This is a genomic window from Paragemmobacter amnigenus (assembly GCF_009908265.2).
Classification (GTDB): domain Bacteria; phylum Pseudomonadota; class Alphaproteobacteria; order Rhodobacterales; family Rhodobacteraceae; genus Paragemmobacter; species Paragemmobacter amnigenus.
Map to the genome: position 1 here is coordinate 278,795 of NZ_JAAATX020000001.1, position 56,894 is coordinate 335,688.

At 67.2% G+C, this 56,894-nt stretch carries 54 protein-coding genes (2 of these 54 running past the window's edge); 25 read left to right on the plus strand and 29 right to left on the minus strand.

Annotation, left to right across the window (positions count from 1 at the left end; translation table 11 throughout):
* The 7 genes from pufQ to GU927_RS01460 form a co-directional block, all read right to left on the minus strand.
* Positions 1-98, minus strand: the 5' portion of a protein-coding gene (gene pufQ, locus GU927_RS01430; protein ID WP_161760463.1) for a cytochrome PufQ. Its footprint begins 124 nt before the window's first position; the window shows 98 of its 222 coding nt (coding positions 1-98); the start codon lies at positions 96-98; the stop codon falls past the left edge of the window.
* Positions 95-1,573 carry a chlorophyllide a reductase subunit Z gene (bchZ, locus tag GU927_RS01435; protein WP_161760465.1) on the minus strand — a complete coding sequence of 493 codons (1,479 nt, stop codon included), beginning with the start codon at positions 1,571-1,573 and terminating at the stop codon, positions 95-97. The genes pufQ and bchZ overlap by 4 nt, the downstream gene beginning before the upstream one ends.
* Positions 1,574-1,715: 142 nt before the next feature.
* Positions 1,716-3,281, minus strand: coding sequence for a chlorophyllide a reductase subunit Y (gene bchY / locus GU927_RS01440; protein ID WP_161760467.1), 1,566 nt, complete (start codon positions 3,279-3,281; stop codon positions 1,716-1,718).
* A gap of 63 nt (positions 3,282-3,344) precedes the next feature.
* Complete coding sequence (locus GU927_RS01445) at positions 3,345-4,346, minus strand: chlorophyllide a reductase iron protein subunit X (RefSeq protein ID WP_161760469.1); 1,002 nt, start codon at positions 4,344-4,346, stop codon at positions 3,345-3,347.
* Positions 4,343-5,287: a chlorophyll synthesis pathway protein BchC gene (gene bchC / locus GU927_RS01450; protein ID WP_161760471.1), complete on the minus strand. Its 945-nt coding sequence runs from the start codon at positions 5,285-5,287 to the stop codon at positions 4,343-4,345. Before bchC ends, GU927_RS01445 begins: the two co-directional genes overlap by 4 nt.
* Positions 5,288-5,378: 91 nt before the next feature.
* On the minus strand, positions 5,379-6,536 hold the full coding sequence (locus tag GU927_RS01455; protein ID WP_161760473.1) for a methyltransferase: 1,158 nt from the start codon (positions 6,534-6,536) through the stop codon (positions 5,379-5,381).
* On the minus strand, positions 6,533-7,438 hold the full coding sequence (locus GU927_RS01460; RefSeq protein WP_394357652.1) for a polyprenyl synthetase family protein: 906 nt from the start codon (positions 7,436-7,438) through the stop codon (positions 6,533-6,535). The genes GU927_RS01455 and GU927_RS01460 overlap by 4 nt, the downstream gene beginning before the upstream one ends.
* Before the next feature lie 124 nt (positions 7,439-7,562).
* Here GU927_RS01460 and crtD point away from each other — a divergent pair, with 124 nt between their 5' ends.
* Both crtD and crtC read left to right on the plus strand, forming a co-directional pair.
* Complete coding sequence (crtD, locus tag GU927_RS01465; RefSeq protein ID WP_161760475.1) at positions 7,563-9,122, plus strand: 1-hydroxycarotenoid 3,4-desaturase CrtD; 1,560 nt, start codon at positions 7,563-7,565, stop codon at positions 9,120-9,122.
* Positions 9,086-9,946 carry a carotenoid 1,2-hydratase gene (crtC, locus tag GU927_RS01470; protein WP_161760761.1) on the plus strand — a complete coding sequence of 287 codons (861 nt, stop codon included), beginning with the start codon at positions 9,086-9,088 and terminating at the stop codon, positions 9,944-9,946. The genes crtD and crtC overlap by 37 nt, the downstream gene beginning before the upstream one ends.
* A 110-nt stretch (positions 9,947-10,056) precedes the next feature.
* Here the strand turns inward: crtC and tspO are convergent, their stop codons facing one another.
* The 3 genes from tspO to GU927_RS01485 all read right to left on the minus strand — a co-directional run bounded on the left by tspO (position 10,057) and on the right by GU927_RS01485 (position 13,193).
* Positions 10,057-10,515, minus strand: a complete 459-nt coding sequence (gene tspO, locus GU927_RS01475; protein ID WP_161760476.1) for a tryptophan-rich sensory protein TspO — start codon at positions 10,513-10,515, stop codon at positions 10,057-10,059.
* Between the two features lie 102 nt (positions 10,516-10,617).
* Positions 10,618-11,622, minus strand: coding sequence for a 15-cis-phytoene synthase (crtB, locus tag GU927_RS01480; RefSeq protein WP_161760477.1), 1,005 nt, complete (start codon positions 11,620-11,622; stop codon positions 10,618-10,620).
* Complete coding sequence (locus GU927_RS01485; protein ID WP_232489087.1) at positions 11,619-13,193, minus strand: phytoene desaturase; 1,575 nt, start codon at positions 13,191-13,193, stop codon at positions 11,619-11,621. Before GU927_RS01485 ends, crtB begins: the two co-directional genes overlap by 4 nt.
* A 134-nt stretch (positions 13,194-13,327) precedes the next feature.
* Here GU927_RS01485 and crtA point away from each other — a divergent pair, with 134 nt between their 5' ends.
* Genes crtA through bchO form a run of 4 tightly spaced genes read left to right on the plus strand, consistent with a single transcriptional unit; the run spans position 13,328 to position 17,724 of the window.
* A complete protein-coding gene (gene crtA, locus GU927_RS01490) occupies positions 13,328-14,182 on the plus strand; it encodes a spheroidene monooxygenase (protein ID WP_394357653.1) in 855 nt (284 codons plus the stop codon).
* A complete protein-coding gene (bchI, locus tag GU927_RS01495; protein WP_161760479.1) occupies positions 14,179-15,183 on the plus strand; it encodes a magnesium chelatase ATPase subunit I in 1,005 nt (334 codons plus the stop codon). The genes crtA and bchI overlap by 4 nt, the downstream gene beginning before the upstream one ends.
* Positions 15,180-16,859 (plus strand): magnesium chelatase subunit D, encoded by a 1,680-nt coding sequence (locus GU927_RS01500; protein WP_161760762.1) that lies wholly within the window; start codon positions 15,180-15,182, stop codon positions 16,857-16,859. Before bchI ends, GU927_RS01500 begins: the two co-directional genes overlap by 4 nt.
* A gap of 1 nt (position 16,860) precedes the next feature.
* Positions 16,861-17,724 carry an alpha/beta fold hydrolase BchO gene (bchO, locus tag GU927_RS01505; protein WP_161760480.1) on the plus strand — a complete coding sequence of 288 codons (864 nt, stop codon included), beginning with the start codon at positions 16,861-16,863 and terminating at the stop codon, positions 17,722-17,724.
* Between the two features lie 6 nt (positions 17,725-17,730).
* Here the strand turns inward: bchO and idi are convergent, their stop codons facing one another.
* The 8 genes from idi to GU927_RS01545 form a co-directional block, all read right to left on the minus strand.
* Complete coding sequence (gene idi, locus GU927_RS01510; RefSeq protein ID WP_232489089.1) at positions 17,731-18,294, minus strand: isopentenyl-diphosphate Delta-isomerase; 564 nt, start codon at positions 18,292-18,294, stop codon at positions 17,731-17,733.
* 4 nt (positions 18,295-18,298) lie between these two features.
* Complete coding sequence (locus tag GU927_RS01515; RefSeq protein ID WP_161760481.1) at positions 18,299-19,477, minus strand: geranylgeranyl diphosphate reductase; 1,179 nt, start codon at positions 19,475-19,477, stop codon at positions 18,299-18,301.
* Between the two features lie 3 nt (positions 19,478-19,480).
* Positions 19,481-20,782 carry a BCD family MFS transporter gene (locus GU927_RS01520; RefSeq protein WP_161760482.1) on the minus strand — a complete coding sequence of 434 codons (1,302 nt, stop codon included), beginning with the start codon at positions 20,780-20,782 and terminating at the stop codon, positions 19,481-19,483.
* The gene (chlG, locus tag GU927_RS01525) at positions 20,779-21,678 is read right to left on the minus strand and encodes a chlorophyll synthase ChlG (RefSeq protein ID WP_161760484.1); all 900 of its coding nucleotides are present in this window, start codon (positions 21,676-21,678) and stop codon (positions 20,779-20,781) included. Before chlG ends, GU927_RS01520 begins: the two co-directional genes overlap by 4 nt.
* Before the next feature lie 120 nt (positions 21,679-21,798).
* A complete protein-coding gene (bchJ, locus tag GU927_RS01530) occupies positions 21,799-22,407 on the minus strand; it encodes a bacteriochlorophyll 4-vinyl reductase (RefSeq protein ID WP_161760486.1) in 609 nt (202 codons plus the stop codon).
* Between the two features lies 1 nt (position 22,408).
* The gene (gene bchE / locus GU927_RS01535) at positions 22,409-24,064 is read right to left on the minus strand and encodes a magnesium-protoporphyrin IX monomethyl ester anaerobic oxidative cyclase (RefSeq protein WP_161760488.1); all 1,656 of its coding nucleotides are present in this window, start codon (positions 24,062-24,064) and stop codon (positions 22,409-22,411) included.
* A gap of 177 nt (positions 24,065-24,241) precedes the next feature.
* Complete coding sequence (ppsR, locus tag GU927_RS01540) at positions 24,242-25,657, minus strand: transcriptional regulator PpsR (RefSeq protein ID WP_161760490.1); 1,416 nt, start codon at positions 25,655-25,657, stop codon at positions 24,242-24,244.
* 52 nt (positions 25,658-25,709) lie between these two features.
* The gene (locus tag GU927_RS01545) at positions 25,710-26,501 is read right to left on the minus strand and encodes a cobalamin B12-binding domain-containing protein (RefSeq protein WP_161760492.1); all 792 of its coding nucleotides are present in this window, start codon (positions 26,499-26,501) and stop codon (positions 25,710-25,712) included.
* A gap of 309 nt (positions 26,502-26,810) precedes the next feature.
* Here GU927_RS01545 and bchF point away from each other — a divergent pair, with 309 nt between their 5' ends.
* The 15 genes from bchF (at position 26,811) to GU927_RS01620 (ending at position 42,972) form a co-directional block, all read left to right on the plus strand.
* Positions 26,811-27,332 carry a 2-vinyl bacteriochlorophyllide hydratase gene (gene bchF, locus GU927_RS01550; protein WP_161760494.1) on the plus strand — a complete coding sequence of 174 codons (522 nt, stop codon included), beginning with the start codon at positions 26,811-26,813 and terminating at the stop codon, positions 27,330-27,332.
* Positions 27,329-28,606, plus strand: coding sequence for a ferredoxin:protochlorophyllide reductase (ATP-dependent) subunit N (locus GU927_RS01555; protein WP_161760496.1), 1,278 nt, complete (start codon positions 27,329-27,331; stop codon positions 28,604-28,606). The genes bchF and GU927_RS01555 overlap by 4 nt, the downstream gene beginning before the upstream one ends.
* The gene (gene bchB, locus GU927_RS01560) at positions 28,603-30,183 is read left to right on the plus strand and encodes a ferredoxin:protochlorophyllide reductase (ATP-dependent) subunit B (protein ID WP_161760498.1); all 1,581 of its coding nucleotides are present in this window, start codon (positions 28,603-28,605) and stop codon (positions 30,181-30,183) included. The genes GU927_RS01555 and bchB overlap by 4 nt, the downstream gene beginning before the upstream one ends.
* Positions 30,173-33,766, plus strand: a complete 3,594-nt coding sequence (locus tag GU927_RS01565) for a magnesium chelatase subunit H (protein WP_161760500.1) — start codon at positions 30,173-30,175, stop codon at positions 33,764-33,766. Before bchB ends, GU927_RS01565 begins: the two co-directional genes overlap by 11 nt.
* A gap of 100 nt (positions 33,767-33,866) precedes the next feature.
* Positions 33,867-34,769, plus strand: a complete 903-nt coding sequence (gene bchL, locus GU927_RS01570) for a ferredoxin:protochlorophyllide reductase (ATP-dependent) iron-sulfur ATP-binding protein (RefSeq protein WP_161760502.1) — start codon at positions 33,867-33,869, stop codon at positions 34,767-34,769.
* 2 nt (positions 34,770-34,771) lie between these two features.
* Complete coding sequence (bchM, locus tag GU927_RS01575) at positions 34,772-35,440, plus strand: magnesium protoporphyrin IX methyltransferase (RefSeq protein ID WP_161760503.1); 669 nt, start codon at positions 34,772-34,774, stop codon at positions 35,438-35,440.
* Positions 35,437-36,882 carry a PucC family protein gene (locus GU927_RS01580; protein WP_161760505.1) on the plus strand — a complete coding sequence of 482 codons (1,446 nt, stop codon included), beginning with the start codon at positions 35,437-35,439 and terminating at the stop codon, positions 36,880-36,882. Before bchM ends, GU927_RS01580 begins: the two co-directional genes overlap by 4 nt.
* Positions 36,883-36,899: 17 nt before the next feature.
* Positions 36,900-37,670: a photosynthetic reaction center subunit H gene (gene puhA, locus GU927_RS01585; protein WP_161760507.1), complete on the plus strand. Its 771-nt coding sequence runs from the start codon at positions 36,900-36,902 to the stop codon at positions 37,668-37,670.
* 65 nt (positions 37,671-37,735) lie between these two features.
* A complete protein-coding gene (puhB, locus tag GU927_RS01590; RefSeq protein ID WP_161760509.1) occupies positions 37,736-38,374 on the plus strand; it encodes a photosynthetic complex putative assembly protein PuhB in 639 nt (212 codons plus the stop codon).
* Positions 38,375-38,385: 11 nt separating this feature from the next.
* Entirely contained in the window at positions 38,386-38,841 is a 456-nt protein-coding gene (puhC, locus tag GU927_RS01595) for a photosynthetic complex assembly protein PuhC (RefSeq protein ID WP_161760511.1), read from the plus strand.
* 12 nt (positions 38,842-38,853) lie between these two features.
* Entirely contained in the window at positions 38,854-39,150 is a 297-nt protein-coding gene (locus GU927_RS01600) for a hypothetical protein (RefSeq protein WP_161760513.1), read from the plus strand.
* 80 nt (positions 39,151-39,230) lie between these two features.
* Complete coding sequence (gene acsF, locus GU927_RS01605) at positions 39,231-40,256, plus strand: magnesium-protoporphyrin IX monomethyl ester (oxidative) cyclase (protein WP_232489101.1); 1,026 nt, start codon at positions 39,231-39,233, stop codon at positions 40,254-40,256.
* A 99-nt stretch (positions 40,257-40,355) separates the two neighbouring features.
* The gene (gene puhE, locus GU927_RS01610; protein ID WP_161760517.1) at positions 40,356-41,183 is read left to right on the plus strand and encodes a putative photosynthetic complex assembly protein PuhE; all 828 of its coding nucleotides are present in this window, start codon (positions 40,356-40,358) and stop codon (positions 41,181-41,183) included.
* An 11-nt stretch (positions 41,184-41,194) separates the two neighbouring features.
* A complete protein-coding gene (gene hemA, locus GU927_RS01615) occupies positions 41,195-42,406 on the plus strand; it encodes a 5-aminolevulinate synthase (RefSeq protein ID WP_161760519.1) in 1,212 nt (403 codons plus the stop codon).
* 89 nt (positions 42,407-42,495) lie between these two features.
* Complete coding sequence (locus GU927_RS01620) at positions 42,496-42,972, plus strand: c-type cytochrome (protein WP_161760521.1); 477 nt, start codon at positions 42,496-42,498, stop codon at positions 42,970-42,972.
* Positions 42,973-43,228: 256 nt separating this feature from the next.
* On the opposite strand, the gene urtE is transcribed toward GU927_RS01620, so the two are convergent.
* From urtE to urtA, 5 genes are all read right to left on the minus strand, one after another.
* The gene (gene urtE / locus GU927_RS01625; RefSeq protein ID WP_217765499.1) at positions 43,229-43,924 is read right to left on the minus strand and encodes an urea ABC transporter ATP-binding subunit UrtE; all 696 of its coding nucleotides are present in this window, start codon (positions 43,922-43,924) and stop codon (positions 43,229-43,231) included.
* On the minus strand, positions 43,924-44,667 hold the full coding sequence (gene urtD, locus GU927_RS01630) for an urea ABC transporter ATP-binding protein UrtD (protein WP_161760525.1): 744 nt from the start codon (positions 44,665-44,667) through the stop codon (positions 43,924-43,926). The genes urtE and urtD overlap by 1 nt, the downstream gene beginning before the upstream one ends.
* Complete coding sequence (gene urtC, locus GU927_RS01635) at positions 44,664-45,896, minus strand: urea ABC transporter permease subunit UrtC (RefSeq protein WP_161760764.1); 1,233 nt, start codon at positions 45,894-45,896, stop codon at positions 44,664-44,666. The genes urtD and urtC overlap by 4 nt, the downstream gene beginning before the upstream one ends.
* Positions 45,897-46,002: 106 nt before the next feature.
* Positions 46,003-47,961 carry an urea ABC transporter permease subunit UrtB gene (gene urtB / locus GU927_RS01640; RefSeq protein WP_161760527.1) on the minus strand — a complete coding sequence of 653 codons (1,959 nt, stop codon included), beginning with the start codon at positions 47,959-47,961 and terminating at the stop codon, positions 46,003-46,005.
* A gap of 60 nt (positions 47,962-48,021) precedes the next feature.
* Positions 48,022-49,305, minus strand: coding sequence for an urea ABC transporter substrate-binding protein (gene urtA, locus GU927_RS01645; protein WP_161760529.1), 1,284 nt, complete (start codon positions 49,303-49,305; stop codon positions 48,022-48,024).
* Positions 49,306-49,758: 453 nt separating this feature from the next.
* Between urtA and GU927_RS01650 the strand changes: the two genes are divergently transcribed.
* Positions 49,759-50,076, plus strand: coding sequence for a hypothetical protein (locus tag GU927_RS01650; protein ID WP_161760531.1), 318 nt, complete (start codon positions 49,759-49,761; stop codon positions 50,074-50,076).
* A 108-nt stretch (positions 50,077-50,184) separates the two neighbouring features.
* On the plus strand, positions 50,185-51,297 hold the full coding sequence (locus GU927_RS01655) for a hypothetical protein (protein ID WP_161760533.1): 1,113 nt from the start codon (positions 50,185-50,187) through the stop codon (positions 51,295-51,297).
* 36 nt (positions 51,298-51,333) lie between these two features.
* Here the strand turns inward: GU927_RS01655 and ureG are convergent, their stop codons facing one another.
* The 3 genes from ureG to GU927_RS01670 are packed head-to-tail and all read right to left on the minus strand — an operon-like array spanning position 51,334 to position 53,149.
* On the minus strand, positions 51,334-51,951 hold the full coding sequence (gene ureG, locus GU927_RS01660; RefSeq protein WP_161760535.1) for an urease accessory protein UreG: 618 nt from the start codon (positions 51,949-51,951) through the stop codon (positions 51,334-51,336).
* Positions 51,948-52,583: an urease accessory protein UreF gene (locus GU927_RS01665; protein ID WP_161760537.1), complete on the minus strand. Its 636-nt coding sequence runs from the start codon at positions 52,581-52,583 to the stop codon at positions 51,948-51,950. The genes ureG and GU927_RS01665 overlap by 4 nt, the downstream gene beginning before the upstream one ends.
* Positions 52,580-53,149 (minus strand): urease accessory protein UreE, encoded by a 570-nt coding sequence (locus tag GU927_RS01670; protein WP_161760539.1) that lies wholly within the window; start codon positions 53,147-53,149, stop codon positions 52,580-52,582. The genes GU927_RS01665 and GU927_RS01670 overlap by 4 nt, the downstream gene beginning before the upstream one ends.
* A gap of 143 nt (positions 53,150-53,292) precedes the next feature.
* Here GU927_RS01670 and GU927_RS01675 point away from each other — a divergent pair, with 143 nt between their 5' ends.
* Positions 53,293-53,634 (plus strand): hypothetical protein, encoded by a 342-nt coding sequence (locus tag GU927_RS01675; protein ID WP_232489090.1) that lies wholly within the window; start codon positions 53,293-53,295, stop codon positions 53,632-53,634.
* Here the strand turns inward: GU927_RS01675 and ureC are convergent.
* Positions 53,631-55,373 carry an urease subunit alpha gene (ureC, locus tag GU927_RS01680; protein ID WP_161760541.1) on the minus strand — a complete coding sequence of 581 codons (1,743 nt, stop codon included), beginning with the start codon at positions 55,371-55,373 and terminating at the stop codon, positions 53,631-53,633. The two genes, GU927_RS01675 and ureC, sit on opposite strands and share 4 nt — an antisense overlap.
* Before the next feature lie 161 nt (positions 55,374-55,534).
* On the opposite strand from ureC, the gene GU927_RS01685 reads away from it, so the two are divergent.
* A complete protein-coding gene (locus GU927_RS01685) occupies positions 55,535-56,398 on the plus strand; it encodes a c-type cytochrome (protein ID WP_232489091.1) in 864 nt (287 codons plus the stop codon).
* A 26-nt stretch (positions 56,399-56,424) separates the two neighbouring features.
* On the opposite strand, the gene GU927_RS01690 is transcribed toward GU927_RS01685, so the two are convergent.
* Together GU927_RS01690 and GU927_RS01695 are read right to left on the minus strand one after the other, a co-directional pair.
* Positions 56,425-56,601: a hypothetical protein gene (locus GU927_RS01690; protein ID WP_161760543.1), complete on the minus strand. Its 177-nt coding sequence runs from the start codon at positions 56,599-56,601 to the stop codon at positions 56,425-56,427.
* On the minus strand, positions 56,598-56,894 hold the 3' portion of the coding sequence (locus GU927_RS01695) for a carboxymuconolactone decarboxylase family protein (RefSeq protein ID WP_161760545.1). It continues 114 nt past the right edge of the window; only the last 297 of its 411 coding nucleotides appear in the window; the start codon falls outside the window, past its right edge; its stop codon occupies positions 56,598-56,600. The genes GU927_RS01690 and GU927_RS01695 overlap by 4 nt, the downstream gene beginning before the upstream one ends.

Sequence of the window (56,894 nt, forward strand, 5' to 3'; positions counted from 1 at the left end):
ATCGCCACAAGGAAGATCAGCGCGAAGTAGACGTAGAACTCGGCGCGCGGCGCGCGGTGGGCGTGATGCCCGCTTCCGCCTGCGGTATGATCGCTCATGCAGTCCCTCCTTGTGTTGTCTTGGGTGGCGCGCCCCGCAGGGCTTCCACCGTTTCCTTGACCACCCGCTCCGCGCCCTGGTCGAGCGCGGCCTTCTCCGCCGCGTCACGCAGGGTGCGCGCGGCAGAGATGCGGGTCAGCACCGGATGTTCGGAAACGATCCGGTCCAGTTCGGCCTGTGCATCGGCATCCCAGGGGAAGTCGCGGCGCAGGGTCGTGGGGGTTGCCGCCGCCGAGTCCATCTCGGACCCCAGCGGCAGGATGTGGAACAGCGCCTCGAACAGGCCGTTGCAGACCTCCTGCAGCATCCACACGCATCCGGCATAGCCCATGAAGGGCGTGCCGGTATGGCGGCGGATGGCGGCACCGGGAAAGCTTGCCGCGATGAAATGCGGCTGCGGGCCATGTCCGGCCTTCAGCTCGGCCAGATACATCTTTTCGTTGATCGACCCCATCACCACCAGCGGACGATGCTGGCGGATCAGCGCGCGCACCTGTTCGTTGTTGGTCTTGGCCCCCGCCTGCCGCGCGACGGCAAAGGCGCAGGGCAGGCCCAGATCGGTTTCCAGATAGGCGCGGATGCCACGCGCATAGGTTTCATTCGCCACGATGGCGAAATTCGCCGTGCCGAAGAAATCCTGCGTCACCGACCGCCACAGGTCCCAGACGGGCTTCAGCGTCGAATGCTTTTCCTGCGCGATGAAGGGCTCGGGGTCCAGCCCCAGCAGATCGCCCAGCTTGCGCAGGAATTTCGTCGTGCTGTCCAGCCCGATGGGCGCCTGCAGATAGGGCTTGCCCAGAACCTCGGCCAGCCCGCGCCCGAATTCGCGATACATGACGATGTTGACGTCAGCATTCACCAGATTGCGCATCTCGGCCAGATGCGCGCCCAGCGGCATGACCATGTTGACCTCGGCCCCGATCCCTTCGACCAGACGGCGGATCTCGTGCAGGTCCGACGCCATGTTGAAGGTGCCGTACATCGGGCCAAGGATGTTCACGCGCGGCCTGTCGCCCGCTTCACGCTTCTTCTCGACGGGCATCCGCCCCTTGGTCATGCCGAATTCGGTGAAGATCCATGTCATCGCGCGGTCCGCGCATTGCCATTGGTCCTCGTCGATGGTGCGGGGCAGAAAGCGCTGGATGTTCGTGCCCATCGGCGTGACGCCGCCGCCGATCATCTCGGCAATGGATCCCGTCACGACCACCGCGGGCAGCGCAGGGTCAAGCGTCTTCCACGCCCGCTTCATCGCGCCTTCGGTGCCGTCGCGACCAAGTTCTTCCTCGCCCAGACCCGTCACCACGATGGGCAATTCATGCGGCGGCAGCGCGTCGGTGTAATGCAGGACGGAAGTCACCGGCAGGTTCTCGCAGCCCACGGGGCCGTCGATCACCACCTGCAACCCCTTGACGGCGCAGAAGGCATAGACCGCCCCCCAATATCCGCCCGCGCGATCATGGTCCTGGATCAGCATCCCAGACCCTCCCCGCGCGCAGGATTTTTCTGCGAAAAATCCTGTCCCCGAATGTTCTGCGAACATTCGCCATCCCGGGCCACCCGATCCTTCGCAGAAGGATCGCTCCCAAGAATTTTCGCCGAAAATTCTTGCCCCCGGATCATATCATCGCCTCCGCCGCAGCGGCCTTGGCGGCCTTTTCCAACTTCTTCTGATGCGCCGCCCGGAAATCCGGCCGCAGGTTCGGCGCGCCTTCCCAGATGCCCGCCGTATCGCCGGTGCCGACGCCTTCGAAAAACTCCTTCATCCCGTCCATGCGCGCCTTGTTCGCCATGGCGGCATTGACCACCTGCGCCAAGGACCCCGCCCCAGCCGGCCCCATCAGGGGCCGCGCCGAAATCAGGTTCGTGAAGTAAAGTGCCGGAATGGCCAGTTCCTTGGCCTTCTGCACCACCGGGGTCGTCCCGATGGCAAGGTCAGGCCGGAACGCCTCTATCGCGGCGCAGTCATCCTCGAGGCTCGCGCGATACTTCACCGCCACGCCCTTGGACTCGAGCCAGTCGCGATCCGCCTCGGACCATTCGTTCTTCGCGCAGGCCGTGCCCACATAGGCCAGATCCGCCCCGCTCTCGACCAAGAGCCGCGCGACCAGCAGTTCGGACCCTTCATAGCCCGACAGCGTGATCCGCCCCTTGACCGGATTCGCGGCCAGCGCGCCACGGATCGCGCCGCCAAAAGCGTTCTGCGCCGCCGCGACCTGCGCGGGGTTCACGCCATAAGCCTCGCCCATCGCCGCCAGCCAGGCCATCGTCCCGTCATATCCGACCGGCGCCGATCCCACGACCTTGCGCCCCGCTGCCTGAAACTCGCGGATCGCCGCCGTGTAGAAGGGATGGATCGCCGCCACCACACCGCAATCGAGCGCGGCATAAAGCTCGCGCCATTCGCGGCACGGCACCACCGGCCCCGCGGCCAGCCCCATCGGCGCCAGCATCGCACCGATCATCATCGGATCCGCCGGGAACATCTCTCCCAGCAGCGCGACCGTCGGACGATCCGACCGCCCGCGTTCCGGCGCGGCCACAGGCCCCGCCTCGATCTCGCGCCGGGCATAGTTCAGCATGGCACCGGCCAGCACGTCCTTGGCCTCGGCATGGGTCGGCACGCCGAAGCCCGGCACGTCGATCCCCACGATACGCACACCGTTGATCTCGTTCGGCAACAACTTCAGCGGCACGCCCGACGCGGTCGGAACGCAAAGGTTCGTCACCACCACCGCGTCATAACGCTCGGGGTCGGCCAGTTCATGCACCGCATCGCGGATGTCCTCGAACAGCTTGCCCGTCACCAGCGTCTCGGAATTGAACGGCACATAGCCCACCGACCGCCGCGCCCCGTAGAAATGGCTGACAAAGGTCAGGCCATAGACACAGCAGGCCGATCCCGACAGCACCGTCGCCACCCGCCGCATCCGCAAACCCACGCGCAGCGACCCGAAAGCCGGGCACATGCTCTGCGGCTTGTCATGCGGACCTTGCGGGTAATCGGCGGCGTAACGGTCCAGCACCTCGGAATTCCCCGCCGCCCGCGCCGCAGCCTCCATCTCGGCAGCACCTGCATGGCACCCCATGCCATCCGCCACGACCGCCGCCGCACCCGCTTCGGGGCGCAGCCCCTCGGTCACGGGCGTTTCGGCGGTCTGGTCATAGCGGATCTCGCCAGCCATCACTTGGTCCCCTTCCGGGCCAGCGCGCGCAGCGCTTCTTCCATCTTTTCAAGGGCTTGCAGATCAAACATCGTCATAGACCACTTCCAGCGACTTCACCTCGCCCGCAAACTTGCCGCGCATGTCGGCGTCATTTGCAGGCTCCAGCACGAAATCGGCCCCCGTGGTTTCCGCATCGAACAGGCCCAGCAGACCGTCCTGCGTCAGGGGCTTGGGCCGCAGCGGCGGCGCCGCCGCCACATTCTCGGCCAGTTCGGTGAACAGCCCGCCCCATTGCGTCGCGTTGGTGCCGACGATCTGGTAATTGGCCGACTTGCGCCGCAGATCATCGTCAGCGGGGATCGAAGCAAGGATCGGGATATTCACCGCCTGCGCAAAGGCCGCAGCCTCGCCCGTGCCGTCATCCTTGTTGATGACCATGCCCGCGACGCCCACATTGCCGCCCAGCTTGCGGAAATATTCCACCGCCGAACAGACGTTGTTCGCCACATAGAGCGATTGCAGGTCGTTCGACGCGACGACGATGACCTTCTGCGCCATGTCCCGCGCGATGGGCAGGCCGAAGCCGCCACAGACCACATCGCCCAGGAAATCCAGCAGCACATAGTCGAAGTCCCAGTCGTGGAACCCCAGCTTTTCCAGCAGCTCGAAGCCGTGGATGATCCCCCGCCCGCCGCAGCCGCGACCGACCTCAGGTCCACCCAGCTCCATCGCAAAGACCCCGCCCCGCTTGAAGCAGACATCCCCGATCTTCACCTCTTCCCCCGCCAGCTTCTTGCGGGTCGATGTTTCGATGATCGTCGGGCAGGCCTTGCCGCCGAACAGAAGCGAGGTCGTGTCCGACTTGGGATCGCAGCCGATCAACAGCACGCGCTTGCCCATCTCGGCCATCATGTGGCTCAGGTTGGCCAGCGTGAAGCTCTTGCCAATCCCGCCCTTGCCGTAGATCGCGATGATCTGCGTCTTCTTGCTGGGCGGGTCCTGCGGCACCTCCAGCGACGGCTCCTCATGCGCCTCGTCGCGCAGGCGGGTGTCGAAATCCTTCAGGTTGGGAACGTCGTTCATGCCGTGGCCTTCCAATCGAGGATCATTTTCAGACAGGCCGCATCACCGAAGGCCGTTGCATAGGCCTCCGGCGCGTCGGATGCCGGGCGGGTATGGGTGATCAGACCGGACAGGGACAAAGCCCCGCTTTCGATCAGCGCGCGGGTGGCGACCAGATCGTCGGGCTGCCATTCGCTTGCGATGCGGATGCGCGCCTCCTTCATGAAGGCGGGCGGAAAGGCGAAAGAGACAGGCTCGGTATAGAACCCCGCCAGCACGACCTCGCCCCCCTTGGCCAGCCGCATGACCAACTGGTCCAGCAGGCCCTTGGCACCCGAAGCGTCATAGATCGCCTTGTAATCGCGGCGCGGATCATCCTCCGGCGCGATGCAGGTATAGCCGTCCGCGCCTTCGCGGCGGATCGGGTTGGTTTCCCACACCGTCGGCGCGGGCGCACCGGCGGCCAGCGTCAGACGGGCCAGCAGACGGCCCAGCGTCCCATGCCCCACGATCAGATCGGGCAGCGCCGTGGCAAAGCCCGCCAGCGCATGACGCGCCGTCGCGGCCAGCGCCAGCAGCGCGCCTTCGGGCCCCATGCCGCCGTCGATGCGGGCCACACGATGCGCGGGCGTCACCAGATGGCGCGACGCGCCCCCGAACAGCCCCTTCACATCGCCGGTAAAGCAATTGGCACCGGGCACGAAGACATGCTCGCCCACGCGGAACCCGCTCTCGGCCCCCGCCTCGACCACGACACCCGCCGCCTCGTATCCGGGAACCAGCGGATAGCCCATGCCCGGGAAGGGCGGCATCGTGCCGGTGTAGAACAGCTTTTCGGTGCCGGTGGAAATGCCGGAATGGGAAATCTCGACCACCAGATCGCCCGCAGCGGGCGCAACAAGTCCCAGACTGTCCAGCGACAGCTCCCTAGGCCCTGACAAGATGACTGCGGTCGTTCTCACGTCTTTTCCCCCTGCGCCGCGCCCCGGGATGGTCCCCCGAGTTCCGCGACTGGTTGTAAGTGTAGACTTACAGCTCGAAGTGTCAATTTAATTAGACACTTTTTTGTGGGTCTGTGTTGAAACTGCGGGCCGCCGTAACCACCGAGGTCACATAGGGCCGGAAGCCTGCGATGGTTTTGACGTCCGAAAACCCTGCCTGCACAAGCATTCGGGCAATTTCCGCGCCCGACCGCGTGCGCCCCGTCTGCATGGCAAGGGTGTAAACAGAAAAGTACACATCTGTTGCCGGATCGGGGCTGTCGCCCCCCGACATCGGTTCCGACACCACGATTCGCCCTCCGGCGGGCAGCGCGTCATGCACCGCGCGCAAAAGGGCTGCGACCGTCGCGTCGGAATGGTCGTAGAGAACCCGCACCAGCGAGACGGCATCCGCCCCCCGCGGCAACGGATCGTCGCGGAAGGAACCCGCCACGATCTCCACCCGCCCCGCCATGCCCGCGGCGGCAAAGCGCGCGGTGGCGGCAGGCACCACGGCGGGCAGGTCGAACAGCGTCATCCGCAACGCCGGATGCGCGGTCCCCGCAGCGGCCAGAAAGGCCCCCGTCCCGCCGCCCACATCCATCAGATGCCGCACGCCGCGCAGATCGACCATCCGCAGCGTATCCGCCGCGACCAGCCCCTGACTGTCCGCCATCAGCGCCGAATAGCGCGCCGCCAGCTCCGGGTCCGCCGCGCCGCCCGCGCCAAAGACATAAGGCCAGAACCCCGCCAGCTCCGGCTGCGTCTCGCCACGGAAGAAGGCCACGGGGTCCGCCAGATCGCGGTAAAGCACCGGATGATGCCGCACCATCGCCTCCAGCCCCGGCACGGTCAGGAAGGCCGCCCCCCGCACCGTCAGCCGCCACATCCCGCGCCGGCAGGCCATCAGGCCCAACCCCGCCCCCGCCTTGCACAGGATCGCCATCCGCTCTGCCGGAACACCCGCAGGCCCCGCCAGCGCCGAAAGCGGCACAGGCCCCTCGGCCAGACGGTGCAGCACCCGCAACTCCACCAGCGCAAGCAAAGCCTGCGACTGCACGAATCCCTGCACGATGTCGAACAGCGCCGCCCCCTCGGACCGCGCGATGTGCCGCAACCCCGGCACGCGGGCGCAAAAGGCATGGAACCGCGGCGACAGGCCCAGCCGCACGGCCCAAGGCTGCCGCCCCCGCCGCGCGGGTGGCACCGCCCCCGCGGCGGCGTCGCTCATCCCCGCACCGGTTGCAGATCGACCGGCGTCATCCGCTCGGCATAGGCGCGCACCATGGCGGCCAGCATCGCCTCTCCCGGGCAGGACGGGATCGACGCGATCGCCCCACCCAGAATGTCCTTCAGATGGGACACCGCCCCCTGAACCCCCAGTTCCCGCACCGCCGAAGGCCGCGCATGGGCCGCATCCTGCCCCGCAGGCTTGCCCATCTCGGCCTCGGTCAAAAGCGCGTCCTTCAGATCATCCGCGACCTGGAAGGCCTCGCCGATCCGCGCGCCCAGTTCCTCCCACGGCTCGGGCTCCTGCCCTGCCGCGATGGCACCCATCTGCGTGGCGGCAATGAACAGCGCGCCGGTCTTGGCGCGGTGATAGGCGGCCAGATTGACCTCTGCCTCGCTCTCCCAGCCCTGCCCCGCGCAGATGCCACCCGGCATCCCCGTGCGCTGCGCCAGCACGCGGATCAGATCGACCGCGCGCTTCGGACTGTCCCCCGCCGCCCGCGCCAGCACCTCGAAGGCCAGCACGATCAGCGAATCCCCCGCCAGCACCGCCAGCGGCTGCCCATAGGCGCGGTGCACCGTGGGCCTTCCGCGCCGCAGATCGGCATCGTCGAAACAGGGCAGGTCGTCATGTACGAGGCTCGCGCAATGGATCAGCTCCAGCGCCCCCGCCGCCGCATCGGTCAGAAGCGGCCGGTCGTCGCCACAGGCCCGCGCCACGGAGACAAGGATGGTGGGACGTATCCGCGCGCCGCCCGGAAAGACCGAATGGTCCAGCGCCGCACGCAGCTTGGGCGGGGCCTCGGCATTGCCGGGCATCCCCTGCCCCAAGGCCAGCGCGGCGGCCACCGCCGCCTCGATCCGCACGTCCATCCCGCCGACCGGCTTGCCGATTTGGCCCATGACCGCCCCTTTCGTGCTGTCCCTGCCCCGCAGTCTGTCACCGCGGCTGCAAAGTGTAAACTAAATCTTACACATTGTTGTAATTCAGGATGGACAACTTCAAGGGCTTCCCTACACTTCCCGCATGGAACAGGACCGCATCATCGTGATCGGGGCAGGCATGGGCGGCCTTGCCGCCGCCATCCGCCTTGCCGCGGCGGGGTTCACGGTGACCGTTCTGGAAAGCGCCTCCACCCCCGGCGGCAAGGCCCGCGCCATCCCCTCGGCCGCCGGTCCGGTGGATACCGGCCCCACCGTCCTGACGATGCGCGGCGTGTTCGACGCGCTGTTCGCGCTGAATGGCGAAAGACTGGATGACCATGTCTCCCTCATCGCCCAGCCCGTTCTGGCCCGCCACCGGTGGCCCGGCTCCGACGCGCTGGACCTGACCACCGACCGCGCCGCCAATGCCGAGGCGATCCGCGCCTTCGCCGGCCCGCGCGAGGCTGACGCCTTCCTGCGCTTCGACCGTCTGGCCGAGGATCTGTTTACCGCCTTCGACGCCCCCGTCATGCAGGCGGCCCGCCCCGACCTGCCCGCCATCGCCCGCGCCGTGCTGGCGCGCCCGCGCCTCTGGCCCGCGCTGATCCCCGGCGTGACGCTGGAACGCCTGCTGCGCCACCATTTCCGCGACCCGCGCCTGATCCAGCTTTTCGCCCGCTACGCCACCTATGTCGGCGCCCGCCCCGCCCGCGCCCCCGCCGTCCTGTCGCTCATCTGGCGGGCCGAGGCGCGGGGGGTCTGGGCGGTGCAGGGCGGCATGCACAGCCTCGCCGCCGCCCTTGCCGCGCTGGCCGGACGCATGGGCGTGACTTTCCGCTACGACACCCACGTCACCCGCATCCAGCGCCAGAACGGCCGCGTCACGGGCGTGCAGACCGCCGATGGCCGCACCCTGCCCTGCGCCGCCTGCGTCTTCAACGGCGACCCCGCCGCCCTGACCGAAGGCCGCCTTGGCAGCGCCGCCGCCGCCGCGATCCCGCGCAGCGCCACCCATCCGCGCAGCCTCTCGGCCCTCGTCTGGGCCTTCGCCTCGCAGGCCACGGGGCCGGTCGCGCCCGACCTTCTGCACCACAACCTCTTCTTCACCGAAGACCCCGCCCGCGAATTCGGCCCCATAAGCGCAGGGAACCGCCCCGAGGCGCCCACGCTTTACCTCTGCGCCGAGGACCGCGCGCTTGGTCCCGCCACGGGACCGGAACGCTTCGAGATCATCCTGAACGCCCCCGCGGGCCTGCCCGCCCTGCGACCCGAGGATTTCCGCCAATGCCGACAGACGACCTTCGACCGCCTTTCCCGCATGGGCCTGACCCTGACACCGCCGGGACCGGAGGGGCTGACCACGCCCGCGACGCTCGACCGGCTGTTTCCGGCCTCGCAGGGGGCGATCTACGGACGCTCGCCCGAAGGGACGATGGCCACCTTCCGCCGCCCCGTGGCGCGGACCGCCCTGCCGGGGCTCTATCTGGCGGGGGGCGGCGCGCATCCGGGGGCGGGGGTGCCGATGGCAGCCCTCTCCGCCCTGCACGCGGCCGGGGCGATCATGCAGGACCGGATTTCCGCGTCGAGGTCGGCCCCGACGGCTATGCCTGGTGGTATCTCGACGGCATCTCGGATGACGGGCGGCGCGCGGTCTCGGTCATAGGCTTCATCGGCTCGGTCTTCTCGCCGTGGTATGCGTGGTCAGGCCGCCGCAACCCGCAGAACCACGTCTGCCTGAACGTCGCCACCTATGGCCCGGGCGGGCGCTTCACCATGACCGACCGCGGCACCGCCGCCCTGCGGCAGGAACGCGACACGCTGACCATCGGCCCCTCGCGCATGCATTGGACAGGGCGCGATCTGGTCATCGACATCGACGAGGTCTCCTCCCCCCCCATCATCTCCCGCGTGCGCGGGCAGATCATCCTCACCCCTGCCGCCGTCACGGGCGTGGAACTCGCGCTCCACCCCCGCCACCAGTGGCGCCCCTTCGCCCCCATCGCCCGCATCAGCGTGAACCTGACCCAAGGCCATGTCTGGGAAGGCCACGGCTATTTCGACGCCAATTTCGGCTCCACCGCGCTGGAACGGGATTTCGATTTCTGGACATGGGGCCGCTTTCCCATGAAGGACCGCGCGCTCTGCCTTTACGACGCGACATGGTCCGACGGCACCCAGCAGGATTTCGCGCTGGAAGTCACCCCGTCAGGCGAGGCGCGCGAGATCACCGCGCCGCCCCGCACCGCCTTTGCCCGCACCGGCTGGCGCATCCGCCGCGAAACCCGCGCCGATCCGGGCACCCTGCCGCGGCAGGTGCTGCCCATGCTCGACGCCCCCTTCTATTCCCGCAGCGCGGTCGAGACGCGGATCGACGGCGAAGCGACCGTCGGCGTGCACGAGGCGCTCGACCTCACCCGCTTCCGCCAGCCGTGGCTGAAACCCATGCTCGCCGTCCGCGTGCCAAGGCGCGGCGGCTGGTCCTTCTAGACCGCGCCGTTGCGCAGAACGGCCCGCCACCGCCCGCCGCGTGCTGACAGCTTGCGGTACAGCCTGCGGCACAGGTTACGGTACAGCCGGTTGCGCCCAACCCCCTGAAATCACGCCACGACGTTGCGGTACCACACCGACCGGTTCAGCATCCCCGCCACCGTCACCCATGCCAGATAGGGCACGAACAGCGCCCCCGCGATCCGGTCAACCTGCCAGAAGGCCACCATGGTCGCCGCCACCGCCAGCCACAAAAGGCCGATCACCACCAGCCCCGCCCCGATCCGGCGCAGCCCGAAAAAGACGGGCGTCCACAAGGTGTTAAGCGCGATCTGCACCGACCACAGCGCCAGCGCCTGCCCCGTGTCGGGCAGCATCGCCACCCGTGCCGCCGCGGCAGACATGCTCAGGTAAAGCACGGTCCAGGCCACCGGAAACAGCCAGTCCGGCGGGGTCCAGCGCGGTTTCGACAGGCCGCGATACCACTCGCCCGGCTGGAACATCGCCCCCGTCGCCGCCGCCGCCCCGCAGGCGGCCAGATAGGTCAGAAACAGCGCAAAATATTCCATCGCATCGCTCCGCTTGGCCAAGCGAACGATCTATAGCACCCGATGGTTCCGTCCAAGGGAAATCGCTGAAAAACGAAAGGCTTGCCAGTATCGGCCCACAGATCAGGCCACACCCCTGTCGCGCGCCTCGAGCTGGGCCAACACCGCCAGCAGCGCATCCGACCGCCCCTTGCGCCCCTCGCGCTGCGCCGCCGCGCGCACAAGGAAATCCACCTCGGCCACGGGTGCCGCATGCAGGACGGCAGGCACCGGCCGCACGGTGGACGCCACCGCCCGCCCCGTCGCCGCCGTCAGGCAGGCCAGCTTCACCCCCCGCGCCGTCCGCGCCCGCGCCGTGACCGAATCCCCCCGCGCACGGCGCACGCAACCGCCGATCGCGTCATAGATCAGCCGCGCCGCATAGATGCCCGGACGGCTGGACAGCGGCAGCGACGGCACCCCCGCCTCGGACCGCCGGTACAGCCCGTCCGCCACATCCAAAAGCCGCAGCGTCACCCGCGCCACCGCCGGATAGGCCTTTGGCCGCGCCAGAAATCCATCCGGATCAATGCCTTCCTCGCGCAGCCAGTCCATCGGCAGATAGAGCCGCCCCGCCCGCGCATCCTCGCCCACATCGCGCGCGATATTGGTCAACTGCATCGCCAGCCCCAGATCGCAGGCCCGCGCCAGCGCATCCGGATCGCGCACCCGCATCAGCACGCACATCATCGCGCCCACCGCCGCCGCCACCCGCGCCGAATAGTCCAGCACCCCCGACAGCGTGTCATAGCGCCGCCCGACGGCATCCCAGGCGAATCCCTCCAACAGCGCCTCGGGCAGGGCGCGCGGCATGTCGAACCCTTCCACCACCGCCGCAAAGGCGCGGTCGGCGGGCGCATCCGCAGGCCTGCCGCGATAGACCAGATCCAGCCGGTCGCGCAGCGCCAGAACGGCGGCCCCCTTGTCCGCCCCCTCGTCCACCGCATCATCCGACATCCGGCAAAAGGCATAAAGCGCCAGCGCCGGATCGCGCACGGACCCCGGCAACAGACGCGACGCCGCGTGAAAGGACAGCGACCCCGTGCGGATCGCCTCGCGGCAATGCTCCATGTCGCGCGGGTCGATCATTCCGCCGCCATCCTCAGTTCCGCCTTTTCCTTCAACATCCTGGGCGCATCGGGGACAAGCATCCCCAGAACTTCTGCCGTGCCCACCACCCCCGGCAAACCGGCCCCGGGATGCGTCCCCGCCCCGGCAAGGAACAGACCCGGCACCTCTTCCGACACGTTGTGCGGCCGGAACCACGCCGATTGCAGGATGCGCGGCTCGATCGAAAATCCCGCACCGAACGGTGACAGGTAACGGTCGCGAAAGGTTTCGGGGGTAAAGACGGTCTCCTCGGTGATGCGCTCGCGGAATCCGGGGATCAGCCGCTCGTCCAGCATCTTCGCCATCTTGGCGCGATAGCGCGGCTCTTCCTCGGCCCAGTCGACCCCGTTGTCAAAGCCCAGATGCGGCACGGGCGACAGCGCATAGAAGGTGTCGTCGCCCGCGGGCGCGCAGGACGGATCGGTCACGCTGGGCCGGTGGACATAAAGGCTCATGTCATCCGCGAGTTTTCCGCGGATGAAGATGTCCTTGATATGCTCGCGATAGCGCGGGCCCACGACGATGGAGTGATGGCCCACATCGCGCCACATGTCGCGCGTGCCCTTCGTGCCGAAATACCAGACATAGAGCCCCATGGACCACCGCGCACGATCCAGCCGCCGGTCGGTCCAGCGCTTCCTCGGCAGGTTCCGCAGCAGCCGCTTGTAGGTATGCCCCGCATCGGCATTGCTGACCACCAGCCCCGCCCGCATTACCTCTCCGCCCGTCAGGCGGACACCGCTCGCGCGGCCATTTTCCACAATGATTTCATCGACTTCCGTGTTGTGGACGACCTCGCCCCCCTGCGCCGCGACAACCCGCGCCATGGCCTCGGCAATCGCCTGCACGCCGCCCATGGCGTAATGGACGCCAAAGGCCTTCTCCAGATGGGACACAAGGATGTACATCGACGTCACGTTGAACGGATCGCCCCCGATGAACAGCGGATGGAAGGACAGCGCAAAGCGCAGCCGTTCGTCCCGGACCCGCCGCGCGGCATGGGCATAGACCGACCGGTCCGCCCGCATCATCCCGAAGGTCGGCAGCACCTTGATCAGGTCCATAAGCTTGTGCATCGGCCGCCGGCCCAGATCCTCGTATCCGAACCAGTAGCGCGCCTCGCTGTCCTTCAGGAACCGCTCGTAACCCTTTGCGTCGGCTGGGGAAAGCCGCGCCACCTCGGCCTTCATCGCGGCCTCGTCCTGCCGCGCGGTGAAGGTCGATCCGTCATCGAAGCGGATCTCGTAGAACGGCTCCATCGGCACCAGCCGCACATCGCGGTCGAAGTCCCGCCCGCAGGCCGCCCACAGGTCGCGCAAGCCCTGCGGCACCGTCACGATGGTCGGGCCAAGGTCAAAGCGGTGCCCGCCCTGCGTGATCGACGATCCCCGCCCGCCCACGCGGTCAAGCCGGTCGATCACCGTGACGCGCCACCCCTTGGCCCCCAGCCGCATGGCACTGGCAAGCCCGCCCAGCCCCGCGCCGATGACGATCGCATGATCTGCCTCTGGCAGGGCGGTAGCGGGGCGATGGCGCATGATCTTTTCCATGGTGCTGATGATAGAGTGTCTAGTTTGATTTACAATAACACAGAACAGAACGCCGCACCGTCGCGTTTTCCCTTCCCCTTGGCCGCACAAACTGTCAGACTAAGTTTACACCCAACCAGCCGGAGGGTCGCGCCATTTCCGTTACCAGCCTAAGCCTCTTCCGCTTCGACGGGTTCCTGCCGCGCCTCTGGGTGATCGGGCAGATGGGGGCTGCGCGGCTGGCGCTGCGGCGGGAACGGCGCGCGCGGTTCTGGAAACTCTGCGGCTCTGGCACGGGCGAGGGCTTCACCCCCCGCCCGAACTGGGGCGTCTGGGCCATCCTCGCCACCTGGCCGGACGAGGCGACGGCGCGCGCCGCCACGGCGCAAAGCCCGGTCTGGGCGCGCTGGCGCGCCCGCGCGGCGGAAAGCTGGACGGTGTTCCTGTCCCCGCTCTCGGCCCGCGGCGCATGGGCGGGGGTCAATCCCTTCCTGCCCGACGTCCCCGCCCCCGCGCCCCAGGGTCCGCTGGCCGCCCTGACCCGCGCCACCGTCCGCCCTGCCCGCGCGCTGAAATTCTGGGACCGCGTCCCGTCGATTTCTGCCGTGATCGGCGCCGACCCCAACGTGGCCTTCAAGATCGGCATCGGCGAGGTGCCGCTCCTGCATCAGGTCACCTTCTCGATCTGGCCCGACACGGCCAGCATGGCCGCCTTCGCCCGCGGTGACGGCCCGCATGGCCGCGCGATCCGGGCCGTCCGCGACGGCAACTGGTTCGACGAAGAGCTCTATGCCCGCTTCGGCCTGCTGGGATCGGCGGGCACATGGGGCGGCACGGACCCTTTGAACACCCTCGCGCAAGCGCATGAATTTTCTGCGAAAATTCCTGACCCCGATCCTTCTGCGAAGGATCGCGCCGCGACCACCCCAACCACCAATCCCGAATTTTCGCAGAAAATTCGCCCCCAAGGATTTTCGCAGAAAATCCTTGCACTTACGGTGCCAAAATGAAGCAACCCTTCCCCTTCTCGGCCATCGTCGGGCAAGAGGCCATGAAACAGGCCATGATCCTGACCGCGGTCGATCCCGCCATCGGCGGCGTCCTTGTCTTTGGTGATCGCGGCACGGGCAAATCCACCGCCGTCCGCGCGCTCGCCGCGCTCCTGCCGGAAATCGAGGCGGTCGAAGGCTGCCCCGTCAACGCGCCCACCCCCGCGCAGGTGCCCGACTGGGCGCAGGGCGCGACGGGGCGGATCGTCACCAAACCCACCCCCGTCGTGGACCTGCCGCTGGGCGTGACCGAAGACCGCGTCGTGGGCGCCCTCGACATCGAACGCGCCCTGACGCGCGGCGAAAAGGCCTTTGAACCCGGCCTTCTGGCCCGCGCCAACCGCGGCTATCTCTACATCGACGAGGTCAACCTTCTGGAAGACCACATCGTCGACCTCCTCCTCGACGTCGCCCAATCCGGCGAGAACGTGGTGGAACGCGAGGGGCTGTCGGTCCGACACCCCGCCCGTTTCGTGCTGGTGGGATCGGGCAACCCCGAAGAGGGCGAATTGCGGCCCCAGCTTCTCGACCGGTTCGGCTTTTCCGTCGAAGTCACCTCGCCCCGCGACGTGGAAACCCGCGTCGAAGTCATCCGCCGCCGCGACGCCTACGAGACGAATTACGGTGCCTTCATGGAAACGTGGCGCCCGCAGGATGCCGCGCTGCGCGACCGCATCCTCGCCGCCCGCGCCGCCCTGCCCACGCTCAAGACCCCCAACACCGTGCTGCATGACTGCGCCAGCCTCTGCATCGCCATCGGCTCGGACGGGTTGCGCGGCGAACTCACGCTGCTGCGCGCCGCCCGTGCGCTGGCCGCCTTCGAGGGGGACGATTCGGTGGGCCGCATCCATCTCAAGGCCGTCGCCCCCATGTGCCTGTCGCACCGCCTGCGCCGCGACCCGCTGGACGAGGCCGGATCGACCACCCGCGTCATCCGCGCCGTGGCCGAGGTGCTGCCCTGACCCCGGACGATCCCTGGGGCCGCGTGGAATGCGCGCTGGCCTGCCTCGCCCTCGATCCGCAGGGATTGCGGGGGCTGTGGCTGCGCGCGCGCTCCGGCCCCGTGCGCGACCGCGTGACGGCGGCGCTGGCGGCGATCCCGCTGCCGCAACGCCGCCTGCACCCCACGATCAGCGATGACGCGCTGTTCGGCGGGCTGGACCTTGCCGCGACGCTCGCCTCCGGTCAGCCGGTGATGCAGGCGGGTCTGCTGGCGCAGCCTGCCGCACTGGTGCTGACGATGGCGGAACGCTGCCCCGCGGGCCTTGCCGCGCGGCTGGCCACCGCGCTCGACACCCCCGCCCATGCCGTGATCGCGCTGGACGAAGGGGCCGAGGCCGACGAAACCCTCGCCCCCGCACTGGCCGACAGGCTGGCGCTGTTCCTCGACCTGACCGACATCGCGCTTGGCGACAGCCGCGACATCGCGCTGGACCCCGACCGTCTGGCACAGGCGCGCAGCCGCCTTGCCACGCTCATGCTTGCCCCCGACCAGCTCGACGCGCTCACCCGCGCGGGGGCGGAACTGGGCATCCCCTCGCTGCGCGCGCCCCTGCTGGCCGCCGCCACCGCCCGCGCCCATGCCGCATGGTCGGGCCGCGATGCGGTAACCGACGACGACCTGACCGCCGCCGCAACCCTCGTCTACGGCCACCGCGCCGCCCCCCAACCCGAACAGACCGAAGCGCAGGATCCCGAACCCCCGCCCCCCGACCAGACCCCCGATCAGGGCGAGGCGCAGTCCGAGGACCAGTCGCAATCCATCCCCGAAGAGATGCTGGTCGAAGCCGCCCTCGCCGCCCTGCCCCGCGACCTGCTGGAAGCCTTGGCCCAAGGCCGCGCCGCCCGCGCCGCGAAATCGGCGGGCGGGACGGGGGCCGAACAGGGCGGCAACCGACGTGGCCGCCCCCTGCCATCCCGCCCCGGCCGCCTGCAACCGGGCGCGCGCATCGACCTTGTCGCCACCCTGCGCGCCGCCGCCCCGTGGCAGCCGCTGCGCCGCAGTCAGACCCCTGACCGCGCCGCCGCCCTTCTGGTGCGCGCCTCGGACATCCGCCTCAAACGCTTCCGCGAAACCTCGGACCGCGTGCTGATCTTCGCCGTCGATGCCTCGGGCTCTGCCGCCTTCGCCAGACTGGCCGAGGCGAAGGGGGCCATCGAACTCCTGCTGGCGCAGGCCTATGCCCGGCGCGACCATGTCTCGCTTCTGGCCTTCAAGGGCTTTGCCGCGGAACTGCTGCTGCCGCCCACCCGCTCGCTCGTGCAGACGAAACGGCGGTTGGCGGGCGTGCCGGGGGGCGGCGGAACCCCCCTCGCCTCGGGCCTGCAACTGGCACTCGCCACTGCCGCGCAGGCGCGGGCGCGCGGGATGACGCCCACCATCGCCATCCTGACCGACGGGCGCGGCAACATCGCGCTGGACGGCACCGCCGACCGCGCAAGGGCCGAAGAGGAAGCCACCCTCCTTGCCCGCCAGATCCGCCTGTCGGCCACGCCTGCGCTGGTGATCGACGTGGCCAACCGCCCGCAACCCTCGCTGAAGACGCTCGCCCAGATCATGGACGCGCCCTATCTCGCCCTGCCCCGCGCCGATGCGCGCCGCCTCTCCGCTGCTTTGGGCGAGGCTCTGGAAAGCTGACATGGACTTCGACCGCATGCCCCCCGACTGGCCGTTCCGCGAACGGGCCCGCCGCGTGGCCTCCCGCCCGCATGACTGGTGCCTGATCGACGAGGGTGCGGGCCCTGCCCTCCTGCTTCTGCATGGCGCGGGCGGATCGGGGCACAGCTTCCGCCACCTGATCCCGCTTCTTGCACCCCGTTACCGCGTGATCGTCCCCGACCTTCCCGGTCAGGGCTTCACCCGCTCGGGCGCGCGCAGCCGCTATGGCATCGACGCGATGGCCGAGGATCTGGTCACGCTCTGCACCACGCTGGACATCGCGCCGCTGGCCGCCATCGGCCATTCCGCAGGGGCGGCGCTGGCGCTGCGGCTGACCGATTTCATGCCTCTGGACGGTGTGGCAGGCATCAATGCGGCGCTTGGCGTCTTTGACGGCGCGGCGGGGGTGATGTTCCCGATCCTGGCCCGCGTTCTGGCCGTCACGCCCTTCATCCCGCATGTCGTGGCGCGCCTCTGGGGCAATCCGGCGACCGTCGCAAAGCTCCTCACCGCCACGGGATCGCCACTGGATGCCGAAGGTCAGGCGCAATACCTGACGCTGGTGCGCGATGCGGCCCATGTCGACGGCACGCTGGGGATGATGGCGCAGTGGCGTCTGGACGATCTGATGACCCGCCTGCCTGAAATCGTCACGCCCACGCTGCTTGTCGCCTCGGGCGGCGATCTGGCCGTTCCGGCCCGCATCTCGCGCGAGGCCGCCGCGCGGATGCCCGCCGCCGACTATGCCGAAATCCCCCGCCACGGCCATCTGGTCCACGAAGAAGCCGCGCAAGAGGTGGCCGCCCTGCTCCTGCCATGGCTCGCCGCGCGCGCGGGCGGCTGACAGCGATCAGCGCCCCGCGACCAGACTGCCGAAGATGCGGTCCATATGGTCTGCCAGATAGATCCGCAGCCACGGGGTAAAGCGTTCGGGCGCGCGCAGCACCTCGGCCGACAGGTCGTATAGATCGACCCAGCGCACGGCGGCGACCTCGTCGGGGTTCGGGCGCACGGTCATCCCCGCCCCCGCCTCGGCCACGAAGATGTCGACCAGCTCGTGCTCCACCAGCCCGCCGCCCACATCGGCACGGTATTCCACGCGGTCCGCAAAGGACGGGAACAGCCCCTCGATCCCCAATTCCTCGCGCAGACGGCGCACGGCGCAGGCGGCGGGATCCTCGTCCCAGCGCGGATGGGTGCAGCAGGTATTCGCCCACAGCCCCGGCGTGTGATACTTGGACAGCGCCCGCTGCTGGATCAGCACCCGCGTCCCGTCCAGAACGAAGACGGACACCGCCTTGTGGCGCAGCCCTTTGACATGCACCTCCAGCTTGCCAACGGGCTGCAACCGCCCGTCAACCCAGGCGGGGATCATCTCTTCGGTATCGGCGGGCAGGGTGACGGGCACAGTCATGGCATCAGGTCCAGACGGGCGAGACCAGCCGCAACAGATGCGCCATGTTCTTGATCCCGATCTTCACGTGGGCCATGGGCCGCGCCTTCACCAGTTTCTTGTTCATATAGGCCTCGAAGGTCAGCTTCTGCACATCCACGTCATGGCAGAGGCTGACGAACCTCTCGCGCCGCTCGTCGCTGCGATAATAGGCATCCTGCATGGACCGCAAGACCCGGAACACGGTTCCATGTTCCCGCATGAACATCTTGCGCGCGATGCGTAAATCCGACGCACGCCCCGAGGCCAATGCCGCCTGCGCCGCCGTCGCCGCAACGCGCCCCCCCGCCATGGCGTAGAAGATCCCCTCGCCCGAGGACGGCGCCACCACCCCCGCCGCATCGCCGGCCAGCACCACGTCGCGCCCGTTGTCCCAGCGGTCCAGCGGTTTCAGCGGGATCGGCGCGCCCTCCTTGCGGATCGTCTCGCAATCGGTCAGGCCCGATGCCGCGCGCAGGTCCGCCGTGGCCTTCTTCAGGTCAACCCCGTCCAGCCCCGTGCCCATCCCCACGCTCGCCTGTCCCCCATGCGGAAAGACCCAGCCGTAGAAATCGGGGGAAATCCGCCCGTCATAGATCACGTCGCAACGGTCGGGGTCGTAATCGGGCGACGGTTCGGGCGCCTTGATGATCTCGTGATAGGCGATGACGTAGGGAATCGTGCTGCCACCGGGCACTTCGGCCCGCGCCACGACCGACCGCGCGCCATCCGCGCCGATGACGATCTTCGTAGCCGACCGCCGCTCTGCGCCCGAAGACTTCTCGCGCCAGACGACATGGGTGCCCTCCGCGTCCCGTTCCACGCGGACGAAGGTGCCCGTCAGACGCTCCGCCCCCGCCTTGCCCGCACGGTCGCGCAGGTATTCGTCGAAATGCTCGCGGTCCACCATGCCGACATAACCGTTCTCGATCGGGATATCGACCATCCGCCCCGTGGGCGAGATCATCCGCGCCGTGGTGATCTTGGCCACGATCTGCGCATCATCGATCTGGAAATCCCGGATCGCGCGCGGCGGGATCGCCCCGCCACAGGGCTTGATCCGCCCCGCCCGATCCAGAAGCGCGACCGACTTCCCCGCCCGCGCCAGATCCTCGGCCGCCGTGGCACCCGAAGGCCCGCCACCCACCACGAAGACGTCATACATGGCCTATTCCCCCGGTATCAGTTGCGCATCGGGAAGGCGGCGACCGCCCCTCCCCCCTGTCACGTTCCGTTCGATCACCCGCGCCGCGATCAGCGCCGACAGTGCAAAAATTCCGGCCTCGGCCAAAAAGACCGCGCCGAAGGCATCCTCCACCGGCATGACCAGCCGCAGCCCATCCACCGCCGCCGCCCCCACCAGCCCGCCGAACCCCGCCGCCAGCGCCTGCGCCGCACCCCAAAGGCCCATGCGCGTGCCTTCCCGCGCATCCCGCCCCTGCCCCGCCAGCGCCATCATCGACCCGATGGCCGCCACGGCGAACATCCCGTTGAAAAAGCCCAAGGCCACAACCGCAGGCACCAGCGCGCCCCCCGTCTGCCCCAGCCCCGCAATGACCATCAGCGACAGCGCCGATCCGCCACAGCCCGCCATGACCCACATCCGCAGCGTGCCCCAGCGCAGCCCCGTCGCCGCGATCCCGACCAGCAGCATCCCCACGAATACGCCGCCATTCTGCGCGCCCGAAAGCTGCGTGCTCTCCCCCGGCGCAAAGCCGAAGACCAGCCCTGCATAGGGTTCAAGGATCAGCTCCTGCATGAAATAGGCGGTCATCGACAGGAAGATGAACAGGGTGAAGATGCGCGCGCGCCGCTCGGCCCAGACCTCGGCCATGCCTTGGCGAAAGGGCAACGTCTCCACCGCCCGCTCTGCCACCACGCGCCGCTCGATGCCCCAGACGGCGGCGGCGGTCAGCAGCACCGCGCCCCCCGTGACCACCCCCACGATCTCCAGCAAAAGCGCAGGCGTGTAAGGGTCCAGCAGCGCGCCGACGGTCCCCGCCGTCACGGCGATGCCCAAAATCATCATCAGCCACGTGATCGTCGCCGCCGCCGCCCGCCGCTCCGGCGCGGTCGCGGTGGCCAGCAGCGCCAGAAGCGACGTCCCCGACGCCCCCACCCCGACCCCGATCAGCGCATAGGCCAGAACCGACAGCGCCAACCCCGCCGCGAAACCGGACGGAAACAGCACGACCGCCACCGCCGCAAGGAAGGCCCCCAAGGCCAGCGCCGCCATGCCCCCGATGATGAAAGCCGTGCGGTTCCCCTTGGTATCCGACCGGAACCCCCAGTTGGGCCGCGTGATCTGGATCCCGTAATGCAGCGCCACCAGCAGCCCCGGCAGCACGGCAGGCAGCGCCAGTTCCACCACCATCAGCCGGTTCAGCGTCGATGTGGTCAAGACCACCACCGCGCCCAGACACATCTGCACAAGGCCCAGCCGGATGATCTGGACCCAGCCCAGCTTCATGCCAGCCCCCGCAGCGCAAAGGCCGAAATCATCATGCCCGTGACATAAAGCACCACGCCCGTCCCGTTATACCACGGCGCCTTGCCCTTCGGGTCGCGGAACAGCACCCGCATCGCGGCGATCTGCACCACCAGCACCGCCAGCACGCCCAGCGCATGCAAAGGCTTGCCCCACAAAAGCAGCAGCGGGATCACCAGCGCCTGCGCCATGCCCATGACCGTGCAGGCGATCTTGGCCGCCACCTCCGGACCCAGCACCACGGGCAGCGACCGCACCCCGTGCTGCCGGTCACCCTCCAGCGCCTTGAAATCATTCAGCGTCATGATCCCATGCGCGCCGAACGCATAGAGAGCCGCGATGATCACAACCTCGAACCTTGGCGCCGCCTGCAACAGGACCGCTGCCCCCGTGAACCACGGCAGCCCCTCATAGGACAGCCCCACCAGCCCCGGCCCCCACCAGCCCGACCGCTTCAGCCGCACAGGCTCGGCACTATAGGCCCATGCCGCGACGACACCCACGACCGTCGACCAGAACCCCCAGGTCCCCAGCAAAGACCCGACCCACAGCGACAGCGCCGTCATCGCCAGCGCGATCCACAGCCCCCACCGCCCCGGAATCCGCCCCGACGGGATCGGCCGGTCGGGTTCGTTCACCGCGTCCACATGCCGGTCGCACCAGTCATTCGCGGCCTGCGACATGCCGCAGACGATCGGCCCCGCAAGCACCATCCCAAGAAGAACCATCCCCCAGTTGCCCGACAGCGGCACACCGGCCGAGACCGACCCGCAGAGATAGGCCCAGATCGGCGGGAACCACGTGATCGGCTTGATCAGCCGCAGCATGGCGCGCGGTTCGGGAAGGCGGCGGGGCTGTATGGAATAACTGACAGTCATGCCCCAACTACATAGCAGATTGCAGAGTCGGACAAGTGCAAAGTGTCAACTTTTTCTGACACTCCGGTTTCATCTCGGCCCAAATACCCGAAATCCGACGCCCTGCCCCCCGCGCAGGGCTCAGGCATGGGGGAGCACCTCGAACCGGCAGACCGCATCCCCTGCCGCCGCGCAGGCCACCTCGCGCACCACGCAAGCCCGCCAGACCAGCCGCGCGAACAGCCGCTCGAACACCGCCGCGTGCCAGTCGCACATCGGATGGTCGCCGCGCAGCCCCGCCACCAGCGGGTTGCCCGCCACTTCAAAGGTCAGGGGCCGCCAACCCGCGATCCGGAACGCCCCCGACCCCGCAAAGGTCCAGGAATGCCGCGCGATCGCCCCCGCCAGCACCCGCGCGCCCAAAGGCGCGGGCAGCGCGCGGATCGCCCATTGCGCCGCGCGCGGGATGCGGTGGCGCAGGATGTAGCTGCCCGTCGCCAGACCCGCCAACCGCAACAGCCCCTCGGCCCGCTCCGGCACCGCCATCCGCAACGCCAGATGCACCGCCGCCGCATCCGCCTCGGGGATCATGCCCAGCGCGGGGTCCGGCACCGCCACCCCCGCCTCGGCCATGACCTGATCGCGCAAGGCGCGCCCCTCAACACGGTCCAGCACCGCGACAAGCTGGGTGATCGCGTTCGGCCCGATCCGCGCCTCGGACGCCGCGACGGGGACAAATCCCCCGTCCACCTCACGCCTCCTCGTCCATCTGCTGCTTGCCGCCGCCGCAGGCCGCAACCTCCGGCATCCTGAAGCTCTTACGCTCCTCTGCCCTCTCGGCCATCTGCGCCTTCACCGCATCGCGCCGTTCGGCCGCGCGGGCGGCACGGTCGGCGGCTGCCTCCCAATCCGCCATCTGCGCATCGGCAATCTTGCGGCTGTCGTCGAAATGGAAATCGACCTTCTTCTTGGTCTGCGGCCCCCAATAGCCCGCCTTGCCAAGGTCATAGAAGGTCCGCCCCACCCCCGCCTTCAGAAATGCCTTGAGACAGCCCAGAAGATAGCGCCGCCGGAACCCCGTCCCTCGCCACGGGTAATGGAACAGCGCCTTTCGCATGTAAAAGCGGCGGTAATTCTTCATCACCCCGTCCAACAATTCCCCCCGCGTCAGCGCGGCAGGCTTCATGATGGGCGTGACGAAATTGTATTTGCTGAAATCGAAAACCTCCACCTGATCCCGGATCTCCTGGAACAGCGGGGTAAAGGGCCAGGGCGTATACATCGACCAGTTGGCAAGGTCCGGCTGCCAGTCCCACGCCATCTGGAAGGTTTCCTCCAGCGTCTCGGCGGTCTCGTTGTCCAGACCCACGATGAACTGCGCCTCGGTGAAGATGTCGGCCTCGCGCAACAGGCGGATCGCCTCCTTGTTCTCGGCGACGGTCGTCTCCTTGTTGAACAGGTCCAGCTTCAACTGCGCCGCCGCTTCGGTGCCCAAGGACACATGCACCAGCCCCGCCTTGCGGTAGAATTTCAGCAGGTCGCGGTCGCGGTAGATGTCGGTGACGCGGGTGTTGATCCCCCATTTCACCCGCTCGTTCAGGCCGCGGTCGATCAGCTCCTGACAGAATTCGACGAATTTCTTCTTGTTGATGGTGGGTTCCTCGTCGGCAAGGATGAAGAACCCCACCCCGTGATCGGTCACCAGACGCTCGATCTCGTCCGCCACCTTCTTCGGGTCGCGCACGCGGTAGTCGCGCCAGAACTTCCATTGCGAACAGAAGGAACAGGTGAAGGGACAGCCCCGCGCCATGTTGGGGATGGCGACCTTCACGCCCAGCGGGATGTAGATGTACTTGTCCCAGTCAAGGATCGACCAGTCGGGATCGATGGCATCCAGATCCTTCACCGTCGACGCCGCCTGCGTCGCCACGATCTCGTCGCCCTCCTTGAAGGCCAGCCCCCTGATCTTGCGCCGCTCCGCAGGCCAGCGCCCGTCGCGCACCGCCTCCATCAGGTTGACGAGGATCTCTTCCCCCTCGCCCCGCACGATCACATCGACCCATGGCGCCTCTTCCAGCACCTGACGGAACATGAAGGTGGCATGGATGCCGCCCAGCACACGCAAGGCATCGGGGCAGACTTCCTGCGCGATGCGGAGCGTCTCTTCTGCCTCGTAGATCGCGGGGGTGATCGCGGTCACCCCCACCACATCGGGGCGCAACGCCCCAAGCCGCGCGCGCAACTCGTCATGACCGATGTGATGCGTCATCGCGTCGATGAAGTGGATGTCGTCAAACCCCGCCCGCCGCAGATGGCCGGTCAGATAGGCCACCCATGCCGGCGGCCAGTTGCCCGCGATCTCGGCCCCGCCAGAGTGGTAATTCGGGTGGATGAAAACGATCCGCATCTTGTCCCCCTGCGATGTGTAAACGCAAGTTGACAGTTTTTGACCAACCCGACCTTGACGTATGTCAATTTTACAAGACACCGATCAGGGGAGCGCGATCAGGGAACGGCAGACCGGACAGCAGAGGTGACAGCCGTTGCGCCCCCGAAGGGCCACCCCGTCACGACCGGCGGCGCGCTATTCGCCGTCCTTGTTCAAAAGCCCGTATTTCCGGAGCTTTACATAAAGCGACTGGCGCGACAGGCTCAGCATCTCGGCCGCCGCGACGCGGTTGTTCCGCGTCAGTTCCAGAGCCGTCTCGATGCACATCTTCTCGATCACATCGGTGGTCTCGGCCACGATGTCCTTCAACGTGCTGGACCCCACAAGCTCCATCACGTTCCTGACCCCGTCATCCGGCTGGCCAAAGGCCGGACGGCGCAGCGTCTCGGCGCGGCTCGCATCGCGCACGACAAGGACCAGCACGGGGTTCGGACGGTCGTTCAGCCATGTGGCCGAAATCTCCACCGCGATCTGGCCCATGAAATCGGTGGTCAGCCGCGTCGCATAAAGCCGCAACTGCCCCGTCCGCTTCACATTGTCCAAGAGCACCCGCAGGTCCACCGCGCCGCGCGCCAGAAAATCGGTCAGCGACCGGCCACGGATCGCCGCGATATTGGCCGTGTCGGTCAGGTTCAGGAAGGCTTCGTTGGCCGCACGGATATTGCCGTCGCCATCGGTAAAGACGATGCCATCCACCCCTTCGTGATACAGCCGCGCCAGATTGTCGGCCAGTTCATCCGTGCCGGACTGTCCCGCCTCGGTCGTGTCAAGCTGGCAGAGCAGCACCCGTTCCCCCGCCGCGCGGAACACGGTCGGCGTAATGAACACCCGCTTCTGCGACCGCCGCGCGATCAGCTCGATCGGGGCAGAGCTTTCGGCCACCGCCAGATTGGCAAGGCTTTCAAGAAACTCGCCGCGACGCCGCCCCTCGAATTCCTGCGCGATGGCAGACCCCACCAGATCCGCCCGCTGCCCGCCCAGCAGTTGCGCCGCGGCGGGGTTGATGTCGGAAATCCGGCCCGTCGACATCGACACCATGATCACCGGATCGCGCGACACTTCCATCAGCACGCGATAGCGCGTGTCCAGCTCGCGCTGCGTCTCGTAATCCCGCTCCAGCGCCAGCTGCGCCTGCACGAGTTGCTGTTGCACCTCGGCGATGGGGCGCAGGTCGCGGCCCAGCATCAGGATGGAGTCATCCGTCCCGATCCGGTGCAGCGAATAGCGCACGGGAAATTCCCAGTTGGACTTGTCGGCATGGTTCAACTCGACCGCCGTCTCGCCATGGCGGGCGCCATGCATCTCGGACAGGCGGGATTCGAACTTTCGCAGGCTGTCCTCGGTCAGCACATCCCTGAGATGGCCGCCCTCCCAGTCGGTCAACTGGCCAAAGCTGCGGTGATGGGGATTCACAAGGACCGAGATGATCCGCCGCGACGGCGCAACCAGCAATGCGATGTCCGACGCCGTCGCCAGAATCTCGCCCAACAGATCGGGCGCGATCAGCGGCAGCTTGCCACCATTGAGAAGATGTCGTCCGTCGGTCGTCACACTTCATCCAATCCCGGATCGCGGCGCGGGGCCAGATCCGGCATTACCCCGATCAACTCGGTGTCGCCTGATGGTCCCGAGCGACCGACACACCCATCATCGAAAGGGCCTGTCCGATATCGTTCGTCGCCATGTCGGCACCCGTCAACCGCATCACATCCTCACTGGCGTGAAGGATGGCACCACCGATGGCCACCTTCAATTCGCCTTTGCTCGACTCTTTAAGCGTTTTTACAAGTTTCCGGCAAGTTTCAAGCCTGTCGTTACAGGCGGTGGACACAAGCGCGCCGTCGAATGTGCGCTCGGCAACATAGTGGGCCAGTTCGGGCAGACCCGGCGCGATCTTCATCGACACCGAAATCCCCTCGCGCCGCAGCCATCCGGCAAGGACCATCGCCCCCAGCGTATGCTGCTCGCCCTGCGGCAGGACCAGCAGCAGCATCGGCCCGCTGACCCGCCCGTCACGATCGGCCGACCAGGTGGACCCGACCTCGCGCAGGATGGCCTGAAGACGCGCCACGCCCATCGTGACCTCGGCAAAGCTCAGGACATCGTCCTCCCAGCCCTGCCCCAGACGCCGCGCGACCTCGGGAATATAGAGATCGGCCAGCATCGACGGCGTCACACGGGCGCGCCGCAGCTCGGGTTTCAACTCCTCGAAACAGGCCGGATCGGTCGAGGCGATCGTCGCCATGAACCGCAGCACCAGCGTTTCGCGCATTCCGGTTTCGGGCTGGCCATCACGCTGCACCAGCCGCGCGACGACTTCGGCGGCAAACTTCGACACGCCGCCTGCGGGGCTCTCGCCCCAAGGCGCCGACCCAATCTGGATTTCCTGCTGCATTTCCGGCTCCGTGGCCCGGCAGACCCGCACGACCTTATCGCGCGCATCCCGCAGACGGCCAAAGTTACTGTCTGCCTTTGGTTCTAGATTGTCAAAACAAATTGACACCCCTGATCCGCAGAAAAATCTTTCCGCACCGGATAACCCAGTAATTTAAGGCATAAGCGCCCCATTTCTTCACAGAAAGACAGCGCGACCCGCGTTTTGGGCTTGCGCGAGACAGGCGGCAAGTGTGTAAGTTTTAGTTGACACATACGGCCCCCACGCTAACCTTCCCCAGCGAGGAGCCGAAAGGAGAGGCGTCTGTCGATGCACCCGAATCCGAGCAAGACCCCGCGCAAGCGGCTTTACACCGACGAAGAGCGCGCGCGCCGCGACGGCACGAAATGGACCCTGATCCAGGGCCTTCTGGCCCCCGCGCAATTCGTGGCCTTTGCCGTCTCGGTCGTCCTCGTGATCCGCTTCCTGATGACGGGGGACGGCTACACCGCCGCGACCGTGTCGATCATCGTCAAGACAGGCTTTCTCTACGTCATCATGGTCACCGGCGCGATCTGGGAGAAAGTCGTTTTCGGCCAATACCTTTTCGCCCCCGCCTTCTTCTGGGAAGACGTGTTCAGCTTCGCCGTCATCGCGCTCCATACCGCCTATCTCTGGGCGCTCTGGACGGGGGCCTTGACCCCCACGGAACTGATGTTCCTCGCCCTCGCCGCCTATGCCACCTACGTCGTCAACGCGGGCCAGTTCCTGTGGAAACTCCGCATGGCGCGGCTGGATGCCGAGGCCGAAGCCATCGAAGAAAACCGCACCATGGCCGAGGTGGTGGCATGAGCCTCGACCTTCCCACCATCGGCTGCCGTACCACCCCCGTGCTCAAGGAACGCGGCCAGCGCGAGGTGTTCTGCGGCCTGACGGGAATCATCTGGTTGCACCGCAAGATGCAGGACGCCTTCTTCCTCGTGGTGGGCAGCCGTACCTGCGCGCACCTGCTGCAAGCTGCCGCCGGCGTCATGATCTTCGCCGAACCCCGTTTCGGCACCGCCATCCTCGAAGAAAAAGACCTCGCCGGTCTGGCCGACGCGAATGCCGAGCTTGACCGCGAAGTGGCCCGCCTCCTCGCCCGCCGTCCGGACATCAAGCAGCTCTTCCTCGTCGGCTCCTGCCCGTCCGAGGTCATCAAGCTCGACCTCGCCCGCGCCGCTGAACGGCTGTCCTCTGTCCATTCGCCCCATGTGCGCGTCTACAACTATTCCGGCTCGGGCATCGAGACGACCTTCACCCAGGGCGAAGACGCCTGCCTTGCCGCCATGGTCCCGACGCTGCCCGCCAGCACGGCGCGCGAACTCCTTGTCGTGGGTGCCATGCCCGACGTGGTCGAAGACCAGTGCCTCTCGCTTCTGGCGCAACTCGGCATCGGCCCCGTGCGGATGCTGCCCGCCCGCCGCGCGGGCGACCTGCCTGCCGTCGGCGCAAACACCGTCTTCGCCCTCGTCCAGCCCTTCCTTGGCGACACCCACGCCGCCCTGACCCGCCGCGGCGCCCGCCACCTGCCCGCCCCCTTCCCCTTCGGCGAGGAAGGCACCACCGCATGGCTGCGCGCCATCGCGGAAGAATTCGGCGTCCCGCGTGACCTGTTCGAACAGGTGACCGCCGCCCCCCGCGCCCGCGCGCTCAAGGCCATCGCCACCCAGTCGCAGGAATTGCAGGGCAAGTCCGTGTTCTTCTTCCCCGACAGCCAGCTTGAAATCCCCCTCGCCCGCTTCCTGACGCGCGAATGTGGCATGACGGCGGTCGAAGTCGGCACCCCCTACCTGCACGAAGGGCTGGTCGGCCCCGACTTGGACCTTCTGCCGCAAGGCCCGGTCATCTCCGAAGGGCAGGACGTGGAAAAGCAGCTCGACCGCCAGCGCGCCGCCGCACCAGACCTCACCGTCTGCGGCCTTGGCCTTGCCAACCCGCTGGAGGCCGAAGGCCACACCACCAAATGGGCCATCGAACTGGTCTTCACGCCGGTCCATTTCTACGAACAGGCAGGTGACCTTGCCGGACTGTTCAGCCGCCCCCTGCGCCGCAAGGCGATCCTTCGGAAGGAGGCGGCGGAATGAAGCTGACGCTCTGGACATATGAAGGCCCGCCCCATGTCGGCGCCATGCGCGTGGCGACGGGGATGAAGGGTCTGCACTACGTGCTGCACGCCCCGCAGGGCGACACCTATGCGGACCTGCTGTTCACCATGATCGAACGCAGGAACCACCGCCCGCCGGTCACCTTCACCACCTTCCAGGCCCGCGATCTGGGCGGCGACACGGCCAATCTTTTCAAGGACTCGGCCCGCGACGCCTACAACCGCTTCCAGCCGCAGGCGATGATCGTCGGCGCCTCCTGCACCGCCGAACTGATCCAGGACGATCCCGGCGGTCTGGCAGAGGCGCTGGGTCTGCCGATCCCCGTGATCCCGCTGGAACTGCCCTCCTACCAGCGCAAGGAAAACTTCGGCGCGGACGAGACCTTCTACCAGATCGTCAAGGCATTGGCCCAGCCCATGCCCCGCACCGAGGCCATCACCTGCAACATCCTCGGCGCGACCGCCCTTGGCTTCCGCCACCGCGACGACGTGGCCGAGGTGACGAAACTGCTGTCCCTCATGGGCATCACCGTCAACGTGGCCGCCCCGATGGGCGCGACGCCCGCAGACATCGCCCGCATGGGTCAGGCGCATTTCAACGTGCTGCTCTACCCCGAAACCGGCGAAACCGCCGCCCGCCATCTGGAACGCGCCTGCGGCCAACCCTACACCAAGACCGTCCCCATTGGCGTCGGCGCCACGCGCGATTTCCTGCATGAAGTCAGCGCCTTGACGGGCGTCTCTGCCAAAGTGGGTGAATCCGGCCTGCGCCTGCCGTGGTGGTCGGCATCCGTCGACTCCACCTACCTGACCGGCAAACGCGTCTACATCTTCGGCGATGCCACCCACGTCATGGCCGCCGCCCGCATCGCCGCGACCGAGATCGGGTTCGAAGTCGTCGGCATGGGCTGCTTCAACCGCGAATTCGCAAGGCCGATGCGCGCCGCTGCCAAGGCCTATGGCGTCGACCCCCTGATCACCGACGACTATCTGGAGGTCGAGGCCGAAATCGCCCGCCTGCAACCCGAACTCATCCTCGGCACGCAGATGGAACGCCACATCGGCAAGCGTCTGGGCATCCCCTGCGCCGTCATCTCGTCCCCCGTCCACGTGCAGGACTTCCCCGCCCGCTACAGCCCGCAGATGGGCTTCGAAGGCGCGAACGTGATCTTCGACACGTGGATCCATCCCCTCGTCATGGGGCTGGAAGAACACCTCCTGACGATGTTCCGCGAGGATTTCGAATTCCACGACGACGCGGGCGCCAGCCATCACGGTGGCAAGGCCGTGGCGCGGGTGGAACCTGCGGAAGCGGGGGTTTTGCACCCCCGCACCCCCGCAGGATATTTGGAAACGGATGAAGGGGCAGAGGTTCCCGTCGTCACTCCGTCGGGCGAGGTCGTCTGGCTGCCCGATGCCGAACGCGAATTGAAGAAGATCCCCTTCTTCGTGCGCGGCAAGGCCAAGCGCAACACCGAGAAATACGCCACCGACCGTGGCGTGTCCGAGATCAGCGTCGACACCCTTTACGAAGCCAAGGCCCATTATGCGCGATGACCGCCACCCCCTGACGGACGCGACCAACGCGCCCCGCCGGGGCGATGGCACCTATCGTTTCGTGATCGTCACGCTGGACGCCCATGCCGCAGGCCCCGCCGCGCGCATCGCCCCTGCCCTTGCCAAGGATTTTCCGGGGATCGAGGTCACCGTCCACGCCGCCGCCGAATGGGCCGAAAACCCCGCAGCGCTGGCCCATGCCCGCGCCTGCGTCCGTGCCGCCGATTTCGTCGTGGCAAACCTGCTGTTCATCGAAGAGCACATCACCGCCATCATCGACGACCTGCGCGCCGTGCGCGACGGGCTGGACGGGTTTGTCGGCGTCATCGCCGATCCGCAGATCGTCAAGATGACGAAGATGGGCGATCTGGACATGGCCAAGCCCGCCTCGGCGGCCATGCAACTGCTGAAGAAGCTGCGCGGATCGGGTGCGCCGTCGGGATCGTCGGGCGAAAAGCAGATGAAGATGCTGCGGCGGCTCCCGAAGATCCTGCGTTTCCTGCCCGGCAAGGCGCAGGACCTGCGGGCATGGTTCCTGTCGATGCAATACTGGCTGGGCGGGTCGGACGACAATATCGAACAGATGATCCGCTACCTCGTCTCGCGCTACTCGGCCAACCGCGACTGGCAGGCGGTTTCGGCCAAACCCCCGGTCGACTATCCGGATGTCGGGCTCTATCACCCCGACCTCCCCGCGCGCATCACCACGAACGTGGCGGACCTCCCCCGCCCTGTGGGAGCGGTGTCGACCGTGGGTCTCCTCATGCTGCGGTCCTATATCCTCGCCTCCGACACCGCCCATTACGACGCGGTGATCCGGGCTTTCGAGGCGAAGGGGATCGCCGTCCTTCCGGCCTTTGCCGGTGGTCTGGACGGGCGGCCCGCGATCGACGCCTTCTTCAAGGGGCGCTGCGACGCGATGGTGTCGCTGACCGGCTTCTCGCTGGTGGGTGGCCCCGCCTATAACGACAGCCCCGCCGCCGTCGCCGCGCTGGAGGCGCTGGACGTCCCCTACATCGCCGCCCATCCGCTGGAATTCCAGACGCTGGGCCAATGGGGCGCATCGGGGGGCGGGCTGGGGCCGGTGGAAACCACCATGCTCATCGCGCTGCCGGAAATCGACGGGGCGACCAACCCCACCGTTTTCGCCGGACGCCACGACCTGAACGGCTGCGCGGGCTGCAAGATGAACTGCAAGGCCGCGAGTGAACAGGCCATCACCACCCGCGCCATGGCCCCCTGCTTTGAACGGATCGACGCGCTGGCCGACAAGACCGCCCGCCTCGCCGCCCTGCGCCGGTCGCAGGTGGCCGAACGCAAGGTGGCCGTGGTCCTTTACGGCTTCCCCCCGAACGCCGGTGCCGCTGGCACCGCCGCCTACCTTGGCGTCTTCGAAAGCCTCTTCAACACGCTGCACGCCATGGCCGCCGAAGGCTATGACCTCACACCCCCCGACACGCTGGACGACCTGCGCGAGGCGGTGATGGGCGGCTCGGCCCGCATCTATGGCCAGCCCGCCAATGTCCACACCATCATCCCCGCCGCCGAAGTGGTCGCGAAAACCCGCTGGCTGTCGGATGTCGAACGCGTCTGGGGCCCCGCCCCGGGGCGCATCCAGACCGACGGGCGCGGCGTCATGGTCCTTGGCGCGCAATTCGGCAAGGTCTTCGTCGGCCTGCAACCGGTGTTCGGCTACGAGGGCGACCCGATGCGCCTTCTGTTCGAAAAGGGCTTCGCGCCGACCCATGCGATGATGACCTTCTACCGCTGGCTGCGCGACGATTTCGGCGCGGATGTGCTCCTCCATTTCGGGATGCACGGCGCGCTGGAATTCCTGCCGGGCAAGCAGGCGGGCGTGTCGGAAACCTGCTGGCCCGACCGGCTGATCGGCAACATGCCGAACGTCTATCTCTACGCTTCCAACAACCCGTCCGAGGCGACGCTGGCCAAGCGCCGGTCGAACGCGGTGACGATCACCCACCTGACCCCGCCCTTGGCGCAATCCGGCCTCTACAAGGGGTTGCAGGACCTGAAAGACTCCCTCTCGCGCTGGCGCGCCGCCGCCGATGACGCGCCGGATCGCGCGGATCTGTGGGAGCTGATCGTGGAACAGGCCCGCACCGTGGACCTTGATGCGACAGACCCTGCCCAACTCTGGGTGAAACTGCTTGAAACCGAAGGCGCGCTGATCCCCGACGGCCTCCACGTCCTTGGCCGCCCGATGGGGCCGCAAGAACGCCGCGACTACATCGACCTGATCGGCGCGACGGGGGCCGAGGCCGAGGCGCTGGATGCCAAGCTGCAGGCCCAGACCGAAATCCCCGCCATCCTGCGCGCCCTTGGTGGCCATTTCACCAGCCCCGTTCCGGGCGGCGACCTGATCCGCTCCACCGACATCCTGCCCACGGGCCGCAACATCCACGCCTTCGACCCGTTCCGGATGCCCACCGCCTTCGCCCTGAAGGACGGGGCGCAACAGGCCCAGCGTCTGCTGGACACCCACCCCACCCTGCCGCGCACCGTGGCCCTCGTCCTCTGGGGATCGGACAATATCAAATCCGACGGCGGCCCGCTGTCCCAAGCCCTTGCCCTGATGGGCGCAAAGCCGCGCTTTGACCATTACGGCCGCCTCTGCGGCGCGGACCTGATCCCGCTGTCGGAACTGGGCCGTCCGCGCATCGACGTGGTGATGACGCTCTCGGGCATCTTCCGCGACCTGCTGCCCTTGCAAACCCGCATGCTGGCCGAGGCCGCATGGAAGGCCGCCGTGGCCGAGGAACCGCTGTCGCAGAACTTCATCCGCGCCCATGCGCTGGCCTATGCCGACGAGATGGGCGTCGACATGGAAACCGCCGCTCTGCGCGTCTTTTCCAATGCCGAAGGGGCCTATGGGTCCAACGTCAACATCATGGTTGGCAGCAGCGCCTTCGGCGAGGAAGACGAACTGGCCGATGCCTACGAGAACCGCAAGTCCTTTGCCTATGGCAGGAACGGCAAGCCCGTGCAGAACGCCGCGCTCCTGCAAAAGACGCTGCGCGACGTGGACCTCGCCTATCAGAACCTTGAATCCGTCGAACTGGGCGTCACCACGGTGGACCAGTATTTCGACACGCTGGGCGGCATCGCCCGCGCGGTCAAACGCGCGCGCGGCGGGCAGGAAACCCCCGTCTATATCGGCGACCAGACGCGCGGCGGCGGCACCGTCCGCACGCTGAAGGACCAGATCGCGCTGGAAACCCGCTCGCGCAGCCTGAACCCCAAATATTTCGAAGGCCTCCTGCGCCACGGCGCCGAAGGCGTGCGCCAGATCGAGGCGCAGGTCTCCAACACCTTCGGCTGGTCCGCCACGACCGCGCAGGTCGACCCTTGGGTCTATCAGCGCCTGTCGGAAACCTTCGTGCTGGACGAGGCGATGCGCCGCCGTCTGGCCGCCCTCAACCCCGAAGCCTCCTCCCGCATGGCCCAGCGCCTGCTGGAGGCGTCGGACCGCAACTACTGGCAACCCGATGCCGACACGCTCGCCGCGCTGCAACGCGCCGCGGACGAGCTCGAGGATCGACTGGAAGGGATCGCGGCGGAATGACCGGACGCATCGCCCTTCACCACTGCCGGAGCGGGGGCCAGCCCCCGCACCCCCGGGGTATTTTCCCCGAGATGAAGACCATTTCGAAAGGAAATGACGCATGAGCCCGAGAGACGAAATCCCCCTGCTGAAAGGCCTGGACGGTGAAGGCTCGGTGCAGGTGCATCAGGATGCTTCGATGAAGATCGAAGGGGCCAAGGTCTTTTCCGTCTATGGCAAGGGCGGGATCGGCAAATCCACCACCTCGTCGAACCTGTCGGCCGCCTTTTCCGTCATGGGCAAGCGCGTGCTGCAGATCGGCTGCGACCCGAAGCATGACAGTACCTTCACCCTGACGGGCCGCCTGCAACCGACGGTCATCGACATCCTGAAAGAGGTCGATTTCCACGCCGAGGAGCTGCGCCCCGAGGATTACGTCGCCACCGGCTGGAATGGCGTGAAATGCGTCGAGGCGGGCGGCCCGCCCGCAGGCACCGGCTGCGGCGGCTATGTCGTGGGCCAGACGGTGAAACTGCTGAAACAGCACCACCTTCTGGAAGACACCGATGTGGTGATCTTCGACGTGCTGGGCGACGTGGTCTGCGGCGGCTTTGCGGCCCCCCTGCAACATGCCGACCGCGCCGTGATCGTGACGGCAAACGACTTTGACTCGATCTACGCGATGAACCGCATCATCGCCGCCGTGCAGGCCAAGTCCGGCAATTACAAGGTGCAGCTTGCGGGTTGCGTCGCCAACCGCTCGCGCGAGACGGACGAGGTCGACCGCTACTGCGCGCGCGTGGGCTTCAACCGCCTTGCCCACATGCCCGACATCGACGCCATCCGCCGCTCGCGCCTGAAGAAGAAGACGCTGTTCGAGATGGATGACGAACAGGACATCGTCACCGCCCGCGCCGAATACCTGCGGCTGGCCGAAACGCTCTGGCGGTCCGTGGGCGGCCCCGGATCGACCCCCGATCCGCTGCCCGACCGCGACATCTTCGAACTTCTGGGATTTGACTGAGAATGCAGGACTATTCCGCCACGCTCTCCCGCGTCGAACACTACTTCGACCGCAGCGCCACCAAGGTGTGGGAGCGCCTGACCTCTGACGCCCCCGTCAGCCGCATCCGCCAGACCGTCCGCGAAGGCCGCGACCGGATGCGCGCGATCATGCTGTCGCGCCTGCCCGCCGATCTGCGCGGCGCCCGCGTGCTGGATGCCGGTTGCGGCACGGGACTGATGACGGCAGAGCTTGCCGCGCGCGGGGCCGAGGTCGTGGCGGTGGACATCTCGCCCCAGCTCATCGGCATCGCCGAGGCGCGGCTGACCGACGACCTGCGCCCGCGCGTGACCTTCGCCGCCGGTGACATGACCTGCACGAGCCACGGGCGCTTTGATTACGTCATGGCGATGGACAGCCTGATCTATTACCGCACGCCCGACATCGCGGCCGCCCTGCGGAAACTGGCCGACCGCACCCGCGGCCACATCACCTTTACCGTGGCCCCGCGCACGCCCTTCCTGATGACCTTCTTCACCATCGGCAAGGCCTTTCCGCGCGCCGACCGCTCGCCCGTGATGATCCCGCAGGACTGGCGCGCGATCGACCGTCACACCGGCGGCGGCGTGGCGCGCGTCGAACGCGTCAGCCGCGGGTTCTACATCTCGGAATGTCTGGAGTTCCGGCCATGATCCTCCGGAGGAAGGACCTGCAGAAATTCTCTGCCGCCTGGCTGCCCTTCGCGGACGCGGCCTCGGACGGCCTGCCTCTGGCGCAACTCTTGCGCCTGTCGCTGTTCCAGGTGTCGGTCGGCATGGCGCAGGTGCTGCTTCTGGGCACGCTGAACCGCGTGATGATCGTGGAGCTTTCGGTCCCCGCCATGATCGTGGCGGCCATGATCGCCATCCCCGTCCTCGTCGCGCCCTTCCGCGCGCTTCTGGGGCACCGCTCCGACACCCACCGCTCCGCGCTGGGATGGAAGCGGGTGCCTTACCTCTGGTTCGGCTCGCTCTGGCAGATGGGCGGGCTTGCCGTCATGCCCTTCGCGCTGCTGGTCCTGTCCGGCGACCGGACCTTCGAGGTGCCCTATGCGGGCGAAATCCTTGCCGCCGTCGCCTTCCTGATGACGGGCCTCGGGATGCACATGACCCAGACGGCGGGCCTCGCGCTGGCCTCGGACCGCGCCACGGACGAAACGCGTCCGCGCGTCGTGGCGCTCCTGTACGTGGCGAACCTGCTGGGCATGGGCATCTCGGCCCTGACCATCGGCTGGCTCTTGCAGAACTTCGATCCGCTGACGCTGGTCAAGGTCGTGCAAGGCTGCGGGCTTGCCACGCTGGTGCTGAACCTGATCGCGCTGTGGAAGCAGGAGCGTTTCCGCCCGATGACCAAGGCCGAACGCGAGGAACCGCGCCCCCGCTTTGCCGACGCATGGGCCGACCTCATGGCGGGCGGCACGGCGGGGCGGCTCTTGGTCGTGGTGGTGCTGGGCACGCTGGGATTCGCCATGCAGGACGTGCTGCTGGAACCCTATGGCGGCGAGATCCTGGGCCTTTCCGTCTCGCAGACCACCTTCCTGACGGCACTGTCGGCGCTGGGGGCCCTGACGGGGTTCATCCTGTCGGCCCGCTGGCTGGCGCGCGGGACCGATCCCTTCCGCCTTGCCGCGCGCGGCATCCTTGCGGGGATCGCGGCCTTCTCGGCGGTGATCTTCGCGGCCCCGCTCCACTCCACCGCGCTCTTCTTCGCAGGCGCGGGGCTGATCGGCTTCGGCGCGGGGCTGTTCGCCATCGCCACCCTGACCGTCGCCATGACCATGTCGGTGGGCGGGCTGGCAGGGGCGGGCATCGCGCTTGGCGCCTGGGGCGCGGCGCAGGCCACGGCACAGGGCCTTGCAATCCTTCTTGGTGGCACGCTGCGCGACGTGGTGGGCCATCTTGCATCATCCGGCGTCCTTGGCGCGGGTCTTTCGGACCCGTCCATGGGCTATTCCTTCGTCTACCACCTCGAAATCGGGCTGCTCTTCGCAACCCTTGCCGCACTCGGGCCTCTGGTCCGGCTGCGGCCACTTCCCGACCTGAACGACCAGACTTCCGGCGATGCGCGCCTGCGCCTTGCCGAATTCCCCACCTGACCCCGGAGGACCATCACATGGTAGGTGTCAACTTCTTTGGAAACTTCGATCTCGCCAGCCTTTCCATCTGGCTCTTCTGGGGCTTCTTCGCCCTGCTGATCTTCTATCTGCAGACCGAGAACATGCGCGAAGGATATCCGCTGGAACTCGAGGACGGCTCGCCCGCCCCGAACCAGGGCCCCTTCCCGGTTCCGAAACCCAAGACCTTCAAGCTGCCCCACGGCAAGGGCGACGTCACCGTCCCCTCCGCCGCGAACGAGGCCGCGCATCGCCGGTCCGACCTTGCCCTTGCGCGCACCGCCGTCTCCGAAGGCTTCCCCCATGCGCCCACCGGCAACCCGCTTGCCGATGGCGTCGGCCCCGCTTCGTGGGTGCCGCGGCGGGATGAGCCGGAACTGGACGGTCACGGCCATGCCAAGATCGTCCCCATGGGTCAGGCCAAGGGCTTTGTCGTCAGCGCCGGTCGCGACCCGCGCGGTCTGCCGGTGCAGGCTGCCGATCTGGAAGTCGTGGGCCGCGTCAGCGACATGTGGGTCGACGCGCCCGAACAGCTTGTCCGCTATCTGGAGATCGAACTGAACTCCGGCGGCAAGCGTCTGGTGCCAATGACGCTCGCGCGCATCTGGCCGGACCGTGTCCGCGTCCGCGCCATCGCCTCGGACAGCTTCGCGGGCATCCCGCAGACCAAATCCCTGACCACCGTCACCAAGCTCGAGGAAGACAAGATCTCGGGCTACGTGGCCGGTGGCTGGATGTACGACGCCGACAAGCGCAAGCACGGCTTCTGACGCAAAGGGGGGCGGCCTGCGCCCGGGCCGCCCCGTCTTACCCCAAGCTCGAAAGGGTCTGAACGATGTCAGACCATGATGATTTCGCCTTCGACGTGGCGCCCGGGATTCCCGCGCCGCTCCCCAAGGGGGAAGAGGTCCTCTGGCAGGGCCGCCCCGATACCTCCGCCCTCGCCCGCGAGGCATTCAAGATCCGCTGGATCGCCGGATACATGGGCCTTCTGGTCCTGTGGAAGGCGGGCATGGGCCTTGCCGACGGGGGGGTGATGATGGCCCTCCTGCGCGGCCTGCCCTATGTGGTCCTCGCCCTTGCCGCCGTCGCGGTGGTCTGGCTGCTCGCATGGGCACAGGCCCGCGCGACCGTCTATACCGTCACCTCCGCCCGTGTCCTGATGAAGATCGGCGCGGCGCTGTCGGTGACCTACAACATCCCCTTCGCACAGGTTGCCACCGCCCGTCTGGACCTCAAACCCGGCGGCACAGGCACCATCGCGCTGGAAACGCTGGGCGACACGCGCCTTGCCGTCATGGCGCTCTGGCCGCATCTGCGCCCGGGGCGGATGAAGAAGACCGAACCCGCGCTGCGCTGCATCCCCGATGCCGAACGCGTCGCGCGCCTGCTGGCCGAGGCCGCCGAGGCCCGCCTTGCCATGCCCGTCATCACCCGCGCCGATGCGATGGGTGACGCCGTGGCCGCCGAGTGAAAGGGCTGATCATGCAAACCCGTCAACCCGCCCTTCACAACCAGAAGTCCGAGATGATCCCCAACGCCCTCCTGCGCGCCATGTTCGCGCTGGCGGTGGTCACTCTCGCCATCACCACCGCAGCCGTCGTCTCGGGCCGTCCCACCGTGGGCCAGCCCAAACCGTCCGAAGTGGTGGCCTCCCGCGCGATCATCCTCGAGGGGCTGGACGCGCAGGCCGTCACCGTCCGCAATCCGGACGGCACGCTGCTGGCCGACCTGCCGCATGGCGGCTTCATCACCGTGATCCAGAACGCCATGGCGCGCGAGCGTCTGACCCACCGGATCGAGGGCAATCCCCCGCTGAACATCGTCCGCTACGCCAATGGCCGTCTTGTCGCCGAAGACCCCGCCACCGGATGGAGCGCCGAGCTTTACGCCTTCGGCGGAGACAACAAAGCCGCGTTTGAACGGCTGCTTGACCAATAAGGGAACCGAAACATGGGACTTCTGACCAAGGAAAAGGAACTGGTGCCCTGCACCGTCGAAGTAAGTCATCGCTTCGAAAGCCTGCACGCCCACGTGCGTTTCAACAACGGCGCCGTGGTCCATCCCGGCGATGAAGTCCTCGTCCACGGCGCGCCTGTCATGGCCGCCTATGGCGAGGTCATCATCGAGGACCGCACCGCCACGATCACCCGCGCAAGCTGGCTTGAACGCCAATGGACCCGCCTGACCGGCGATCTGGAATTCATGGAGCTTTGCGAATTCTCCTTCTCCGAAGAGGTGACGCTGTGAACGCGCATAACACCCCGCAGCACGACACCACCCACGGCGAGCTGCACGCCGAACTGTCCGACGCCTTTGACACCACCGCGATGGCGACCGAGACGACGCTTCTCAACCCGCGCTTCTACACCACCGATTTCGACGAGATGGACCGCATCGACGTCACGCCGGTGCGCGCGGAATGGGACAAGCTGCTGGAACAGATGAAATCCGACCCCAACCGCGGCCATTTCAAGAAGAACGCCGACTGGGACGAGGTGGACTGGAAAGGGATGGACCCCGCGCTGCGCGCCGAATTCATCGACTTCCTCGTCTCCTCCTGCACCGCCGAATTCTCGGGCTGCGTGCTCTACAAGGAAATGAAGCGGCGCGGCACCAATGCCGACATCTGCGAGCTGTTCAGCTACATGTCGCGCGACGAGGCCCGCCACGCAGGCTTCATCAACGACGCCCTGCGCGAGGCCGGGGTGGCCGTCAACCTTGGCTTCCTGACCAAGGCCAAGAAATACACCTACTTCCGGCCCAAATTCATCTACTACGCCACCTACCTGTCGGAAAAGATCGGCTACGCCCGCTACATCACCATCTACCGCCACCTCGAGGCGCATCCCGAACAGCGCTTCCACCCGATCTTCAAGTGGTTCAAGGAATGGTGCAACGACGAGTTCAGCCATGGCGAGGCCTTCGCGCTCCTGATGCGGACCGACCCGAAGCTGACCCAGTCCTTCACCAACAAACTCTGGATCCGCTTCTTCCTGACGGCGGTCTATTCGACGATGTGGGTGCGTGACCATGCGCGGGTGGATTTCCACAATGCCCTTGGCGTGGACATCGACTGGTACGACCAGGAGGTCTACCGCAAGACCTCGGCCATCGCGCGGCAGGTCTTTCCGGTGGAACTCGACATCGACCATCCCCGCTGGATCCCCGGCCTGCGCCGCATGGATCAGGCCATGCGCGACATGGACGCGGCCAAGCGGCGGGGCGGCATCGGCGGCTGGATCGCGCACAAGACGGCCACGGCCCGCGCGGCGCTGGCCTTCGCCGGTCTCTACCTGATCCCGGTCAAGCATCTGACGCCCCCTGCCGATGTCCGGCTGGAGCCGTCCTATTGACCCCGAAACACGCATATCGCCGCGCAAGCGGTGGTTGCGGCGGCGGGATGGGCGCGTCCCACCGCCCGGCGCGGTCCCCCTTTACCCGGGGGGCCGCGCATGAATAACCCGTGGATCGCGGCCGTTTCGGCGCTGTTCCTGTGGTGGTTTTCCACCGGCATCATCCTGTGGCGGGTCAAGCGCGCCGATCACGAGGGGCGCGATGCCCATCTGTGGTCGGTCATCCTTGGCCTGCCGCTGCTGGTGGGCGGCTTCGGCGCGCTGCGCCACACGCTGGACGACACCACCGCCACCGGCGCCTTCACCGCCTTCGTCGCGGCGCTGGCGATCTGGGGCTGGCTGGAACTGGCCTTCCTGTCGGGCATCGTCGCGGGCCCCAACACCCGCCCCTGCCCGCCCCACGCGCCGCTTTGGGAGCGTTTCATCCGCGCCTGCGGCACGATCCTGTGGCACGAACTGGCGCTGATGGGCACGCTCGGCGTCATCGCCGTCATCTCCGAAGGCGCGGCAAACCGCTTCGCCCTCTGGACCTTCGCCATCCTCTTCTTCGCGCGCATCTCGGCCAAGCTGAACCTCTTCTTCGGCGTGCCGCGCATCCACACCGAATTCCTGCCGCGCCCGCTGGCGCACCTGTCCAGCCACTTCCGCCGCGCGCCGATGAACGCCTTTTTCCCCGCCTCGGTCACCGCGCTGTCCTTCGCGGTGGCCTGCTGGCTGGAACGGCTGCACACCGCCACGACCGAAGGCCAGACCATCGGCTTCACCCTGCTCACCGCCCTGACCGCGCTCGCGCTCTTGGAACACTGGTTCATGGTGGTCCCGCTTCCCGACCAGAAACTCTGGCGCTGGATGCTTCCCGCGCCCCGACCCGAAACCACACCATCCAGACAATCGGGCATCGCAAGACCCGATCTTCCCCGACAGTGAGGAACCACCACATGGACTTCGACGCCCTCTTCCAGGACCAGCTCGACGCGCTCAAGGCCGAAGGCAACTACCGTGTCTTCGCCGACCTCGAACGCCGCTGCGGGTCCTTCCCCAAGGCGGCCAACCACAAGGACGGCCAGGTGCGCGACGTCACCGTCTGGTGCTCGAACGACTATCTCGGCATGGGCCAGAACGAAACCGTGGTAAAGGCCATGGTCGATGCCGTGCAGACCTGCGGCACGGGTGCAGGTGGCACGCGCAACATCAGCGGAACGAACCACCACCACCTCCTGCTGGAACAGGAACTGGCCGACCTCCACGGCAAGGAAGCCGCCCTCCTCTTCACCTCGGGCTATGTGTCGAACTGGGCCGCCCTCTCCACCCTCGGCGCGCGCATCCCCAATGCGGTGATCCTGTCGGACGAAAAGAACCACGCCTCCATGATCGAAGGCATCCGCCATTCCCGCGCCGACAAGGTGCTGTGGAAGCACAACGACTGGCGCGACCTCGACCGCAAGCTGCATGCCGTGGGCGACCGGCCCAAGATCGTGGCTTTTGAATCCGTCTATTCCATGGACGGCGACATCGCCCCCATCCGCGAAATCGTCGAAGTCTGCGAAGCCCACGGCGCGCTGTCCTATATCGACGAAGTCCACGCCGTCGGCATGTACGGCCCCCATGGCGGCGGCGTGACCGAGGAACTCGGCCTCGCCCACCGCATCGACCTGATCGAGGGGACCTTGGGCAAGGCCTTCGGCTGCGTCGGCGGCTACATCACCGGCTCTGCGGCGCTGTGCGATTTCGTCCGCAGCTTCGCCTCGGGCTTCATCTTCACCACCGCCCTGCCCCCCGCCGTGGCCGCCGCCGCCGCCGCCTCCATCCGCCACCTGAAACAATCGGACGAGGAACGCCGCGCGCAAAAGGCCAATGTGGCGAAACTCCGCGCCAAACTCGACCGCGCGGGCATCCCGCATATGGCCAATGACAGCCACATCATCCCCGTGATGATCGGCGATCCGGTCAAATGCCGCATGATCTCGAACATCCTGATGGATGACTGGGCGATCTATGTCCAACCCATCAACTACCCCACCGTGCCCAAGGGGACGGAACGGCTCCGCATCACCCCCGGCCCGCTGCATTCGGACGCCGATATCGACCATCTGGTGACCGCCCTCGCCTCGCTCTGGCAGCGCTGCGCCGTGGCCCATGCGGTGGCCTGAAAAAATATCTTCACCGCCTGTTCACGAAGTCTTGCCACACCGAAACACCGATCCAGTTTACAGTCGCCCAAGAAACCGGGAGGATCCCCATGAAGACCAAACTGACTGCCCTTGCCGCCCTGTCCACCCTCCTCGCTGCCCCCGCTTTCGCGGCCGGCGACGCGGAAGCCGGCGCCAAGGTGTTCAACAAGTGCCAGACCTGCCACGTCGTCGCCAACGAGGCGGGCGAAGTGCTGGCGGGCAAGAATGCCAAGACCGGTCCGAACCTCTACGGCGTCGTGGGACGTGCGGCAGGCACCTATCCGGAATTCAAATACGGTGACTCGATCATCGCCCTTGGCGCCGGCGGCTACACCTGGACCGAGGCCGATCTGGCCGTCTATCTCGCCGATCCGGCCGCCTTCCTGAAGGAAAAGCTGGGCGACGACAAAGCCAAGTCCAAGATGTCCTTCAAGCTGAAGAACGAAACCGAAGCTGCCGACGTGGCCGCTTTCCTCGCCACCTTCTCCGCCGCTGCGGCACCTGCCGAAGGCGAAGCCGCGGCCGAAGGTGAAGCGACGAACTGATCCGCCATAACGGATGGAAAAAGGCCCGTCTGCCCCCGGCAGGCGGGCTTTTTCATGCAAGAATTTTCTGGCGAAAATTCTTGAAAACGATCCTTCTGCGAAGGATCGCCCCGTCGCGGCCAACCGTCATTCCCGATGCGACCCGAAGTTTCGCCAGAATCTTCGTCCCGAAGGATTTTCGCCAGAAAATCCGTCCCCCCCCCGGGTTCGTCGACCCTGTCGCCCCTCGCGGGCGGGGATGCAGGCCGCCGCCCCCTCAAACCGAAACCGTTGCCCGCAACTCCTCTTGCGACAGCTCCGCCTTCGCCCCCTGCAGGGCCACCGCGCCCCGCTTCAGCACATAGAACCGGTCCGCCAAGCCATAGGCAAAGTCGAAATACTGCTCCACCAGCACGATGGCCATATCCCCCTTCCCGCGCAGATAGGAAATCACCCGCCCGATCTGCTGGATGATGTTGGGCTGGATGCCTTCCGTCGGCTCGTCCAGCAGCAGCACGCGCGGCCGCATGATCATCGCCCGCGCAATGGCCAGTTGCTGCTGCTGCCCGCCCGACAGATCGCCCCCCCGCCGGTGCCCCATGTCCTTCAGCACGGGGAACAGCTCGTAGATCTCCTCCGGTATCCGGTGCTCCGATCTTGGCAGCAGGGCAAAGGCCGTCTCCATGTTCTCCTTCACCGTCAGCAGCGGAAAGATCATCCGCCCCTGCGGCACCACCGCAAGCCCGCGCCGCGCCATGCCCTGCGGCGGCAGCTTCGGCACCTCCTCGCCGCCCAGAAACACCTTGCCCCCCGACCGCGGATGCGTCCCCGCCAGCGCCTTGAGCAACGATGTCTTGCCCACCCCGTTCGTCCCCATCACGCAGGTCACCTCGCCCGCCCGCGCCTCCATGTCGATGCCATAGAGGATCTGCGACCCGCCGTAATGCAGCGTCAGCCCTTCGGTCCTGATCATCACCCGCGCCCCAGATAGACTTCGATCACCTGTTGGTTCTTCGTGACATGGTCCAGCGACCCCTCGGCCAGCACCGCGCCCTCGTGCAGCACGGTCACCTTGCACTCCAGCCGCCGCACGAACTCCATGTCATGCTCCACCACCACCACGGCGCGGGTCTTCGCCATCTCGACCAGCAGCCGCGTCGTATGTTCGCGCTCGGCCAGCGTCATGCCTGCCGCCGGTTCGTCGACCAGCAACAACCGAGGCTCCTGCGCCAGCAGCATCCCGATCTCCAGCCACTGCTTCTGCCCATGGCTCAACTCCCCCGCCTTGCGCGACAGGGCATCGGCCAGCCCCACCTCCTCGGCCAGCGCCTGCACGCGGTCGCGATCCGCCGCCCCCTCGCGCCAGAACAGCACCCGCCACGGGGCGCGATGCGCCTTCAGCGCCATGGTCAGGTTCTCGGCCACCGTCTGATCCTCGAACACCGTGGGCCGCTGGAACTTGCGCCCCACCCCGGCGCGCGCGATCTGCGCCTCGGACAGGGACAAGAGCGACACCGACCTTTCGCCAAAGGTCACCGTTCCCGCATCCGGCCGCGTCTTGCCCGTCACGATGTCCATGAAAGTCGTCTTGCCCGCCCCGTTCGGGCCGATGATCGCCCGCAACTCCTGCGCGCCGATGGAAAAGGACAGGTTGTTGATGGCGCGGAACCCGTCGAAGGTCACCGACACGCCCGACACTTCCAGAAGCGCAGTCATTCCTTCGCCTCCCGCTCCATCAGCGCGCCATCATCGGGGCCAAGCGCCGCGCCCTTCCGATCCGGCGACCGCACCCCCGCCCACAGGTCGAACAGCCCGCCCATCCCCTTGGGCGCAAACAGGGTCACCGCCACGAAGGACAGGCCCAGCAGAACCAGCCACCAATCCACCCAGTTGACCGTATAGAACCCGAGCGGCACCGAAGGCGCCCGCCCCCCCGTGAACCACGACGACAGAAGCGACACGAAGGCCGCCCCGATCACCGCGCCATAAAGCCGCCCGCGCCCGCCGATCGCCACCCAGACTGCCAGATAGATCGACGCGATGGGCGCCAGCTCCGCCGGATTGATGATCCCCGCCTGCGGATAGTAAAGCGCCCCCGCAATCGCCGCGATCACCGCCGTCAGGGTAAAGACGAAGAGTTTGTATCCCTCCACCGAATATCCCAGAAACCGCACCCGCTGCTCGTCATCCCGGATCGCGCGGATGACCGACCCGAACTTGCCCGACACGACCCAGGCCAGCAGCACATATCCCGCGCCCAGCGCGAAGGCCGACGCCCAGAAGAACCAGACCGACAGCGCGTCCTGCGACACATCCCCCAGCCCCGGCAGGTTCTGCAACCCCGACAGCCCGTTATTGCCCCGCAACCCGCTGTCGTTCTGGAAGAGGTACAGCGCCAGCGCCAGCGTCATCGCCTGCGTCAGGATCGACAGATACACCCCCGTCACGCGGCTGCGGAACGCCAGCCACCCGAAGACCAGCGCCAGCCCCCCCGGCACCAGAACCACCAGCGCCATCTGCGCCCAGAAACTGTGGGCAAAGGCCCAGATCGGCGGAAATTCCGACGCGCCCACGACCCCGAATATCTGCACGGCGATCCCCTGCCGCACCTCCTCGGGCGTGGCGGGCAGCCCCCCCTGCGCCAGCGCCGCGACCACGATCTCCTCGGTCCGGGCATACATCAGCCACATGCCCAAGCCATAACCGCCCAGCGCGAAGAACGCCATGTGGCCAAGGGAAAGGATGCCCGCATAGCCCCAGATCAAGTCCATCGCCAGGGCGACAAGGCACAGGCACAGCGTCTTGCCCAGCGTCTTGACGAAGGAGGTGGAGAGGAACGCCACCCCATAGGCCTCGGACAAGACCGTCACCCCCAGCGTGAAGAGCGCAAGGATCAGGATGAACCACAGGACAGAGGGGTTCTTTGCCAGAAAGGACCGCTCCACAAAGGTTTGGCGCGTCATGTCAGCCTCGCGCAGGTTGCGCCGTCGGACCGGGGGCCAGCCCCCGGACCCCCGGGATATTTGAGAACGGAAAATGAGGGGGGCATCCTCAATCCCCCGCCGCGCGGCCCTTCAGGGCGATGATGCCCCGCGGCCGGAACTGGATGAAAAGGATGATGAAGAGGATCATGTAGGTCTGCGCCGCCAGCGTGTTGGACGGGTTCAGCCATTCGATCCCCTTCTGCAGCACGCCGATCAGCGCCGCCCCCGCCAGCGTGCCCCAGATATTGCCTACGCCCCCCACGACCACCGTCATGAAGCTTTGCACGATGTAATCCGAACCGAGCTCCGAGGTGACCTTGGCATAAAGCCCGATCGCCACCCCCGCGATCCCCGCGATGCCGGAGCCGAGGCCGAAGGTCAGCATGTTGATGCGGTCGGGGTTGATCCCCATGCTTGCGGCCATGGACGGGTTCTGCGTCACCGCCCGCACCTCCAGCCCCAGCCGCGTGCGCCTCATCAGCCACAGGAAGAACAGCAGGAACACCAGCGCCAGCACGAAGATGGCGATGCGGATATAGCTGATCGAGACCACATCGTTGAAGGTCAGCGCACCATCCAGCCATGCCGGCGCCGTCAGGGGCCGCGCCTGCGTGCCAAAGACGTTCTTGGCGATCTGCTGCAACGCGATGGAAATGCCGAAGGTCGCCAGCAGCGTCTCCAGCGGGCGCTTGTAGAGATGGCGGATCACCAGCCGCTCCATCGCCACGCCTGCGGCAAAGGTCACGGCAAAGGCCAAAGGCAGCGCCACGAGGATGGAGAGCGTGTAATCTGCGATGAAGAGCTGCACCACATAGCCCGTATAGGCGCCCATCATGATGAACTCGCCATGCGCCATGTTGATGACGCGCATCACGCCGAAGGTGATGGCCAACCCGATGGCCGCAAGGAAATAGATCGACGCCAGCGACACCGCATCCAGCGCAAGGTCCGCCGCCTGCATCGCGCCGACCTTCATGCCGATGGCATCCAGCGCCGCCTTGGCCGCCGTCGTCACCGCGGCATCCGGCTCTGCATAGACTTCGGCAAAGCGGTGCGCGGCAATCGCCGCCTCCACCTCGGCATCGGTCGCGGCCTGCGGGACGGTCCCCGCCGTCTCCAGCGCGGTATAGGCCCGCTCGCGCGCCGCCTGCGTGCCCAGATCGGCCACAGGCACCCCGCCCACGGCCCCGTCCACGATATTGGCCAGAAGCGCGGCCCGCGCCTCTTCCACCGTCAGCCGCGCGGGGGCCATTCCGGCAGCGACCAGCAGGTCATAGGCCTCGCCCCCGGTCAGGTCGCGCCCCGGCACCAGCATCCGCGCGACATTGGCCCCTTCGGGCGGGTCACCGGCAAAGGCCATGCGCGTGGTGGCCAGAAGCGGGTTCAGCGCCGCGCGCAGGTCCAGCCCCAGATCGGCCCCGAAGCCTTCGATCGCCGCCACCCGTGCCGCCGGATCGGGATCGAAGCGCAGCGTCAAAAGCCGCTCCAGCCGCGCCTTCTGCGACAGGAGCGCGGGATCGGCCTCGGTCTCCAGCGAGGCGCGCAGGGGTTCGAGGTGATCCGCCGACGGGTCACGCGCGATGGACTCCACCGCCCCCGCCCGCCGTGCAGGGTCCGGATCGGACAGGGTGAACTGCACCAGCGCCGTCGCGATCAGACCGCGCACACCGGCATTGGGGCGCAGCTCCATGATATCGGACCTCGCCGCCATCCCCGCATCCGCCCCGTCCAGCCCGCGCAGCGCCCAGCCATCGCCGGACCTGTCGATCAGGAAGAAGGCCCCGTCCGCCTTCCGCAGCCCCAGCCCCTTTTCGGCCCATGCCGCCAGAACGGTCGCGGCCAGCGGATCGCCGCTTTCGGCCAGTGCGGCAATCACGGGGGCGATCTTCGCCCGCGTCGGCTTCTCGATCAGCGCGCGGTTGGCCGTCAGGATCTCGGCAGCCCCCTGCGCCAGCGCCGGAGCGGGGCAGAGCGCGGCAAGGGCCAGCAGCACAGCCGTGGCAAGGGAAAGGAGGAACGGTCGCATGGAATCCTGCGGCAGGAAGAAGGGGGGCCGGCGCAGCGGCCCCCCGTGTTGCGGATCGGCTCAGTAGTTGGACTTGAGCTGCACGCAGGTCTTGGTTTCGGAATTGTACATCCCGCAGCCCAGACCCGGCCAGTCGGCCTCGAGCACCGCCGATTCCGGCAGGAAGTCGGTCCATGCATCGCCCGCGACCGGTTCGGTCTGGCTGATGATGTCGAACTGCCCGTCATCGCGGATCTCGCCGATCAGGACGGGCTTGGTCAGGTGGTGGTTCGGCAGCATCGTGGCGGTGCCGCCGGTCAGGTTGGCGACCTCCTGCCCGTACATCGCCTCGCGCACCGGATCGACATCGGTGGTACCGGCCTTCTCGACCGCCTGCGCCCACATCTTGAAGCCGATATAGGTGGCTTCCATCGGGTCGTTCGTCGTGCGCGCCTCATCCCCGATGAAGGCATGCCAGGTCTTGATGAACTCGGCATTCTCCGGCGTCTCGGCCGACTGGAAGTAGTTCCACGCCGCCAGATGGCCGACGAGGTTCGTCGTATCCAGACCCGCCAGTTCCTCTTCCCCGACCGAGAAGGCAACCACGGGGATCTTGTCCGCGCTCACACCCGCCGCCGCCAGCTCCTTGTAAAAGCCGATATTGGCGTCGCCGTTGATGGTCGAGATCACGCCCACCTTCTTGCCATCCGCGCCCAGCGCCACCACGTCCGACACGATCTTGGACCAGTCGGAATGGCCGAAGGGCGTGTAGTTGACGAAAATGTCCTCCTTCGCGATCCCCTTCGAGATCAGGTAGGATTCAAGGATGTTGTTGGTCGTGCGCGGATAGACATAGTCGGTGCCGAGCAGGGCGAACTTCTCCACCCCCAGCTCTTCCAGATAGTAGTCGACCGCCGGAATGGCCTGCTGGTTCGGCGCGGCCCCCGTGTAAAATACGTTCTTCGAGCTTTCCTCGCCCTCGTATTGCACCGGATAGAACAAGAGCCCGTTCGACTCCTCGATCACCGGCAGCACCGACTTGCGGCTCACGCTGGTCCAGCAGCCGAAGATCACGTCCACATCCGACACGGTGATCAGCTCGCGCGCCTTCTCGGCAAAGAGCGGCCAGTCGGATGCGGGGTCGACCACCACCGCCTCCAGCTTCTTGCCCAGCAGGCCGCCCTTCTTGTTCTGCTCCTCGATCATCATCAGGACCGTGTCCTTCAGTGTGGTCTCGGAAATCGCCATCGTGCCCGACAGCGAATGCAGGACGCCCACCTTGATCGTGTCCTCCTGCGCCAGCGCGGCACCGGCAAGGGCCATGCCCATCGCGCCGCCCAGCATCATTCCCTTCAATCCGTTCATGGATAATCCTCTCTCGAGGCCGCCCGAAGCCACCCTTCCCTTTCGCAAGGCGGGTCACTATCTTCGAGAGGCAACTCCGGTTGCACCCCGTGCGGCGGGGGCGGACTTCCACATCATGTCCCCTGCCGCACATCCTTCCTGTTCTTGTCGGCACCTTTCGGCCCCGCAAGGGAAGACAACCGCCTTCGCCGCGCCGCGGCAACCATGGCGGACATTGCCGGCGGGCCACCGCCCGAAACTCGGCCCGAGCGCCCGAAATTTCCGCAGCCACAGGGCACAAGCCGAAACTTTGTGCAACCACAGCGCGCGCGCCCTCCGACTCGGGCCGGTTTCGGGCGGCAAAGCGTCGGGAACGGCCAGCGGGGGCCACATCCACCCGACAATCCCGCTGCCCTCTCTGGTCGTCGGCTCAAGTGGCGCTATGCTGGCCGCCTGTGCAGTCAAAGGTGACCCATGAAAAACGCCGCCCTCCCCCTCCTCGTCGCCGTCCTGCTGGGCGGATGCTATGCCACGGTTCCGGTCAATCCGGACGGCAGCCGCCAATATGGCGCGACGCGGCAGTTCATCCTGCCCACCGGACTGGGCCTGAACGTCACGCGAAAGGGCAACCAGGCCGAGATCCTCTATCCGATGGAATATCCCCTGACCGACGCCGAGGCCGCCGATTACATCGAACGCGGCACGGGATGCAGCCCGACCTACCTCGTCTCCAGCCGGACCACGTATCACAACGGCGGCATCTTCCGCGTCTACGATCTGGCCTGCGGCTGACGACGGCACGAAATGCCGCATCCAAAGGGCAAGACCCACCGCCATGCCCGTGTTGACTTCCCCTTTCGGCAGCGCCCATCTGCTGGGGTCAAGCCGAAAGGGTAACATATGAAGAAGATTAAGCATTTCGCGCAATCCTGCGTTGTCGGCCTGCTTGCCGCCGCCCCCGTGGCGGCACAGGGCGCGGGCGATGTGCAGGGATACTGGGCGGGCGGTTATACCGACGGACAGGGCGGCGAGATCCAGTTCGAACTGACCGTGATCGACGGCGTCGGAGAGCTGAAATACAACGCCTCGAACTGGGGCGCGCTCGGCTTTGCCATCTGCGAATATCTCTTCCCGCTGGAAAACGGCCAGCCGGGCAAGGTGACGCGCAATTCCGGCGCGGGCACCGGCGACTGTCTGGCAGAGCCTGCCTTCACCCTCGACCGTCCCGCGCCCGACACCTTGACGCTGGCTTTCGCCAATCCCGAAGTGGCGCTCGACAGCGTGGAACTGGGCGGCATCCTGCGTCCCTTCGATCCGGCCGCGGCCCATGCGCCGGTCGCAGGTCTGGACATTCTGGGCGTGGCCCCCGGCATGACCTTCGACGCCATCGACGCGGCCCTGACGGAAAAGGGCTATGCCCGGCAGGAAACGCGCGACGGCACGCTGGAATATGACGGGTTCACCATCGCGCAACGGGCATGGGCGCGCGGCGCCGATGCGGACGGCCAGCCCGATGACTGGGTCTTTGCCACCTTCACCGCGGCCAAGGACTGGATGCCCGACGAAACGCCCGTGGCCACCGATGTGGGCCGCGACTGGCAGATCCCCGAAGCCGAAGGCATCGCGGGCGCGACCATGGTCGACACCCTTGCCAAGAAATACGGCCCGCGCTCCAACACCATCAACGAGGACCGCATGTATGACCGCACCGGTCAGGTGATGGCCGACAGCTTCTCCTGCCCCGACGGCATCCACCAGCCGGTCCTGTCCAACTACATGCTCGAAAGCGAAAGCGGGTCCGAGGAAGTGGCCGTCACCTGCGGCCCGATCCTCAAGGCCTATGTCGGCACCGATTCATCGACCGGCCGCGCGACATGGCTGAAACTGCGGATCACCGATCCCGACCCGCTGTGGAACGACTTCTGGCTGACATGGAGCCATGGCGAAGGCGCGCGTCTGAAAACCGTCTATGACGCCGTGACGGGTGCCACGGGTGCCGCGCCCGAACTCTGACGCCACAAGGGGCGGGCCGCGCCGCGGCCTGCCCCGTCACACCAGCACCAGCCCCCCCTCGCGTTCAAGGAAGGCGACCACCTCCGCCACCCCCACCCCGTGCCGCAGCCGCGCCATGACATAGGGCCGCGCCCCCCGCGCGCGTCTGGTGTCTTCCTCCAGCAGGACAGGGTCCACACCCACATAGGGCGCAAGGTCCGTCTTGTTCACCACCAGCAGGTCCGACCGTGTCACCCCCGGCCCGCGCTTCCTGGGGATGTCCTGCCCCGCCGCCGTGTCGATCACATAGATCGTCAGGTCTGCCAGCTCCGGCGAATAGGTCGCGGCCAGATTGTCCCCCCCGCTCTCGATCAGGATCAGGTCCAGATCGGGAAAGGCCCCGCGCAGATCGGCCACGGCGGCAAGGTTGATCGATGCATCCTCGCGGATCGCCGTATGCGGACAGCCGCCCGTCTCCACGCCCCGTATCCGCTCCACCGGCAGGACCTGCGCGCGCATCAGGTATTCGGCATCCTCGCGCGTGTAGATGTCATTGGTGATCACCGCCATCGAACAGCGATGCGCCAGCGCGCGGCACAGTTGTTCGGTCAGGGTCGTCTTGCCCACGCCCACCGGCCCGCCGATGCCCACCCGCAAGGGTCCGTTCCCGCTCATGTCTTGAAGATCCTCACATCCAGCCCCTCGTGCCGCATCGCCGCAAGGTCCGCCCCCAGCGCCGCACTGCCGATATCCTCGACGCCCAGCGACACCGCCTCTTCCGCCAGCCGCGCGATAAGCGGATGCAGCCGCGCCAGCGCCACCTGCCCGTCATTCTGCCCCAAGGGCACGAAACGCACCGCCACCGAAACAAGGTTCGACGCAAAGGCATGCAGGTACAGCGCCACGACCTGCGCCCGCTCCAGCCCCAGCCCCGCCGCCGCCTCGCCCACCGCCACGGGCAGCGGCCGCTCCACCACCGCCCGCCCCGTCAGCGCCGCCACGGTCCGCGCAAAGGCCGCGCCCTGCTCGGCCACCTCGCGCAGCCGCTCGGCCGAAGGTTGCAGCGCCACGCACAGCTCCGCCAGCGCCGCGTGATCCGCCCCCGGCTCCAGCGCCGCCGCAAGCAGGATCGCATCCTGCCGCCCCGCACCAAAGCGCAGCACGTCGGCCAGCCACGCCTCCAGATCGGCCCCCGACCGGATGCCGCCGTCGCTGATCACCTGCTCCATCCCGTGGGAATAGGCAAAGCCCCCCGTCGGAAAGGCAGGCGACAGCCATTGCACCAGCGTCATCAGCGCGGCAGTCATTCCGCCTCGGGCTCCGCATCGTCCTCGTCGCGGACGCGGCTGGCATGGGTCTGCACATGCACCGCCCCATGCCCATGGCCCAGCGTGAAGACATGCGGCACATGGCCGTGCCCATGATCATGCCCCATCGTGCGCCCGTGACCATAGGCCCCGCCTTCGGGGTTGAACGGCTCCATCGCATGGGCGACCCGCGCGCCAAGCTGCAACAGCATCGCCTTGAGCACATGGTCCTCGCGGATCACCAGCCGGTCCCCGCCGATCTGGCAGGGCGTGTGGCGGTTGCCGATATGCCATGCCAGCCGCGGCAGATCGCCCGTCACCACCAGCACCGGCTCCGCCGCCGCCTCGACCGCGACCAGTCGCCCGTCCACCAGTTCCAGCGCATCGCCGTCGCGCAGGCTCACCGTCTCGGGCAGGTCCACCATCACCCCGCGCCCTGCGGCGGTGACCAGACGGCGGCGGCGCAGGAAACGGTCCTCGTATCCCAGAACCACCGCATCGACGGGAACCCGTCCCGCGCGGTCGGCGTTGGCGATGTGGCGATGTGCAGGGGGGTAATCGGGCATGTCCGTTCTTCCTGTCTTCAATTGCCGCAAGGATAGGCCGATTGCGCCGCCAAGGCCACCGCCGCAGCGGCCCGCCTTCCGTCACATCCCCTTAACCCGTCCCTGCCATCCTGCGTTCCGTCCCCGCCAGCACAGGTTCCCCGATGCGACTGAGCCCTGCCGATGAACTTGCCGAAGTCCGCGCCGAAATCGCCCGCCTCCGCCTGCGCGAGGCACAGTTGAAGGACCGCCTCCTGCATGCGCCATTGGCCGCACTGACAGGCCGCTGGCACCGGATCGAGATCACCCAGCAGATCACCCGCCACTTCGACGCGACACTGCTTCCTGCCAGCATCCGCGACGACCCTGCCTATTGGCGCGAACGTCTGCACCACGTCATCCGGACAGTGGCCATTCCGCCGAAATCCGCCCCGCCACGCCCCGGCTGGCCGATCCGGCGCAACCTGCCCCTGCCCGACCCCCTGCAACCCCGCCCCTGGCATTAGAACAGGAAATACCGCTGGGCGAGCGGCAGCTCGCGCGCCGGTTCGCAGGTCAGCAGCACGCCATCCGCCCGCACCTCGTAGGTTTCGGGGTCCACCTCGATCTGCGGGGTGGCATCGTTCAGCCGCATGTCGCGCTTGCCGATGCCGCGGCACCCCTCCACCGCGACCACCTGTTTCGCCAGCCCGTATTGGCCGCGCACATCCGCCTCCATCGCGGCCTGCGACACGAAGGTCACCGCATTGCGCGTGACGCTGCCGCCGAAGGCCCCGAACATGGGCCGCGTATGCACCGGCTGCGGCGTGGGGATCGACGCATTGGGATCGCCCATCTGCGCGACCACGATGCAGCCCCCGATCAGCACCATCTCGGGCTTTGCCCCAAAGAAGGCGGGCGACCACAGCACCAGATCGGCGCGCTTGCCTTCCTCGACACTGCCGATATGCGCCGACAGCCCATGCGCCACCGCCGGATTGATCGTGTATTTCGCGACATAGCGGCGGACGCGCAGGTTGTCGTTCTCGCCCTGCTCTCCCTCCAGCCGCCCGCGCTGCTGCTTCATCTTGTGGGCGGTCTGCCAGGTGCGGGTGATGACCTCGCCCACCCGCCCCATCGCCTGACTGTCGGAGGAAATCACCGAGAACGCCCCGATGTCATGCAGGATATCCTCTGCCGCAATCGTCTCGCGCCGGATGCGGCTTTCGGCAAAGGCCACATCCTCGGGCACCTTGCGGTCAAGGTGGTGGCACACCATCAGCATGTCCAGATGCTCTTCGATGGTGTTCACCGTGTAGGGCATCGTGGGGTTGGTCGAAGACGGCAGCACGTTCTGGCTGCTCACCACCTTGATGATGTCGGGCGCATGTCCGCCCCCCGCCCCTTCGGTATGGAAGGCATGGATCGTCCGGCCACGGATGGCGGCCAAGGTATTCTCGACAAAGCCGCTCTCGTTCAGCGTGTCGGTATGGATCATCACCTGCACATCCATCGCATCGGCCACCGTCAGGCAGCAGTCGATGGCCGCAGGCGTCGTGCCCCAATCCTCGTGCAGCTTCAGACAGGACGCGCCTGCGCGCACCTGCTCTTCGATGGCCGCAGGCAGGGACGCATTCCCCTTCCCCGCAAAGGCAAGGTTCATCGGGAAGGCATCCGCCGCCTGCATCATCCGCGCGATGTGCCAAGGCCCCGGCGTGCAGGTGGTGGCAAGCGTGCCATGCGCAGGCCCCGTCCCGCCGCCCAGCATCGTGGTGATGCCCGAATGCAAAGCGTCATCGATCTGTTGGGGCGCGATGAAATGGATATGCGCATCCATCCCACCGGCGGTCAGGATGCGCCCCTCGCCCGCGATGATCTCTGTCCCCGGCCCGATGATCACGTCCACCCCCGGCTGGGTATCCGGGTTCCCGGCCTTGCCGATCTTGCCAATCCGCCCGTCGCGCAGGCCGACATCCGCCTTGTAGATGCCCGTCCAGTCCACGATCACCGCATTGGTGATGACCGTATCCATCGCGCCCGCCGCCCGCGTGATCTGGCTCTGCCCCATCCCATCGCGGATCACCTTGCCGCCGCCGAACTTCACCTCCTCGCCATAGCGCAGGGCATTGGCCCGACCCGAGGACCGCTCCGCGATCAGGTCGCGCTCCACCTCGATCACCAGATCGGTATCGCCCAGCCGGACGCGGTCGCCCACCGTGGGGCCATACATGTCGGCATAGGCAGCGCGGGAAATCACATGGGGCATCGGGATACCTTTCGGGGACGGCTCGGACGTAAGGGAATTCCTGACCTGACGGCAGATTGACGCAACGGCAGGAGCGGACGCATACTTTCGGCCATGGTCGCCATGCCATCGCATGGGATCGCGCTGCCAGAAACAGAACCATAAAAACAGGGAACACAACCATGACGAGGGACGTCATGCCACGCGGGGGCCTGCCCGCGACCCTCTTTGCCATTCTCCTGTCCACCGCCGCCACGGCGGAACCCAGCATGGAGCGCGGCGAATACCTCGTCCGCGGTCCGGGCGGTTGCGGGAACTGCCACACGCCGCTGGGGCCGCAAGGCCCGCTGATGGACCTCGAACTCACCGGCCGCGTGGTCGAGGATATCGAACCCTTCCGCGCCGTCGCCCCGAACCTGACGCCCGCAGGCCGCATCGCGGGCTGGTCCGATGCCGAACTGGCCCGCGCCATCCGCGAAGGCATCCGCCCCGACGGCACGCTCATCGGCCCGCCGATGCCCTTCACCATGTATCGCGGCCTGTCGGACGACGACCTGGCGTCCATCGTGATGTTCCTGCGCAGCCTGCCCGCAACCGCCAGCGCCGAGGCCCTGCCCCCCTCCGAATACCGCATCCCCCTGCCGCCCGCCTATGGCCCGCCGGTCGAAACCGTCGCCGTCCCCGCGCAGGGCGTCACGGCGGAATACGGCGCCTATCTGGCGGGGCCGGTGGCCCATTGCATGGAATGCCACACGCCCATGGGTCCGCAGGGCCCGATGATCGACACCCATCTGGGTGCCGGAGGGTTCGAATTCCACGGCCCATGGGGCACCTCGGTCGCCTCGAACCTGACCAGCCACGCCGACGGTCTGGCCAATTACAGCGACGCCGAGCTTGCCACCATGATCACCAAAGGCAAACGCCCCGACGGCAGCGCGATGAACCCGCCCATGCCCTATGGCCATTTCAAGGCCTTCACCGCCGACGACCTGCAGGCGGTGATCCTCTACCTGCGCAGCCTGCCCCCGATCCCCGATCAGGGCTGATCCACAAGGACGGAAGCGGCGGGCCATCACCCCCGCCCCTTCCTGCGGCCTGCCGGGCGGCCACCGCTCCCGGCCCCCGGCAGCGCCGCACCCGGCATCGACCACAGCGCCACCTGCCACGCGGCCCCGCCCATCCGCCGCTGCATCTCCAGCGCGCCGAAGGCCAGCGCCAACTGCACCTGCAAAAGATCGATCGGCCTCATCCCGTCCCCTCCTCCGCCAGAAACCGCGCGTCCACCGGCACCTGCAACGCCGTCGCCAGCGCGTTGGTCTGCGCCGCCATCGCGATCACCGCCAGCAACTCGCCATGCTGCGCCGCCGTCATCCCCTTGGCCTTCGCCGCCGCCGTGTGGGAATGGATGCAATAGGAACAGCCGTTGGTGACGGACACGGCGATATAGACCATCTCCTTGACCAGCGGATCGAGCGCCCCCGGCCCCATCACCGCCCCCAACCTCTCCCACGTCGCTCTCAGCAGCGCCGGATCCGCCGCCAG

Excerpts from the sequence above, each read along its gene's own strand:
- bchZ (WP_161760465.1), bottom strand. The coding sequence starts at position 1,573 with ATGCTGATCCAGGACCATGATCGCGCGGGCGGATATTGGGGGGCGGTC.
- bchY (WP_161760467.1), bottom strand. The coding sequence starts at position 3,281 with ATGGCTGGCGAGATCCGCTATGACCAGACCGCCGAAACGCCCGTGACC.
- GU927_RS01445 (WP_161760469.1), bottom strand. The coding sequence starts at position 4,346 with ATGAACGACGTTCCCAACCTGAAGGATTTCGACACCCGCCTGCGCGAC.
- GU927_RS01455 (WP_161760473.1), bottom strand. The coding sequence starts at position 6,536 with ATGAGCGACGCCGCCGCGGGGGCGGTGCCACCCGCGCGGCGGGGGCGG.
- GU927_RS01460 (WP_394357652.1), bottom strand. The coding sequence starts at position 7,438 with ATGGGCCAAATCGGCAAGCCGGTCGGCGGGATGGACGTGCGGATCGAG.
- crtD (WP_161760475.1), top strand. The coding sequence starts at position 7,563 with ATGGAACAGGACCGCATCATCGTGATCGGGGCAGGCATGGGCGGCCTT.
- tspO (WP_161760476.1), bottom strand. The coding sequence starts at position 10,515 with ATGGAATATTTTGCGCTGTTTCTGACCTATCTGGCCGCCTGCGGGGCG.
- crtB (WP_161760477.1), bottom strand. The coding sequence starts at position 11,622 with ATGATCGACCCGCGCGACATGGAGCATTGCCGCGAGGCGATCCGCACG.
- GU927_RS01485 (WP_232489087.1), bottom strand. The coding sequence starts at position 13,193 with ATGGAAAAGATCATGCGCCATCGCCCCGCTACCGCCCTGCCAGAGGCA.
- bchI (WP_161760479.1), top strand. The coding sequence starts at position 14,179 with ATGAAGCAACCCTTCCCCTTCTCGGCCATCGTCGGGCAAGAGGCCATG.
- bchO (WP_161760480.1), top strand. The coding sequence starts at position 16,861 with ATGGACTTCGACCGCATGCCCCCCGACTGGCCGTTCCGCGAACGGGCC.
- idi (WP_232489089.1), bottom strand. The coding sequence starts at position 18,294 with ATGACTGTGCCCGTCACCCTGCCCGCCGATACCGAAGAGATGATCCCC.
- GU927_RS01515 (WP_161760481.1), bottom strand. The coding sequence starts at position 19,477 with ATGTATGACGTCTTCGTGGTGGGTGGCGGGCCTTCGGGTGCCACGGCG.
- GU927_RS01520 (WP_161760482.1), bottom strand. The coding sequence starts at position 20,782 with ATGAAGCTGGGCTGGGTCCAGATCATCCGGCTGGGCCTTGTGCAGATG.
- chlG (WP_161760484.1), bottom strand. The coding sequence starts at position 21,678 with ATGACTGTCAGTTATTCCATACAGCCCCGCCGCCTTCCCGAACCGCGC.
- bchE (WP_161760488.1), bottom strand. The coding sequence starts at position 24,064 with ATGCGGATCGTTTTCATCCACCCGAATTACCACTCTGGCGGGGCCGAG.
- GU927_RS01545 (WP_161760492.1), bottom strand. The coding sequence starts at position 26,501 with ATGCAGCAGGAAATCCAGATTGGGTCGGCGCCTTGGGGCGAGAGCCCC.
- bchF (WP_161760494.1), top strand. The coding sequence starts at position 26,811 with ATGCACCCGAATCCGAGCAAGACCCCGCGCAAGCGGCTTTACACCGAC.
- GU927_RS01555 (WP_161760496.1), top strand. The coding sequence starts at position 27,329 with ATGAGCCTCGACCTTCCCACCATCGGCTGCCGTACCACCCCCGTGCTC.
- bchB (WP_161760498.1), top strand. The coding sequence starts at position 28,603 with ATGAAGCTGACGCTCTGGACATATGAAGGCCCGCCCCATGTCGGCGCC.
- GU927_RS01565 (WP_161760500.1), top strand. The coding sequence starts at position 30,173 with ATGCGCGATGACCGCCACCCCCTGACGGACGCGACCAACGCGCCCCGC.
- bchL (WP_161760502.1), top strand. The coding sequence starts at position 33,867 with ATGAGCCCGAGAGACGAAATCCCCCTGCTGAAAGGCCTGGACGGTGAA.
- bchM (WP_161760503.1), top strand. The coding sequence starts at position 34,772 with ATGCAGGACTATTCCGCCACGCTCTCCCGCGTCGAACACTACTTCGAC.
- GU927_RS01580 (WP_161760505.1), top strand. The coding sequence starts at position 35,437 with ATGATCCTCCGGAGGAAGGACCTGCAGAAATTCTCTGCCGCCTGGCTG.
- puhA (WP_161760507.1), top strand. The coding sequence starts at position 36,900 with ATGGTAGGTGTCAACTTCTTTGGAAACTTCGATCTCGCCAGCCTTTCC.
- puhB (WP_161760509.1), top strand. The coding sequence starts at position 37,736 with ATGTCAGACCATGATGATTTCGCCTTCGACGTGGCGCCCGGGATTCCC.
- puhC (WP_161760511.1), top strand. The coding sequence starts at position 38,386 with ATGCAAACCCGTCAACCCGCCCTTCACAACCAGAAGTCCGAGATGATC.
- GU927_RS01600 (WP_161760513.1), top strand. The coding sequence starts at position 38,854 with ATGGGACTTCTGACCAAGGAAAAGGAACTGGTGCCCTGCACCGTCGAA.
- acsF (WP_232489101.1), top strand. The coding sequence starts at position 39,231 with ATGGCGACCGAGACGACGCTTCTCAACCCGCGCTTCTACACCACCGAT.
- puhE (WP_161760517.1), top strand. The coding sequence starts at position 40,356 with ATGAATAACCCGTGGATCGCGGCCGTTTCGGCGCTGTTCCTGTGGTGG.
- hemA (WP_161760519.1), top strand. The coding sequence starts at position 41,195 with ATGGACTTCGACGCCCTCTTCCAGGACCAGCTCGACGCGCTCAAGGCC.
- GU927_RS01620 (WP_161760521.1), top strand. The coding sequence starts at position 42,496 with ATGAAGACCAAACTGACTGCCCTTGCCGCCCTGTCCACCCTCCTCGCT.
- urtE (WP_217765499.1), bottom strand. The coding sequence starts at position 43,924 with ATGATCAGGACCGAAGGGCTGACGCTGCATTACGGCGGGTCGCAGATC.
- urtD (WP_161760525.1), bottom strand. The coding sequence starts at position 44,667 with ATGACTGCGCTTCTGGAAGTGTCGGGCGTGTCGGTGACCTTCGACGGG.
- urtB (WP_161760527.1), bottom strand. The coding sequence starts at position 47,961 with ATGCGACCGTTCCTCCTTTCCCTTGCCACGGCTGTGCTGCTGGCCCTT.
- urtA (WP_161760529.1), bottom strand. The coding sequence starts at position 49,305 with ATGAACGGATTGAAGGGAATGATGCTGGGCGGCGCGATGGGCATGGCC.
- GU927_RS01650 (WP_161760531.1), top strand. The coding sequence starts at position 49,759 with ATGAAAAACGCCGCCCTCCCCCTCCTCGTCGCCGTCCTGCTGGGCGGA.
- GU927_RS01655 (WP_161760533.1), top strand. The coding sequence starts at position 50,185 with ATGAAGAAGATTAAGCATTTCGCGCAATCCTGCGTTGTCGGCCTGCTT.
- ureG (WP_161760535.1), bottom strand. The coding sequence starts at position 51,951 with ATGAGCGGGAACGGACCCTTGCGGGTGGGCATCGGCGGGCCGGTGGGC.
- GU927_RS01665 (WP_161760537.1), bottom strand. The coding sequence starts at position 52,583 with ATGACTGCCGCGCTGATGACGCTGGTGCAATGGCTGTCGCCTGCCTTT.
- GU927_RS01670 (WP_161760539.1), bottom strand. The coding sequence starts at position 53,149 with ATGCCCGATTACCCCCCTGCACATCGCCACATCGCCAACGCCGACCGC.
- GU927_RS01675 (WP_232489090.1), top strand. The coding sequence starts at position 53,293 with ATGCGACTGAGCCCTGCCGATGAACTTGCCGAAGTCCGCGCCGAAATC.
- ureC (WP_161760541.1), bottom strand. The coding sequence starts at position 55,373 with ATGCCCCATGTGATTTCCCGCGCTGCCTATGCCGACATGTATGGCCCC.
- GU927_RS01685 (WP_232489091.1), top strand. The coding sequence starts at position 55,535 with ATGACGAGGGACGTCATGCCACGCGGGGGCCTGCCCGCGACCCTCTTT.
- GU927_RS01690 (WP_161760543.1), bottom strand. The coding sequence starts at position 56,601 with ATGAGGCCGATCGATCTTTTGCAGGTGCAGTTGGCGCTGGCCTTCGGC.